This is a genomic window from Amycolatopsis kentuckyensis, from assembly GCF_041679295.1.
Taxonomy (GTDB): Bacteria; Actinomycetota; Actinomycetes; order Mycobacteriales; family Pseudonocardiaceae; genus Amycolatopsis; species Amycolatopsis kentuckyensis_A.
Genome location: NZ_JBGDMD010000014.1, coordinates 167,472 through 222,568, shown reverse-complemented (window position 1 = coordinate 222,568; position 55,097 = coordinate 167,472). Strand labels below are relative to the sequence as shown.

Annotated in this window: 53 protein-coding genes (1 of these 53 only partly in view); 22 read left to right on the top strand and 31 right to left on the bottom strand. The window is 70.8% G+C overall.

Annotated features, from left to right (window positions below; translation table 11 throughout):
- Positions 1 to 494: 494 nt before the first annotated feature.
- Positions 495 to 2,882, bottom strand: coding sequence for a Tex family protein (locus tag ACERZO_RS44195; RefSeq protein ID WP_372671965.1), 2,388 nt, complete (start codon positions 2,880 to 2,882; stop codon positions 495 to 497).
- A gap of 145 nt (positions 2,883 to 3,027) precedes the next feature.
- Here ACERZO_RS44195 and ACERZO_RS44190 point away from each other — a divergent pair, with 145 nt between their 5' ends.
- On the top strand, positions 3,028 to 4,512 hold the full coding sequence (locus ACERZO_RS44190; RefSeq protein ID WP_372671964.1) for a chitinase: 1,485 nt from the start codon (positions 3,028 to 3,030) through the stop codon (positions 4,510 to 4,512).
- Between the two features lie 57 nt (positions 4,513 to 4,569).
- Here ACERZO_RS44190 and ACERZO_RS44185 read toward each other — a convergent pair whose 3' ends face one another.
- Entirely contained in the window at positions 4,570 to 5,712 is a 1,143-nt protein-coding gene (locus ACERZO_RS44185) for an epoxide hydrolase family protein (RefSeq protein WP_372671963.1), read from the bottom strand.
- 61 nt (positions 5,713 to 5,773) lie between these two features.
- Between ACERZO_RS44185 and ACERZO_RS44180 the strand changes: the two genes are divergently transcribed.
- Positions 5,774 to 6,286 (top strand): CGNR zinc finger domain-containing protein, encoded by a 513-nt coding sequence (locus ACERZO_RS44180; RefSeq protein ID WP_372671962.1) that lies wholly within the window; start codon positions 5,774 to 5,776, stop codon positions 6,284 to 6,286.
- Positions 6,287 to 6,290: 4 nt separating this feature from the next.
- Here the strand turns inward: ACERZO_RS44180 and ACERZO_RS44175 are convergent, their stop codons facing one another.
- The 3 genes from ACERZO_RS44175 to ACERZO_RS44165 all read right to left on the bottom strand — a co-directional run bounded on the left by ACERZO_RS44175 (position 6,291) and on the right by ACERZO_RS44165 (position 10,569).
- Positions 6,291 to 7,949: a GMC family oxidoreductase N-terminal domain-containing protein gene (locus ACERZO_RS44175; protein WP_372671961.1), complete on the bottom strand. Its 1,659-nt coding sequence runs from the start codon at positions 7,947 to 7,949 to the stop codon at positions 6,291 to 6,293.
- Entirely contained in the window at positions 7,949 to 9,409 is a 1,461-nt protein-coding gene (locus ACERZO_RS44170; RefSeq protein ID WP_372671960.1) for a flavin-containing monooxygenase, read from the bottom strand. The genes ACERZO_RS44175 and ACERZO_RS44170 overlap by 1 nt, the downstream gene beginning before the upstream one ends.
- A 74-nt stretch (positions 9,410 to 9,483) precedes the next feature.
- Positions 9,484 to 10,569 carry a winged helix DNA-binding domain-containing protein gene (locus ACERZO_RS44165; RefSeq protein WP_372671959.1) on the bottom strand — a complete coding sequence of 362 codons (1,086 nt, stop codon included), beginning with the start codon at positions 10,567 to 10,569 and terminating at the stop codon, positions 9,484 to 9,486.
- Positions 10,570 to 10,620: 51 nt separating this feature from the next.
- On the opposite strand from ACERZO_RS44165, the gene ACERZO_RS44160 reads away from it, so the two are divergent.
- On the top strand, positions 10,621 to 11,676 hold the full coding sequence (locus ACERZO_RS44160) for an AraC family transcriptional regulator (protein WP_372671958.1): 1,056 nt from the start codon (positions 10,621 to 10,623) through the stop codon (positions 11,674 to 11,676).
- Here ACERZO_RS44160 and ACERZO_RS44155 read toward each other — a convergent pair.
- The gene (locus ACERZO_RS44155) at positions 11,597 to 12,268 is read right to left on the bottom strand and encodes a TetR/AcrR family transcriptional regulator (protein WP_372671957.1); all 672 of its coding nucleotides are present in this window, start codon (positions 12,266 to 12,268) and stop codon (positions 11,597 to 11,599) included. The genes ACERZO_RS44160 and ACERZO_RS44155 overlap by 80 nt on opposite strands.
- Before the next feature lie 171 nt (positions 12,269 to 12,439).
- Here ACERZO_RS44155 and ACERZO_RS44150 point away from each other — a divergent pair, with 171 nt between their 5' ends.
- Positions 12,440 to 12,751 (top strand): hypothetical protein, encoded by a 312-nt coding sequence (locus ACERZO_RS44150; protein ID WP_372671956.1) that lies wholly within the window; start codon positions 12,440 to 12,442, stop codon positions 12,749 to 12,751.
- A 43-nt stretch (positions 12,752 to 12,794) separates the two neighbouring features.
- On the opposite strand, the gene ACERZO_RS44145 is transcribed toward ACERZO_RS44150, so the two are convergent.
- The 3 genes from ACERZO_RS44145 to paaI are packed head-to-tail and all read right to left on the bottom strand — an operon-like array spanning position 12,795 to position 15,075.
- The gene (locus ACERZO_RS44145) at positions 12,795 to 13,388 is read right to left on the bottom strand and encodes a TetR/AcrR family transcriptional regulator (protein WP_372671955.1); all 594 of its coding nucleotides are present in this window, start codon (positions 13,386 to 13,388) and stop codon (positions 12,795 to 12,797) included.
- Positions 13,385 to 14,662, bottom strand: a complete 1,278-nt coding sequence (gene paaK, locus ACERZO_RS44140) for a phenylacetate--CoA ligase PaaK (protein ID WP_372671954.1) — start codon at positions 14,660 to 14,662, stop codon at positions 13,385 to 13,387. Before paaK ends, ACERZO_RS44145 begins: the two co-directional genes overlap by 4 nt.
- Positions 14,659 to 15,075, bottom strand: coding sequence for a hydroxyphenylacetyl-CoA thioesterase PaaI (gene paaI / locus ACERZO_RS44135; RefSeq protein ID WP_372671953.1), 417 nt, complete (start codon positions 15,073 to 15,075; stop codon positions 14,659 to 14,661). The genes paaK and paaI overlap by 4 nt, the downstream gene beginning before the upstream one ends.
- A gap of 165 nt (positions 15,076 to 15,240) precedes the next feature.
- On the opposite strand from paaI, the gene paaZ reads away from it, so the two are divergent.
- The 6 genes from paaZ to paaE are packed head-to-tail and all read left to right on the top strand — an operon-like array spanning position 15,241 to position 20,868.
- Positions 15,241 to 17,271 (top strand): phenylacetic acid degradation bifunctional protein PaaZ, encoded by a 2,031-nt coding sequence (gene paaZ / locus ACERZO_RS44130; RefSeq protein ID WP_372671952.1) that lies wholly within the window; start codon positions 15,241 to 15,243, stop codon positions 17,269 to 17,271.
- Positions 17,268 to 18,200 carry a 1,2-phenylacetyl-CoA epoxidase subunit PaaA gene (gene paaA, locus ACERZO_RS44125; protein WP_372671951.1) on the top strand — a complete coding sequence of 311 codons (933 nt, stop codon included), beginning with the start codon at positions 17,268 to 17,270 and terminating at the stop codon, positions 18,198 to 18,200. The genes paaZ and paaA overlap by 4 nt, the downstream gene beginning before the upstream one ends.
- Positions 18,197 to 18,481: a 1,2-phenylacetyl-CoA epoxidase subunit PaaB gene (gene paaB / locus ACERZO_RS44120; RefSeq protein ID WP_043792750.1), complete on the top strand. Its 285-nt coding sequence runs from the start codon at positions 18,197 to 18,199 to the stop codon at positions 18,479 to 18,481. Before paaA ends, paaB begins: the two co-directional genes overlap by 4 nt.
- Positions 18,478 to 19,335 (top strand): 1,2-phenylacetyl-CoA epoxidase subunit PaaC, encoded by an 858-nt coding sequence (gene paaC, locus ACERZO_RS44115; RefSeq protein ID WP_372671950.1) that lies wholly within the window; start codon positions 18,478 to 18,480, stop codon positions 19,333 to 19,335. The genes paaB and paaC overlap by 4 nt, the downstream gene beginning before the upstream one ends.
- Positions 19,329 to 19,817 (top strand): 1,2-phenylacetyl-CoA epoxidase subunit PaaD, encoded by a 489-nt coding sequence (gene paaD / locus ACERZO_RS44110; protein WP_372671949.1) that lies wholly within the window; start codon positions 19,329 to 19,331, stop codon positions 19,815 to 19,817. Before paaC ends, paaD begins: the two co-directional genes overlap by 7 nt.
- 1 nt (position 19,818) lies before the next feature.
- On the top strand, positions 19,819 to 20,868 hold the full coding sequence (gene paaE / locus ACERZO_RS44105; protein ID WP_372671948.1) for a 1,2-phenylacetyl-CoA epoxidase subunit PaaE: 1,050 nt from the start codon (positions 19,819 to 19,821) through the stop codon (positions 20,866 to 20,868).
- Here paaE and ACERZO_RS44100 read toward each other — a convergent pair.
- From ACERZO_RS44100 to ccrA, 5 genes are all read right to left on the bottom strand, one after another.
- Entirely contained in the window at positions 20,846 to 21,334 is a 489-nt protein-coding gene (locus ACERZO_RS44100) for a hypothetical protein (protein WP_372671947.1), read from the bottom strand. The genes paaE and ACERZO_RS44100 overlap by 23 nt on opposite strands.
- A 16-nt stretch (positions 21,335 to 21,350) precedes the next feature.
- Positions 21,351 to 22,481 (bottom strand): adenylate/guanylate cyclase domain-containing protein, encoded by a 1,131-nt coding sequence (locus ACERZO_RS44095; RefSeq protein ID WP_372671946.1) that lies wholly within the window; start codon positions 22,479 to 22,481, stop codon positions 21,351 to 21,353.
- Positions 22,482 to 22,485: 4 nt separating this feature from the next.
- On the bottom strand, positions 22,486 to 22,938 hold the full coding sequence (locus ACERZO_RS44090) for a universal stress protein (RefSeq protein WP_364457711.1): 453 nt from the start codon (positions 22,936 to 22,938) through the stop codon (positions 22,486 to 22,488).
- A 93-nt stretch (positions 22,939 to 23,031) separates the two neighbouring features.
- Positions 23,032 to 24,195, bottom strand: a complete 1,164-nt coding sequence (locus ACERZO_RS44085; RefSeq protein WP_372671971.1) for a chromosome segregation protein — start codon at positions 24,193 to 24,195, stop codon at positions 23,032 to 23,034.
- 174 nt (positions 24,196 to 24,369) lie between these two features.
- Entirely contained in the window at positions 24,370 to 25,710 is a 1,341-nt protein-coding gene (gene ccrA / locus ACERZO_RS44080) for a crotonyl-CoA carboxylase/reductase (RefSeq protein ID WP_372671945.1), read from the bottom strand.
- A gap of 205 nt (positions 25,711 to 25,915) precedes the next feature.
- Between ccrA and ACERZO_RS44075 the strand changes: the two genes are divergently transcribed.
- Both ACERZO_RS44075 and ACERZO_RS44070 read left to right on the top strand, forming a co-directional pair.
- A complete protein-coding gene (locus ACERZO_RS44075) occupies positions 25,916 to 26,284 on the top strand; it encodes an SPW repeat domain-containing protein (protein WP_372671944.1) in 369 nt (122 codons plus the stop codon).
- 33 nt (positions 26,285 to 26,317) lie between these two features.
- The gene (locus ACERZO_RS44070; protein ID WP_372671943.1) at positions 26,318 to 26,890 is read left to right on the top strand and encodes a TetR/AcrR family transcriptional regulator; all 573 of its coding nucleotides are present in this window, start codon (positions 26,318 to 26,320) and stop codon (positions 26,888 to 26,890) included.
- Between the two features lie 62 nt (positions 26,891 to 26,952).
- On the opposite strand, the gene mce is transcribed toward ACERZO_RS44070, so the two are convergent.
- Entirely contained in the window at positions 26,953 to 27,408 is a 456-nt protein-coding gene (gene mce / locus ACERZO_RS44065) for a methylmalonyl-CoA epimerase (protein ID WP_364457701.1), read from the bottom strand.
- Between the two features lie 137 nt (positions 27,409 to 27,545).
- Here mce and ACERZO_RS44060 point away from each other — a divergent pair, with 137 nt between their 5' ends.
- From ACERZO_RS44060 to ACERZO_RS44050, 3 genes are all read left to right on the top strand, one after another.
- Complete coding sequence (locus tag ACERZO_RS44060; protein ID WP_372671942.1) at positions 27,546 to 28,733, top strand: acetyl-CoA C-acetyltransferase; 1,188 nt, start codon at positions 27,546 to 27,548, stop codon at positions 28,731 to 28,733.
- A complete protein-coding gene (meaB, locus tag ACERZO_RS44055; protein ID WP_372671941.1) occupies positions 28,734 to 29,699 on the top strand; it encodes a methylmalonyl Co-A mutase-associated GTPase MeaB in 966 nt (321 codons plus the stop codon). It begins immediately after the preceding gene.
- A gap of 462 nt (positions 29,700 to 30,161) precedes the next feature.
- A complete protein-coding gene (locus ACERZO_RS44050) occupies positions 30,162 to 30,887 on the top strand; it encodes a peptidylprolyl isomerase (protein ID WP_372671940.1) in 726 nt (241 codons plus the stop codon).
- A 239-nt stretch (positions 30,888 to 31,126) separates the two neighbouring features.
- Here the strand turns inward: ACERZO_RS44050 and pdxR are convergent, their stop codons facing one another.
- Positions 31,127 to 32,497 carry a MocR-like pyridoxine biosynthesis transcription factor PdxR gene (pdxR, locus tag ACERZO_RS44045; RefSeq protein ID WP_372671939.1) on the bottom strand — a complete coding sequence of 457 codons (1,371 nt, stop codon included), beginning with the start codon at positions 32,495 to 32,497 and terminating at the stop codon, positions 31,127 to 31,129.
- 46 nt (positions 32,498 to 32,543) lie between these two features.
- Between pdxR and ACERZO_RS44040 the strand changes: the two genes are divergently transcribed.
- On the top strand, positions 32,544 to 33,005 hold the full coding sequence (locus ACERZO_RS44040) for a carboxymuconolactone decarboxylase family protein (RefSeq protein WP_372671938.1): 462 nt from the start codon (positions 32,544 to 32,546) through the stop codon (positions 33,003 to 33,005).
- Positions 33,002 to 33,739, top strand: a complete 738-nt coding sequence (locus tag ACERZO_RS44035) for an isocitrate lyase/PEP mutase family protein (RefSeq protein WP_372671937.1) — start codon at positions 33,002 to 33,004, stop codon at positions 33,737 to 33,739. Before ACERZO_RS44040 ends, ACERZO_RS44035 begins: the two co-directional genes overlap by 4 nt.
- Positions 33,740 to 33,803: 64 nt before the next feature.
- Here ACERZO_RS44035 and ACERZO_RS44030 read toward each other — a convergent pair whose 3' ends face one another.
- The 12 genes from ACERZO_RS44030 to ACERZO_RS43975 form a co-directional block, all read right to left on the bottom strand.
- A complete protein-coding gene (locus ACERZO_RS44030) occupies positions 33,804 to 35,411 on the bottom strand; it encodes a solute symporter family protein (protein ID WP_372671936.1) in 1,608 nt (535 codons plus the stop codon).
- The gene (locus ACERZO_RS44025; protein ID WP_372671935.1) at positions 35,408 to 35,770 is read right to left on the bottom strand and encodes a DUF485 domain-containing protein; all 363 of its coding nucleotides are present in this window, start codon (positions 35,768 to 35,770) and stop codon (positions 35,408 to 35,410) included. The genes ACERZO_RS44030 and ACERZO_RS44025 overlap by 4 nt, the downstream gene beginning before the upstream one ends.
- A gap of 71 nt (positions 35,771 to 35,841) precedes the next feature.
- On the bottom strand, positions 35,842 to 37,566 hold the full coding sequence (locus ACERZO_RS44020; RefSeq protein ID WP_372671934.1) for a sodium/solute symporter: 1,725 nt from the start codon (positions 37,564 to 37,566) through the stop codon (positions 35,842 to 35,844).
- Positions 37,566 to 37,913 carry a hypothetical protein gene (locus ACERZO_RS44015; protein WP_372671933.1) on the bottom strand — a complete coding sequence of 116 codons (348 nt, stop codon included), beginning with the start codon at positions 37,911 to 37,913 and terminating at the stop codon, positions 37,566 to 37,568. The genes ACERZO_RS44020 and ACERZO_RS44015 overlap by 1 nt, the downstream gene beginning before the upstream one ends.
- Positions 37,910 to 38,665: a LytR/AlgR family response regulator transcription factor gene (locus tag ACERZO_RS44010; RefSeq protein WP_372671932.1), complete on the bottom strand. Its 756-nt coding sequence runs from the start codon at positions 38,663 to 38,665 to the stop codon at positions 37,910 to 37,912. Before ACERZO_RS44010 ends, ACERZO_RS44015 begins: the two co-directional genes overlap by 4 nt.
- Positions 38,662 to 39,708, bottom strand: a complete 1,047-nt coding sequence (locus tag ACERZO_RS44005) for a sensor histidine kinase (protein ID WP_372671970.1) — start codon at positions 39,706 to 39,708, stop codon at positions 38,662 to 38,664. The genes ACERZO_RS44010 and ACERZO_RS44005 overlap by 4 nt, the downstream gene beginning before the upstream one ends.
- Positions 39,709 to 39,759: 51 nt before the next feature.
- The gene (locus tag ACERZO_RS44000; RefSeq protein WP_372671931.1) at positions 39,760 to 40,467 is read right to left on the bottom strand and encodes a hypothetical protein; all 708 of its coding nucleotides are present in this window, start codon (positions 40,465 to 40,467) and stop codon (positions 39,760 to 39,762) included.
- Positions 40,468 to 40,666: 199 nt separating this feature from the next.
- Positions 40,667 to 41,665: an ABC transporter substrate-binding protein gene (locus ACERZO_RS43995; RefSeq protein WP_372671930.1), complete on the bottom strand. Its 999-nt coding sequence runs from the start codon at positions 41,663 to 41,665 to the stop codon at positions 40,667 to 40,669.
- Positions 41,666 to 41,693: 28 nt separating this feature from the next.
- Entirely contained in the window at positions 41,694 to 42,743 is a 1,050-nt protein-coding gene (locus ACERZO_RS43990; RefSeq protein ID WP_372671929.1) for an ABC transporter permease, read from the bottom strand.
- Positions 42,740 to 43,504 carry an ATP-binding cassette domain-containing protein gene (locus tag ACERZO_RS43985; protein WP_372671928.1) on the bottom strand — a complete coding sequence of 255 codons (765 nt, stop codon included), beginning with the start codon at positions 43,502 to 43,504 and terminating at the stop codon, positions 42,740 to 42,742. Before ACERZO_RS43985 ends, ACERZO_RS43990 begins: the two co-directional genes overlap by 4 nt.
- A complete protein-coding gene (locus tag ACERZO_RS43980; RefSeq protein ID WP_372671927.1) occupies positions 43,501 to 44,538 on the bottom strand; it encodes a class I mannose-6-phosphate isomerase in 1,038 nt (345 codons plus the stop codon). Before ACERZO_RS43980 ends, ACERZO_RS43985 begins: the two co-directional genes overlap by 4 nt.
- Positions 44,535 to 45,518, bottom strand: coding sequence for a LacI family DNA-binding transcriptional regulator (locus ACERZO_RS43975; protein ID WP_372671926.1), 984 nt, complete (start codon positions 45,516 to 45,518; stop codon positions 44,535 to 44,537). The genes ACERZO_RS43980 and ACERZO_RS43975 overlap by 4 nt, the downstream gene beginning before the upstream one ends.
- A 331-nt stretch (positions 45,519 to 45,849) precedes the next feature.
- On the opposite strand from ACERZO_RS43975, the gene ACERZO_RS43970 reads away from it, so the two are divergent.
- From ACERZO_RS43970 to ACERZO_RS43960, 3 genes are all read left to right on the top strand, one after another.
- Entirely contained in the window at positions 45,850 to 49,047 is a 3,198-nt protein-coding gene (locus tag ACERZO_RS43970; protein ID WP_372671925.1) for a GH92 family glycosyl hydrolase, read from the top strand.
- A 66-nt stretch (positions 49,048 to 49,113) separates the two neighbouring features.
- Positions 49,114 to 51,501, top strand: coding sequence for a GH92 family glycosyl hydrolase (locus ACERZO_RS43965; RefSeq protein ID WP_372671924.1), 2,388 nt, complete (start codon positions 49,114 to 49,116; stop codon positions 51,499 to 51,501).
- 214 nt (positions 51,502 to 51,715) lie between these two features.
- Positions 51,716 to 52,081 carry a DUF3817 domain-containing protein gene (locus ACERZO_RS43960; RefSeq protein WP_372671923.1) on the top strand — a complete coding sequence of 122 codons (366 nt, stop codon included), beginning with the start codon at positions 51,716 to 51,718 and terminating at the stop codon, positions 52,079 to 52,081.
- Positions 52,082 to 52,131: 50 nt separating this feature from the next.
- On the opposite strand, the gene ACERZO_RS43955 is transcribed toward ACERZO_RS43960, so the two are convergent.
- Positions 52,132 to 52,632, bottom strand: a complete 501-nt coding sequence (locus ACERZO_RS43955; RefSeq protein ID WP_372671922.1) for a MarR family winged helix-turn-helix transcriptional regulator — start codon at positions 52,630 to 52,632, stop codon at positions 52,132 to 52,134.
- A 78-nt stretch (positions 52,633 to 52,710) separates the two neighbouring features.
- Between ACERZO_RS43955 and ACERZO_RS43950 the strand changes: the two genes are divergently transcribed.
- Positions 52,711 to 53,013 (top strand): thiamine-binding protein, encoded by a 303-nt coding sequence (locus tag ACERZO_RS43950; RefSeq protein WP_372671921.1) that lies wholly within the window; start codon positions 52,711 to 52,713, stop codon positions 53,011 to 53,013.
- On the opposite strand, the gene ACERZO_RS43945 is transcribed toward ACERZO_RS43950, so the two are convergent.
- Entirely contained in the window at positions 53,014 to 53,421 is a 408-nt protein-coding gene (locus tag ACERZO_RS43945; RefSeq protein WP_372671920.1) for a hypothetical protein, read from the bottom strand.
- Positions 53,422 to 53,513: 92 nt separating this feature from the next.
- Between ACERZO_RS43945 and ACERZO_RS43940 the strand changes: the two genes are divergently transcribed.
- On the top strand, positions 53,514 to 54,488 hold the full coding sequence (locus tag ACERZO_RS43940) for a tetratricopeptide repeat protein (protein ID WP_372671919.1): 975 nt from the start codon (positions 53,514 to 53,516) through the stop codon (positions 54,486 to 54,488).
- Positions 54,489 to 54,533: 45 nt separating this feature from the next.
- Here ACERZO_RS43940 and ACERZO_RS43935 read toward each other — a convergent pair whose 3' ends face one another.
- On the bottom strand, positions 54,534 to 55,097 hold the 3' portion of the coding sequence (locus tag ACERZO_RS43935; protein WP_372671918.1) for a class I SAM-dependent methyltransferase. Its footprint extends 78 nt past the window's final position; the window shows 564 of its 642 coding nt (coding positions 79–642); the start codon falls outside the window, past its right edge; it ends in the stop codon at positions 54,534 to 54,536.

Below are 55,097 nucleotides of genomic sequence, written 5' to 3'. Positions count from 1 at the left end.
CCCGTTCTCGGGGGCCTCTCGCCTTCGGTGTCGGCTTTTGGGGTGAGGCGGTGGGCAGTCGTTCAGGCGGCGGTTGGCATGAACGGGTCGTTCGTCGCGTCCGACGTCAGGGTCCCGGCCCCCGGATCGGTACGGCCGGTTCGGGGGCCGGTGACGTCATGAAGACGAGTCGTTCACCTCGCCGGATGCGATGAACGAGTCGTTGATGACCACCGAAACTCGGCGTCCCGGCGGCCTTGTTCGCCATCGGCCTGGTCGCGCTCCGCTGAGCCGGTGCATTCCTGCGCTGCCGGCGAAGATCTCCCCAGGAGTGGCCCCGCCACTCCCAGGGGGCTGTCCCTGGTCCAGTCTATCCGCGCCCACCGACGAAACCGGCGTTCAAGCCGCCGAGCCCCGCAGTTGTCCACATCGCGACATCCCTGTGGACAACCCGAAAACCGTGAAGGCCTCCTCGCCGGTCACAAGAGCCGGTGAGGAGGCCTCCACGGACCGTCCTACTTGCCGAACCCGGCGCGCCGCAAGGCGTCCGCCATCGAGCCGTTGCCGCCGGAGCCGCCGGAGTTGCCGCCGCGGTCCCGGCCGCCACCACGCCGATCACCGCCACCCGAGCCGCCGGACCCGCCGCGACGCTGACCGCCGCCACCCTGCTGACCTCGATCACGACCGCCGCCGCCACCACCGCGGTTACCCGCGGGGGCACCCGGCTCGTCGTCCAACCGCAGCGTCAGCGAGATCCGCTTCCGCGGCACGTCGACATCGAGAACCTTGACCTTCACGATGTCCCCGGGCTTCACGACTTCCCGCGGATCCTTCACGAAGTTCTTCGACAGCGCCGAAACGTGGGCCAGGCCGTCCTGGTGCACGCCGACGTCGATGAACGCGCCGAACGCGGCCACGTTCGTCACCACGCCCTCCAGCCGCATGCCCGGCTTGAGGTCGCCGATCTTGTCCACGCCCTCGGCGAACGTCGCCGTCTTGAACGCCGGGCGGGGGTCGCGGCCCGGCTTGTCCAGCTCGGCCAGGATGTCCGTGACCGTCGGGAGACCGAACGTCTCGTCCACGAATTCCGCGGGGCGAAGAGACGACAACGTCCGCGTGTTGCCGATCAGCGAACGCAGGTCCGTGCCCGTCTTCGAGAGGATCCGCCGGACGACCGGGTACGCCTCCGGGTGCACCGACGACGAGTCCAGCGGGTCGTCGCCGTCCGGGATGCGCAGGAAGCCCGCGCACTGCTCGAACGCCTTCGGGCCGAGCCGCGCGACCTCCTTCAGCGCCGTCCGGGAACGGAACGGGCCGTTCGTGTCGCGGTGCGCCACGATGTTCTCCGCGAGCCCGGTCGTGATGCCCGAGACCCGGGTCAACAGGGGAGCGGACGCCGTGTTGACGTCGACGCCGACCGCGTTCACGCAGTCCTCGACCACCGCGTCGAGCGAGCGCGACAGCGAAACCTCGGACAGGTCGTGCTGGTACTGCCCGACGCCGATCGACTTCGGGTCGATCTTCACCAGCTCGGCCAACGGGTCCTGCAGCCGGCGCGCGATCGAGACCGCGCCGCGCAGCGAGACGTCCATGTTCGGCAGCTCCTGCGAAGCGAACGCCGACGCCGAGTACACCGACGCGCCCGCCTCGGACACCACAGCCTTCGTCAGGTTCAACGAAGGGTGCTTCTTGATCAGCTCCTGCGCGAGCTTGTCCGTCTCGCGCGACGCCGTCCCGTTGCCGATCGAGATCAGGTCCACCTTGTGCCGCGCGCACAGCGCCGCGAGCTCGGCGATCGACTGGTCCCACTTGTTCGCCGGCTGGTGCGGGTAGATGACGTGGGTGTCGACGACCTTGCCGGTCGCGTCCACGACGGCCACCTTCACGCCGGTGCGGAAGCCCGGGTCGAGGCCCATCGTGGCGCGGGTGCCGGCCGGCGCGGCGAGCAGCAGGTCGCGCAGGTTGGACGCGAACACGCGCACGGCGTCGTCCTCGGCCGCCTGGCGCAGCCGCATCCGCAGGTCGATGCCCAGGTGCAGGAGGATCTTGGTGCGCCACGCCCAGCGCACGGTGTCGCCGAGCCACTTGTCGCCCGGACGCCCCTGCTGCTTGATGCCGAACTTCGCGGCGATGCGCGCCTCGTAGTCGGTCGGGCCGACCTGCGGCTCGTCGGTGGGCTCGTCCGGCGACATCGTGAGGTCGAGGACCTCCTCCTTCTCGCCGCGCAGCATCGCGAGGATCCGGTGCGAGGGGAGCTTCGTGTACGGCTCGGAGAAGTCGAAGTAGTCGGAGAACTTCGCCCCTTCCTCCTCCTTGCCCGCCCGGACCTTGGCGACCAGGTGACCCTGGCCCCACATCTTTTCCCGCAGGTCGCCGATGAGGTCGGCGTCCTCGGCGAAGCGCTCGACGAGGATCGCGCGGGCGCCGTCGAGCGCCGCCTGCGCGTCCGCGACGCCCTTGTCCGCGTCGACGAACACGGCGGCCGCGGCCTGCGGGTCCGTGTTCGGGTCGTTCAGCAGGCCGTCGGCCAGCGGCTCGAGACCCGCTTCGCGCGCGATCATGGCCTTCGTGCGGCGCTTCGGCTTGTAGGGGAGGTAGATGTCCTCCAGCCGCGACTTCGTGTCCGCGGCGAGGATCGATGCCTCGAGAGCCTCGTCGAGCTTGCCCTGGCTCCGGATGGACTCGAGGACGGCGAGCCGGCGCTCGTCGAGTTCCCGCAGGTAGCGCAGCCGCTCCTCGAGCGTGCGCAGCTGCGCGTCGTCGAGCATGCCGGTGACTTCCTTGCGGTAGCGCGCGATGAACGGCACGGTCGACCCGCCGTCGAGCAGGTCGACGGCGGCCTTGACCTGTCCTTCGCGCACGCCCAGTTCTTCGGCGATCTTCTGCTCGACCGACACGCTCACTGCAACACGCTCCTGCTTCGCCTGGTTCCGATCGTCTCATTCTGCCGTTTCCGCCACCCCGACTTTCGGATGGGGCTCCTTGACAATCAGATTGGTCTAGTCCACTTTGTGGTGACCTGCCTCACCACCTTCGTGGAGGTCGCCCGTGGTCCCCAAGGTCCGGCTAGCCCTGCTTTCGTTGCTTTCCGTGGTCGCGCTGAGTCTCGGCGTGACGTTCGTCCTCGCCGGCAACGCCGCGGCGGCGAACATCCTGGCCAACCCGGGCTTCGAGTCCGGCACCTCGGGCTGGACGTGCACCGCCACGCCGACCGCGGTGAGCACCCCGGTGCACAGCGGCAGCCGCGCGCTGAACGTGACGCCGACGTCGTCGGACAACGCGCAGTGCTCGCAGACGCTCACCGTCTCGGCGAACACGGCGTACAAGCTGTCGGCGTGGGTCCAGGGCAGCTACGTCTACCTGGGCGTTTCCGGCTCGGCGACGACCAGCACGTGGACGCCGGGCACGAGCGGCTACCAGCAGCTGTCGCTGAGCTTCACGACCGGCTCGAGCACATCGCTGACGGTGTACCTGCACGGCTGGTACGGCCAGCCGACGTACTACGCCGACGACGTCAACCTCGACGGCCCGGGCACCCCGCCGCCGACGACGCCGACCACGCCCACGACGCCGACCACTCCGACGACGCCCCCGACCACCACGACCCCGCCGACGACGACCACGCCGCCGCCCACGCAGGGTGACCTGCCGAAGCACGTCCTGACGGGCTACTGGCAGAACTTCTACAACGGCGCGAAGGCGCTGAAGCTGGCCGACGTCCCGACGAAGTACAACATCATCGCGGTGTCGTTCGCGGACGCCACGGGCACGCCGGGCGCGGTGAGCTTCACGCTCGACTCCGGCCTGTCGTCGCAGCTCGGCGGCTACACGGACGCGCAGTTCAAGGCGGACATCAAGACGGTCCAGGCGCGCGGCCAGCGGGTCATCATCTCGGTCGGCGGCCAGAACGGCACGATCAGCGTCGGCGACTCTTCGTCGGCGAACAACTTCGCGAACAGCGTGAAGTCGCTGATCTCGAACTACGGCTTCGACGGCGTCGACATCGACCTCGAGAACGGCATCAACGCCACCTACATGGGCCAGGCGCTGCGCAGCATCTACAACGGCGGCGGCAAGGTCATCACGATGGCGCCGCAGACGATCGACATGCAGTCCACGCAGGGTGGCTACTTCCAGCTGGCGCTGGGCATCAAGGACATCCTGACGATCGTCAACATGCAGTACTACAACTCCGGCTCGATGAACGGCTGCAACGGCAACGTCTACTCCCAGGGCACGGTCGACTTCCTGACCGCGCTGGCGTGCATCCAGCTCCAGGGCGGCCTGCGCGCGGACCAGGTCGGCCTCGGCCTGCCGGCGTCGTCCCAGGCGGCCGGCGGCGGCTACCAGGCCCCGGCCAACACGGTGTCGGCGCTGAACTGCCTGGCGCGCGGGACGTCGTGCGGCTCGTTCAAGCCGTCGGCGACGTACCCGTCGATCCGGGGCGCGATGACGTGGTCGATCAACTGGGACGCGTCGAACGGCTACGCGTTCGCCAACACGGTCTCGGCGGGCCTCGCGGGCCTGCCTTGATCGTGCGCTGAGGAAGGCCCTCCTGCCAAGCGCGGCCGGGAGGGCCTCTTCGCGTTTCTAGCGGTACGGACGGAAGAACTCACGCAGTTCCGCCGCGTACAGCTCGGGCTCTACGAACGGCGCGAAGTGCCCGCCCCGCTCGGGTTCGGTGACCCGCACGGTGTTCGCCGTCCGTTCGAGCCACGCCCGCGGCGGCGGCAGGATGTCGCCGGGGAACAGCGAAAAGCCGGACGGCACCTCGACGCGCTCGGCGCGCCGCGCGGGCGGGATCCCGGTGTTCGCGTGGTACATCCGCATCGACGAGCCGATCGTCCCGGTGAGCCAGTAGAGCGTCACGTTGGTGAGGATCTCGTCCTTGGTGAAGCTGCGCTCGACGTCGCCACCGCAGTCGCTCCACGCCCGCAGCTTTTCGACGATCCACGCGGCGAGCCCCACCGGTGAATCGGTCAGCCCGAAGGCGGCGGTCTGCGGCTTCGTGCTGTGCATCGCCGAATAAGCGCCTTCGGCCGCGCGCCAGGCCGGCCACGCGGCCAGCCAGTCGCGTTCTGCCGGCGTGAGGTCCGCCGGATCGCCGGTGAACGTCGGCGCGATCGCGTCCATCCGGTGCAGCGCCACCACCCGCTCGGGGTGGTCGAGCGCGAGGAAGCGGCCGACGTGGCTGCCGATGTCCCCGCCCGCCGCGCCGAACCGCTCGTAGCCGAGCGTGCTCATCAGCTCGGCCCACATCCCGGCGACGGCGACCGAGTCGAGCGGCGTGGCCGGCCGGTCCGAATACCCGTACCCCGGCATGTCCGGCACCACGACGTCGAACGCGTCGGCGGGGTCGGCGCCGTGCGCGCCGGGGTCGGTCAGCAGGGGGACGACCTTCGAATAGCGCCAGAACGAGTCCGGCCAGCCGTGTGCGAGCACCAGCGGCAACGCGGTCCCGGACGCCGCCTTCGCGTGCACGTAGTGGATTCCGAGGCCACGCACCGGCGTGCGGAAGCGGGGGAGGCGGGCGAGCGCGGCTTCCTGTGCGGGCCAGTCGAAGCCGTCGGCCCAGTAGGCGACGAGCTCGCGGAGGTAGCCGACGTCGGTCCCGAGTGACCAGCCGGCGTCGTCGGGCGCGTCCGGCCAGCGGGTCGCGCGCAACCGGGCGCGGAGGTCTTCGAACGCCGACGGGGTGGTCTCTGCGGTGAACTGCTCGAGGGAATTCGACACCAGTGAAAGTTATAACCGGTGTCGTAAATCGTCAACACCGGTATCGAGTTACACTGGTGTCATGGGTGGTGACCTGACTTTGGTCGAGCAGTTCCTCAACACGCTCGACGAACGGACGTTCCGCCGGCACGGGCGGCAGCACGTGGTCGCCGACCACCTGACCTCGGTCGAGGATCTGTCCGGCTGGCTCGAGGAGCGCGACCTGGCGGGGCGGCCGCTTTCGCCGGCCGACCTGACCGCCGCCGTCACCCTGCGCACCGCGCTGCGGGCGGCGCTGTCGGACGACGCGAAAGCCGCGGAAGCCCTGGCCGGCTTTCCGCTGCGGCTGACCCCGGACGCCTCCGGGAAGCTGCGGGTCACCGCCGTCAGCGGCGTGCCCGGCCTCGACGCGGTGGTCGAAACGGTGGCGGCGAGTGTCGCTTCCGGCGGCTGGCACCGCATGAAGCTGTGCGCGGCGGAGGACTGCCGCTGGGCGTTCCACGACACGTCCCGCAACGGCGGCGGCCGCTGGTGCCACATGGAAGCGTGCGGCAACCGCACCAAGACGCGCACGTACCGCCGCCGCGCTGACTGACCTCCTAGACCGGCGTGATCGGCAGCCTCAGCGCCCCCGGGGCCTCCGACGGGACCACCGGGTTCTTCGGCGCCACCGGCGCCACGCGCTGGTACGGCGACCCCAACGCCGGCCGCGGGTCCGCCTCGCCCCGGTTGGGCCAAAACGCCATCGCCCGCTCGGCCTGCGCCGTGATCGTCAGCGACGGGTTCACCCCGAGGTTCGCCGTGATCGCCGATCCGTCCACCACGTGCAGCCCCGGGTACCCGTACACCCGCTGGTAGGGGTCGATCACTCCCGAGGAAGCCGAGTCCCCGATCGTGCAGCCGCCGATGAAGTGGCCCGTGATCGGGATGTTCGCCAGGTCCGTCCACGCTCCCTGCGGGAGGCCGCCGATCTTCGCCGCCACCCGGCGCGTGACCTCGTGGCCCGCCGGGATCCACGACGGCGATGGCGCCCCCGCTCCCTGGCGCGTCGTCATCCGGCGGCCGAACAGCCCCCGCTTCGTGTACGTCGTCACGGAATTGTCCAGCGTCTGCATCACCAGCAGCCCGATCATCCGCTCCGACCACCGGCGCGGGTTGTGGATGCGCAGCAGGTTGCGCCGCGAACGCCACAGTTCACGCAACCCCAGCACCCACCGGCGGCGGCCTGGTTCGCCGTCCACCAGCACCGTCGCCATCAGGCCCATCACGTTGCTGCCGCGCCCGTACCGCACCGGCTCCACGTGTGTGACGTCGTCCGGGTGGATCGACGACGTGATCGCGACTCCGCGCGTGTAGTCCGTGTCCGACCGCAACGACCGTGCTGCCAGCACCGCTTCCGAGTTCGTCCGGGCCAGCAGGCCCAGCCGAGGCGACAACGCAGGCAACGTCCCCGTGTCGCGCATCCGGTGCAGCAGCCGCTGCGTGCCCAGCGCCGCCGCCGAGAAGACCACCTGCGTCGCCGTGAACGTCCGGCGGGAAATGCCGCCGGTCCGCCGCGTGTCCACCGCGTAGCCGCCGGGAATCGGCCGGACGGACACCGCGGTCGTCAACGGGTGCACCGAAGCACCCGCCTGCTCGGCCAGGTACAGGTAGTTCTTGACCGTCGTGTTCTTCGCCCCGACCCGGCACCCGGTCATGCACTCGCCGCACAGCGTGCAGGAGGACCGCAGGGGACCCGCGCCGCCGAAGAACGGGTCCACCCCGGACTGTCCGAAGTAGACTCCGACCGGGGTTCGGCGGTACGTGTGCCCGATGCCCATGTCCTCGGCCACCTCGGACAGTACCCGGTCCGCGGCCGTCGTCGCCGGGTTCTCGACTACGCCCAGCATCCGCTTCGCCTGGTCGTAGTACGGTGCCAGCTCGTCCTTCCAGTCCGTGATGTGCGCCCACTGCGGGTCTTCGTAGAACTTGTCCGGCGGTTCGTACAGCGTGTTCGCGTACACCAGCGAACCGCCGCCGACGCCGGAGCCGCTCATCACGAACGTGTTCTTCAGCAGCGTCAGCCGCTGGATGCCGAAACAGCCCAGCGCGGGCGCCCACAGGTACTTCCGCAGCCGCCACGACGTCTTCGCGAACTCGTCGTCGGCGAATCGGCGGCCGGTCTCCAGCACGCCGACGCGGTAACCCTTTTCGGTCAGCCGCAGCGCCGTGACGCTGCCGCCGAACCCGGACCCGATCACCAGCACGTCGTAGTCCATCACGCCATCACTCGGAAGTCCGTGGGATCCAGCCGCCGGGTGCGGCGGTCGTACTCGGTGACCAGGCCGGGCCAGTTGGTCGTCACCCGGCCGTCGGCCTGGCGGTACCAGCTGGTGCACGCGCTCCACACGCTGTGGCCCAGCCGCCGCTGAACCTCTTGGTCGTAACGCTCTTCGACGTCCGGCCGGACGTCTACATAGGACACGCCGGGCCGGGCGAGCTGCTCCACCGCCTGGCGGATGTAGCGCGCCTGGCGCTCGATCATGTAGATGATCGACCCGGCGCCGAGGTTGGTGTTGGGCCCGTAGACGCAGAACATGTTCGGGAACCCGGGCACGGCCATGCCGAGGTACGCCCGCGCGCCACCGGCCCACTCGTCCTGCAGCGACCGGCCGTCGAGGCCGGTCACCTTCATCCGGCCGAGGAACTCCGTCGCGGCGAACCCGGTGCCGTAGACCAGGACGTCCGAGTCGAGCTCGGTCCCGTCTTCGACGCGCACGCCGCGCGGGGTGATCGACGAGATCCGCCGCGTCTCGACGTCGACGTTCGGCTGCGCCAGCGCGGGCAGGTAGTCGTTGGTGAACAGGATCCGCTTGCAGCCCAGGGGATAGGCCGGCTTCAGCTTCGCGCGCAGCTCGGGGTCCTTGATGTGCCGGCGGCGCAGCTGCGCGGTCCGCAGTTCGAACATCTTCGCCAGCACGGGGTGCTTCGTCATCGCGTACGTCGCGTACTCGGCGAGCAGGAAGATCCGCAGCCGGCCGAGCAGCTGCGTGGGCGGCAGGTGCTCGAACAGCCAGTGCTGCCACCGCCGGTACGACGGGTCGGACTTGGCCATGACGTACGGCGGCGTCCGCTGGAAGACCGTGACGTGCTTCGCGTACTTGCGCAGCTCGGGCACGAACTGGACGGCGCTGGCCCCGGTGCCGATGACGGCGACGCGCTTGCCGGTCAGCTCGACGCCGTGGTCCCAGCGCGCGGAGTGGAACGCGTCGCCGGCGAAGCTCTCGCGGCCGGGGATGTCCGGCAGCACCGGCCGGGACAGCTGCCCGACGGCCGGGACGAAAACGTTTGCTTCGTACGTTTCGCCCGTGGTTTCGACGCGCCAGACGCCGCGGCCGGCGTCGAACGCGGCCCCGGTGACTTCGGTCCGGTACCGGATGTGCGGCTCGAGGCCGTACTTGACGATGACGCCGCGCAGGTAGGCCAGGATGTCCGGCTGGTGCGAGAACCGCTTCGGCCACCGCGGGTTCGGCTCGAAGGAGTACGAGTACAGCGGCGACGGGATGTCGCACGCGGCGCCGGGGTAGGTGTTGTCCCGCCAGACGCCGCCGGCCTCGGCCGCGCTCTCCAGGATCGTGAAGTCGGTGAACCCGGCACGCTTCAGCTCCACCGCCGTCCCGATGCCGCCGAAGCCGGTCCCCACGATCAGCACCGACGGTCCGCTCGCCGAACTACTCATGAGGAAAAACTACGCAGCGGGGGCCTGTGACAACAGGCCACGAACGGTCACCCGATCGAGAATTCCGGCCAGTCTCAGGATGGTGCGTTGATCCGCACCTCCCGGCTCTCCGCGGCCGGCTCCGCCCAGCTCAGCAGGCGTCCTGCGGCGCTCTCCAGCGCCGCGAGGTCGCGCTTCGGCAGCTTCTCGAACGGCGACAGCTCCACGACCGTGGCTTTGCGCTCCCAGAACCCACGGACGTACCCGCCGACCAGCAGCGTGCCCTTGACCAAGCCGTTCTGGGTGATGACGCGCTTGCGGTACGCGTCCGAGACCACCCGGGTGCGGTCCGCGTAGGAGAGGATCATCTGATCGAACGGCCCGAGCAGCCGGGGCGGCGCCGGAACGTCCTCGTCCGGGATCGCCAGCTCCGGCAGGTCGATCAGCTCGCGCCCGTCCGGGTCGCGGTACCGCCGCAGGTCCATCGCGGCAGCCACCTCGCCGAGGCGGGTGATGCCCGCCCACGCCTGAACGTCGGCCACCGTCGCCGGGCCGAACGCGCGCAGGTATCGCGCGATCAGCGAAGCCGGCGCCGGCGGCGGCAGCTGGGCACCGACCCACTCGTCGAGACACGCGTACGTCGTCTGCCCGGCCTTGCCCCAGATCGCCCGTGGCGGCGTCTGGACCAGCGGTAACCGCCCTCGGGCCAGGTGCGTCAGCGACGCGGCGGGGACGTCCCAGCGCCGCGCCAGCTCGGCACCCAGAGCGGTGCCGGACAACGCCGACGCGGCCAGCAGCTCACGCGCCGCCGAGGCGACTTCGGCGTGGTCGAGGCCGGCCAGCGCGGCGGCGTGCTGGGTGTTCTGCTTCAGGTCGCGGTCGTAGAGCACCTGCACGACCGGCCGCCACGCCAGCGCGTCCGCCGCCGTGACCAGGTGAACCGTGCCGCGCATCAGCGCGATCCGGACCACCCGCCGGCTCTCCAGCAGCGTGGCCAGGTCTGCGGGCCGGAAGCCGTGCAGCCGCGCCCACAGCGCGTAGTACGGCGGAAACGGTGCTTGCGCTTGAAGGCCCGCGAGGTGCTCGACCGCGTCGAACGCGGACATCTTCGCGCGGCGGAGCAGCAGCTGGCGCTCCAGCGTCGCCCGGTTGAGGGCCTGTCGGCTCACCGTCGTGGTCACCACGCCACCCTAACGAGCGGCACCGACGGTTTCGGGTCCATAATCCGGGCCATGGCCGAGCTCGCCGCGCCCGCCGTCGGGGACTGGGACTTCCCGCGCGGCACCGCGAGCATCGAGCTGATGACCCGGTTCGCCGCCGGCCGCGGCCTGCCCGCCGGGCAGCTCCTGACCGCGACGACGCTCTCGCCGGAGCTGCTCGCCGACCCGTCGGTGCAGGTCGACGCGCGGCAGGAGCTGGCCGTCGTCCGCGCGCTGGCCGAGCTGGACGGCTCCGACGCGACGGCCCTCGAGCTCGGCCGCCGCTACCGCGTCAGCACTTTCGGCATCTTCGGGTTCGCCTGCATCAGTAGCCCGACGCTGCGCGACGCGATGCTGTTCGCCCTGCGCTACTTCGACCTCAGCTTCGCCTTCTGCATCCCGCACGTCGAGCTGGCGGGCGGGAAGCTGACGCTGGAGCTCGACGACAGCCGCGTGCCCGCCGACGTCGCCCGGTTCCTCGTGCTGCGCGACCTGGCCGCGATCTTCTCGGTCATGCACGACCTGGTGCCGGGCATCACCCTGGAAGACCTGAGCTTCCGGCACGAGCCGTCCACAGTGGACCCGTACCGCGCCGCGTTCGGGCTGGTGCCGCGGTTCGGCGCCGACGCCTGCCGCGCGACGCTCGACCCGGCGCTGCTCGCGCTTCCGTTGCCGCAGGCCAACGACCAGACCGTCGCCCTGTGCGCCGCGCAGTGCGAAGCACTCGTCGCACGCAAACGCCGGCGTTCGGGCATTTCACAGCAGGTCCGCGAGCGCCTGGTGCGGCTCGGCGGCGTCGACGCGGGCATGGACGAGATCGCCCGTCAGCTGACGCTCAGCACGCGCACGCTGCGGCGGCGCCTGACCGAGGCCGGCACCAGCTACCGCGCGCTCGTCGACGAGGTCCGCCAGACGCTGGCCGAGGAGCTGCTCGACACCGGCGTGCTGTCCGTCGAGGACGTCGCGTACCGGCTCGGGTACGCCGAGGCGTCGAGCTTCATCTACGCGTTCAAGCGCTGGACCGGGATGACCCCGGCGGCGTTCGCCCGGCGCTTCCGGGCCGCTCGGCAAGCACCGCCGGGTAGGTGAGCTTCAGCAGGTTGAGGATCGAATCGGTGAGGAAGGTGCGCAGCGCCGCGCGGTCGAGCGTGCCGCGGATCAGCCATTCGCGCGACGCGGCCCGCAGCAGCCCGCCGAACGACCGGATCATCGCGCGCAGCTCGTCCCGCCCTTCGGTGACGTCGGTCATCAGCGCGGCTTCGAGGACGCGGTCGGCGGCGACCTCGTCGGCCTCCAGCATGATCCGCTCGATCTCGGGGTCGCGGCCCGCCGACTCGGGGCCGATGACGGTCAGCCAGGCGTCGCGGTTGCGGTCCACGACGTCGATCCAGCGTTCGACGCCGATCGCCAGCCGTTCCTCCATCGTGGTGTCCGGCAGCGCTTCGGTGACCGGCGCCGGCACGATCATCAGCTGCCGCACGACTTCCAGGTAGAGCTCGCGCTTGCCGCCGAAGTAGTGGTTGATGAGCGGGCGCGCGACCCCGGCGGCTTCGGCGATGTCCGAAGTGGACACCGACGCGTAGCTGCCGGCGCCGAACAGGTGCCGCGCGGCGGCGAGGATCTCCGCCCGCCGTTCGGCCGGTTCGAGGCGGCGCCGCCGCGGCCGCGTCCCACTGGTCATCCGCTCAGCCTCGCCGGGGATCGGCATGCTGTCAACAAGTAGTTGACCCTACGTCAAAAGGTTCGTTTCGGGTGGGACGCCGTCGTTACGCAACCGGAACAACCGGCCGGTAACTCCCCGGCGTCCGGATGCGACGAGACGGCAGGGACCCGCGACCGGGGGCAGGAGCAGATGACCGAAGAAGACGCGCCGATCCGGCCGGCCGGACGCTGGGTGAGCGTCCGCCTGCAGCATCGCCACGTCAGCTTCGACGAGGGCTTCGAACCGGACGAACCCCTCCCGGACGGCGACTGCGCGGACGAGGGATCGCTGTCGTACTCCGGAATCGTGATCACGGGCTACGACGAGGGTGCGAAGGTTTCCGAGCGCTGGATCCCGCTGGGGGTGGACCCGTCCGAAGCGGACGACGAGCGGCTGATCGGCCAGCTGCGCGACGCGCTCCTTTGGCAAGCGGGGCGCCCGCCCCAGACCGCCGGCGACTGACCCGGTCGTGAGTGAGAAATAGTGTCAGAACACTGTTTCTCACTCACGAGGTGGTGCGCAGGCCCTCGAACGCCACCTTGCACACCGCGTCCGCCACCTCGGTCGCCGCCGAGCCGCGCCGCGGTTTGTACCACTCGATCAGCGAGTTCACCATGCCGAAGAGCAACCGCGCGGTCACCGACGGGTCGACGTCGGGCCGGATGTCGCCCTCCGCCTCCGCCTGCTTCACCAGGTCCGTCACCAGCCGGTCGAACTCGCGACGCCGGGCCAGCGCCGCCCGCTCCACCTTCGTGTTGCCGCGCACGCGCAGCAGCAGCGTCACGAACGGCAGCCGGTCGGCGAGCACCAGCACGCTGCCGCGCACCAGGTGCTCCAGCCGGTCGATCGCGCGGCCGTCCAGCTGGTCGGTCGACGCGGCGACCTCGAACAACCCGTCCAGCGCCCGGTCGACCGACAGCCGCAGCAGTTCCTCCTTGCTCGGCACGTGGTGGTAGATCGCCGACTTCGTGATGCCGAGCTTGCGGGAGAGGTCCTCCATGCTCGTGCCGTCGTAGCCGCGCTCGTTGAACAGCTTCACCGCCACCTGCAGCAGCGATTCCAGGTCGTAGCCCGGGCGCCCGCGGCGCGGGGCCGTCACAGCTGCTCTCGCTGGTCGACGATCCGGCGCATCTTGCCCATCGACCGCTCCAGGGTGTCCGGCTCGACGACCTCCACCGACACCGTCACGCCGACGCCGTCCTTGACCTGCGAAACCAGCGAAGCGGCGGCGTCCTCACGCGAAGTGGCCGAAGCGTCGTGACGCGCCTCCACCCGGACGGTCAGGTGGTCGAGCCGCCCGCGCGTGGACCGGACGAGCTGGAAGTGCGGGCTCAGCCCGTCCGTCCGCAGCACGATCTCCTCGATCTGCGTCGGGAAGACGTTGACCCCCCGCAGGATGATCAGGTCGTCGGTGCGCCCGGTGACCTTCGCCATCCGCCGGAACGCCGGCCGCGCGGTGCCCGGCGAGAGCGCCGTCAGGTCGCGGGTGCGGTAGCGGATGATCGGCAGCGCCTGCTTGGTCAGCGACGTGAACACCAGCTCACCGGTCTCGCCACCGCCGAGGACCTCCTCGGAGTACGGGTCGATCACCTCGGGGTAGAAGTGGTCCTCCCAGATGTGCAGGCCGTCCTTCGTCTCGACGCACTCCTGCGCGACGCCCGGTCCCATCACCTCCGACAGCCCGTAGATGTCGACGGCGTCGAGCGCGAACCGCTCCTCGATCTCGGCGCGCATCTGCTCGGTCCACGGCTCGGCGCCGAAGATGCCCACCTTCAGGGACGACGTACGAGGGTCGACGCCCTGGCGCTCGAACTCGTCGAGCAGCGTCAGCATGTACGACGGCGTGACCATGATGATCTCGGGCTGGAAGTCGGTGATCAGCTGCACCTGCCGCGCGGTCATGCCGCCGGACGCCGGGATCACCGTGCAGCCCAGCTTCTCCGCGCCGTAGTGCGCGCCGAGCCCGCCGGTGAACAGGCCGTAGCCGTAGGCGACGTGCACCTTGTGGCCCGGCCGGCCGCCGGCCGCGTGGATCGAGCGGGCCATCACCGTCGCCCAGGTGTCGATGTCCTGCTCGGTGTAGCCGACGACGGTGGCCTTGCCGGTCGTGCCGCTCGAGGCGTGGATGCGCCGCACCTGGTCCTGCGGCACCGCGAACATCCCGAACGGGTAGTTCTCGCGCAGGTCCTGCTTGGTGGTGAACGGGAACTTCGCCAGGTCGGCGAGCTCCTTGCAGTCGTCCGGGTGGACGCCGGCCTCGTCGAACTTCCGCGTGTAGGCGGGCACGTTCGCGTACGCGTGCCGGAGCGTCCACTGCAGACGTTCCAGCTGGAGGGCGGCCAGCTCGTCCGCGCCGATGTTCGCCTCGATCATGGTCGGTCCCGTTTCGCGGAGATGGCGCGGCTGCGGCCGCGGAATTCGGCGACGACCTCGGGCCCTTCGGGGGTCTCCCGGTGCACCGTGACGTCGTAGATGCCGTTGCGGCCGTAGCGGGTGCGCTCGGTGGCCGTGGCGACCAGGTGGTCGCCGAGCCGGCCGGCCGCGACGAAGGAGATCTCGGCACCCGCGGCGACCGTCACCGGGCCGTGGGTGTTGCACGCGCAGGCGAACGCCGTGTCGGCGAGCAGGAAGACGTAGCCGCCGTGCGCGATGTCGTGGCCGTTGACCATCTCGCGCGTGATCGTCATGGTCGCCACGGCCCGGCCGTCGCTCGCCTCGGCCAGCTCGATGCCCAGCGCGCGCGACGCCTCGTCGGCGGCGAACATGGTGTGCGCGGCGTTGGTCATGCGTTCTCCAGACTGACCGAATGGACGGTCACCTCGGGGTGTCGCTCAGTAAAGGCAGTGCTCGGGGCCGTGTCAAGCGTCGCCCCTTCCGATCTTCGGGCCGGGCGGTTACCATGCGATTAACTGAACGTCCGGTAGGTAATTCGGCGGGAGAGGTCGGACCTGATGGCATTGCTGCGCAGCTACGTCTCCGGGGAGTGGCACACGGCGGCGGACGAAGGCACCCCGCTGCACGACGCCGCCACCGGCGAAGAGGTCGCCCGGATCTCGTCGAAGGGGGTCGACTTCGCGGGCGCGCTGGAGTACGGCCGCCGGGTGGGCGGCCCGGCGCTGCGGGAGCTGACGTTCCACCAGCGCGCGGCCCTGCTGAAGGCGCTGGCTTCCCACCTGCGTGAACACCGCGAAGAGCTGTACGCGCTCTCCGCTCGCACCGGCGCCACGCTCGGTGACTCGAAGTTCGACATCGACGGCGGCATCGGCGTCCTGTTCAGCTACGCCTCGAAGGGCAAGCGCGAGCTGCCCAACGACACCGTCCACGTCGAGGGCAACGTTGAGCCGCTGTCGCGCGGGGGCACGTTCGTCGCCCAGCACATCGCGACCCCGTTGCGGGGCGTCGCGGTCCAGATCAACGCGTTCAACTTCCCGGTGTGGGGACCGCTGGAGAAGTTCGCGCCCGCGTTCCTCGCCGGGGTGCCGAGCCTGGTCAAGCCGGCCAGCTCGACGGCCTACCTGACCGCGCGGCTGGTCGAGCTGATCATCGAGTCGGGGATCCTGCCCGAGGGCTCGCTGCAGTTCGTCGCCGGCAGCGTCGGCGACCTCCTCGACCACGTCACCGCGCAGGACCTGGTGTCCTTCACCGGCTCGGCGTCGACGGCGCAGAAGCTGCGCGCGCACCCGGCGATCATCCGCAACGCCGTCCGGTTCAACGCCGAGGCCGACTCGCTGAACTGCTCGATCCTCGGTCCGGACGCACGGCCCGGGACGACCGAGTTCGACCTGTTCGTCAAGCAGCTGACCACCGAGATGACGGTCAAGGCGGGCCAGAAGTGCACCGCCATCCGCCGCGCGTTCGTCCCGGCCGCGCTGCTGGACGACGTCGCCGCGGCCGCGTCCGCGCGGCTCGCGAAGGTGACCGTCGGCAATCCGGCGTCCGAAGGCGTCCGGATGGGTGCGCTGGCCAGCCTGGAGCAGCGCGAAGAGGTCCGGCGGTCGCTGAAGGCACTGCTGGACGCCGGCAGCGTCGTCTTCGGCGACCCGGAGCACGTCGAGGTCGTGGACGCCGACGCCGAGCGTGGCGCCTTCATCTCCCCGGTGCTGCTCAAGGCCGACCCGGAGCGCACCGAACCGCACGAGGTCGAGGCGTTCGGCCCGGTCTCGACGCTGCTGCCGTACACGTCCACCGAGCAGGTCGTCGACTTCGCCGCGCGCGGCGGCGGCAGCCTGGCCGGGTCGATCGTCAGCGCGGACAAGGAGTTCGTCCGCGAGGTCGTCCTCGGCGCGGCGCCGTTCCACGGCCGCCTGCTGGTGCTGGACGCCGACGACGCGAAGGAGTCCACCGGCCACGGCTCGCCGATGCCGCAGCTGGTCCACGGCGGCCCCGGCCGCGCGGGCGGCGGCGAGGAGATGGGCGGCGTCCGCGGCGTGCTGCACCACATGCAGCGCACGGCCGTGCAGGGCTCGCCCGCGGTGCTGTCGGCGGTCACCGGCCGCTGGGTCACCGGCGCGCCGCGCACCGAAGGCGACGTCCACCCGTTCCGGAAGTCGCTGGCCGAGCTGCGCATCGGCGACTCGGTGACCGCCGGGCCGCGGACCGTGAGCCAGGAGGACGTCGACCACTTCGCCGAGTTCACCGGCGACACGTTCTACGCTCACACCGACCCCGAGGCGGCGGCCGCGAACCCGCTGTTCGGCGGGATCGTCGCGCACGGCTACCTGGTCGTCTCGTTCGCCGCGGGGTTGTTCGTCTCGCCCGAGCCGGGCCCGGTGCTGGCCAACTACGGCCTCGAGAACCTCCGCTTCCTGACCCCGGTCAAGGTCGGCGACTCGCTGACGGTGACGTTGACCGCCAAGCAGATCACCCCGCGGATCGACCAGGAGTACGGCGAGGTCCGCTGGGACGCCGACGTCACCAACGCCGAGGGCGAGTCCGTCGCGAAGTACGACGTCCTGACCCTGGTTTCGAAGGAGCAGCCGTGACCGCTGTGGCTTCGCTCGAAGAACACTTCGAGCACACCATCGAGCGCGACCAGCGCATCGAGCCGCGCGACTGGGTGCCCGAAGGCTACCGCAAGACGATGATCCGGCAGATCGCGCAGCACGCGCACTCGGAGATCATCGGCATGCAGCCGGAAGGCAACTGGATCACGCGGGCGCCGTCACTGCGGCGCAAGGCGATCCTGCTGGCCAAGGTCCAGGACGAGGCCGGCCACGGGCTCTACCTCTACTCGGCGGCGGCGACGCTGGGCGCGGACCGCGCGGACCTGACCGACAAGCTGATCACCGGCCGGCAGAAGTACTCGTCGATCTTCAACTACCCGACGCTGACCTTCGCCGACGTCGGCGTGATCGGCTGGCTGGTCGACGGCGCGGCGATCTGCAACCAGGTGCCGCTGTGCCGGTCGTCGTACGGGCCGTACGCGCGGGCGATGATCCGGATCTGCAAGGAGGAGTCCTTCCACCAGCGGCAGGGCTATGAACTGCTGATGACGATGATGCGCGGGACTTCGCAACAGCGTGAGATGGTCCAGGAGGCCGTGAACCGCTGGTGGTGGCCGTCGCTGATGATGTTCGGGCCGCCGGACGCCGATTCGCCGAACACCGCGCAGTCGATGGCGTGGAAGGTCAAGCGGCACACCAACGACGAGCTGCGGCAGCGGTTCGTGGACATGTCGGTGCCGCAGGCTGCCGCGTTGGGCGTCACCTTCCCGGATCCCGATCTCAGGTGGAACTCCGAGCGCGGGCACTACGACTTCGGCGCGGTCGACTGGGACGAGTTCAAGAACGTGCTGAAGGGCAACGGCCCGTGCAACGCGTCGCGGATCGAGCACCGGCGTCGCGCGCACGAAGACGGCGCCTGGGTCCGCGAAGCCGCGGTGGCGCACGCTGAGAAGAAGGGTTCGCGATGAAGCACGACTGGCCGTTGTACGAGGTGTTCGTCCGGGGCAAGCGCGGCCTGAACCACGTGCACGTCGGGTCGCTGCACGCGGCCGACGACCAGATGGCGCTGCACCACGCGCGTGACCTCTACACCCGCCGCAACGAGGGCGTGTCCATTTGGGTCGTGCGCGCCTCGGACATCACCGCGTCGTCGCCGGACGAGAAGGACCCGTTCTTCGCGCCGAGCGGTGACAAGGTCTACCGGCACCCGACGTTCTACGACATCCCCGAGGAGGTGCCGCACATATGAGTTTCGACAACGTCTACGAGTCGCTGACCGAGGAGAACGACGCCCGCTGGGCGTTCGGCACCGGCTTCGAGGATCCGCTGTCCGGAGTGGACACGTCGGTGCCGTCCGGGGTGGACGGTGCTCAGCTGGCCGCCTACTGCCTGATGCTGGGCGACGACGCGCTGATCTTCTCCCACCGGCTGCAGGAGTGGTGCACGAACGCGCCCGAGCTGGAGGACGAGGTCGCGATCGCGAACATCGCCCTCGACCTGCTCGGCCAGGCGCGGTTGCTGCTGGCACGGGCCGGCAAGGCTGACGGCTCTTCGCGCACCGAGGACTCTTTCGCGTTCTCGCGCGCCGAAAACGAGTTCCGCAACGTCCGGCTCGCGGAGCTGGGCGGCGGCCACTTCGGGCACCTGATCGCGCGGCTGTTCGTATTTTCGACGTGGCGGCTGGCGCTGCTGCAGCGGCTGGTGTCGTCGGTGGACCCGGTGCTGGTGGCCATCGCGGACAAGGGCGTCAAGGAGGTGACCTACCACCGCGACTACGCGGCGCAGTGGCTGGTCCGCCTCGGCGACGGGACCGAGCTGTCCCACTCGCGCATGCAGGAGGGGCTGGACGCGGTCTGGCCGTACGTCGGCGAGCTGTTCCGCACGCACCCCCTGGAGCTGGTGGACGCGGCTTCGCTGCGGCCGGAGTTCGACGCGGTGCTGGACCAGGCTTTCGCGGCTTCCACGCTTTCCCGTCCATCGGCCGGTGAACTGGCCGGCGTTTCGGGCCGGACCGGTCGCGACGGCGTCCACACCGAGCAGATGGGGTTCCTGCTGGCGGAGCTGCAGAGCGTCGCCCGCGCGATGCCGGACGCGAAATGGTGACGGCGCAAGCGGTCGCGGCGACGGTCACGGACCCCGAGCTGCCCATGCTGACCCTGGCCGACCTGGGTGTGCTGCGCTCGGTGTCCGAAGAGGACGGTCGCGTGGTCGTGGCGATCACCCCGACGTACACGGGCTGCCCGGCGATGGACACCATGCGCGACGACCTGGAGCACGCGCTGGTGTCGGCGGGCTACGCGGAGGTCGAGATCCGGACGCAGCTGACGCCGGCGTGGACGTCGGACTGGATTTCTTCCGCGGGCCGCGAAAAGCTGGCCGCGGCGGGCATCGCCCCACCAGGTGCGGCACCGCGGCGGTCGGGCCCGATCCCGCTGACGCTGTCGGCGCCGGTATCGCGGGTTTCCTGTCCGTTGTGCGGCTCTTTCGACACGGAGGAGCAGTCCCGCTTCGGCGCGACGGCGTGCAAGGCGCTGCGGCGCTGCCGTTCGTGCTCCGAGCCGTTCGAACACGTCAAGGAGATCTGAGGTGGCGTTCCATCCCCTGAAGGTCGCGGACGTCTCGCGGTTGTGCGACGACGCGGTAGCGGTGACGTTCGACGTGCCTGCTGGGTTGTCTTCCGAGTTCGACTTCAAGCCGGGTCAGTCGCTGACGTTGCGCCGTTCGATCGACGGCCGCGACGAGCGCCGCTCGTACTCGATCTGCGCCCCGGCGGGAGCGGCGCCTCGGGTGGGCGTCCGCCTGGTCCCGGACGGCTTGTTTTCGTCCTGGCTGGTCAACGAGGTCCGTCCCGGCGACACGATCGAGGTGGCGACACCGACGGGATCGTTCACCCCGGATCTGTCCGCGGGCGGTCACCACGTGCTGATCGCGGCGGGCTCGGGGATCACCCCGGTGCTGTCGATCGTGTCGTCGTTGCTGCGCTTTTCCGAGGCCACAGTGACGGTGCTGTACGGCAACCGCCGCACGGACACGGTGATGTTCGCGGACGAGCTGGCCGACCTGAAGGACAGCGCGCCCTCGCGGTTGGAACTGATCCACGTGCTGTCGCGCGAGCCGCGCGAGGCGGAGCTCTTCACGGGGCGGCTGGACGTGCCGAAGCTGCGTTCGCTGTTCTCGTCTTTGGTGCCGGTGTCCACTGTGGATCATTGGTGGCTGTGCGGCCCGTTCGAGATGGTTTCCGGTGCCCAGGAGCTGCTGACTTCCCTGGAGGTCCCGCGCGCACGGATCCACCAGGAGCTGTTCTACGTGGACACACCGCCGGAGCCGGTGGCCCACCTCGACCCGGCCGTGGCGGGGGAGTCGTCAGAGGTCCGCGTGGTCCTGGACGGCCGTTCGTCGACGATGACGTTGCCACGGTCGTCTTCGGTGCTGGACGGGGCGCAGAAGTTCCGGCCGGATTTGCCGTTCGCCTGCAAGGGCGGAGTGTGCGGGACGTGCCGGGCGCGGGTCACGGAGGGGAAGGTGGACTTGCGCCGGAACTTCGCACTGGAGGAGTCGGAGGTGGCGGCGGGGTTCGTGCTGACGTGCCAGTCGTACCCGGTATCGGAGGAAATCACCGTCGACTTCGACGCGTGAGCGTCGAGGACTTCAGGTCGGCGCCCATGGTGTCTTGATCGGTGGCATAAGGACGGACCACCACCTTCAGGGACGGCAGCCCCGCCCATTCGAGGATCTGTTTGCGCAGCTGCTCGGCTTCTCCCGGCGGTGCCCCGCGGACGACCAGTTCGACGCGTGGCGCAGTGGGCGGGAGGTTGCGCGCGAAGCGTCCGACGGCCCGGGCCGCAATGTCGAGTCCCTTGACCTCGGTGTCTTCGAGCCGTCCGGCGACGAGGATCTTCCAAGGTGCACCGGGCGGTGGAGCTGTGCAGGTGTGCTCGGCGACATCGAATCCGGGGACCAGGTCGTGGACCAGGACGTGCTTGTCGGGGGAAGGGTCGCGAAGGTAGCGGTTGTACAGCAGCAACCCGATGGTGATCGTGGCGTGCGCCGTGCGAGCGAGCCGGCGGCTCCACCCCGTCGCTGAAGAGGAGGATCGCCGCAAGTCGCGGATGGCCGAGTCAGAGGATGCGTCGCCGGCGCCGGCGGCGGGGTGGCTCGGTTACCTCGTCCTCCGGCGCGGTCTTCGGTTCCGCCGGCACCCGCGCCGCCGGGTCCGTCAGCCCCAGCATCTCCGCTGCCAGCTGCTGCGAACTCGCGAACATCCCGCTCGGTGCCTCGCTGGCCCGCCGCAGGGCTGCCGGGCGCAGCCGGTTGTACCCGCGGACCGTCACCGGGCGGCGCATCCGGAGCTCGTACGCCTTCTCCTCCGAAAGCTCCGCAGCCAGCTCTCGGTCCACCAAGATCGTGCCCGGGCGGGCCACCGATGTCAGGCGGGCCGCCAAGTTGACCACCGAGCCGTACACGTCCCCGAAGCGCGACAAGATCCGGCCCGAGGCCATTCCCGCGCGGACCGCCGGCAGGCTCTCGTCCGCTGAGGTGCGTTCCGTCAAGGTCAACGCGATCTCCGCCGCGTCGACCGCCGCGTCCGCGACGAACAGGACCTCGTCGCCGATCATCTTCACCACTCGGCCGTGGTGCTCGGCGATCACCTCCGTGGCCAGCGTCTCGAACGCGTCCAGGACCCGGCTCAGCTCTTCCTCGTCGATCTGGCGCGTCAGGCGCGTGTAGCCCACCATGTCGACGAAGCCGACCACCTCGGTGCGCGTCTCCACGTTGTCGCCCGCGGCCGCGAACGCCCGGCCCGCGTACGCCGCCAGGTGCCGGCGCCAGACGAAGTTCTGGACGCGCTCCAGCTCCGGCAGCAGCCGGTCGACCAGGCGCGCCACCTGGCGTTCGTTGCGGCCCAGCTCCGGCTGTTCGCGGACCAGCTCCCACAGCATGTCGACCTGCCACTCGGCCAGCCGCGACAGGTGCTGGCCGAGCGCGCGCGTCACCGGCACCTCGATGCTCGGGTCGATCAGTCCCGACTGGACCAGCTGGTCCGCCGTGCGCATCGCCTCGACGTCGGCGTCGGTGAAGACGACCTCGTCGTCGCGGACCGTCGCGAACCCCAGTGCGCGCCAAAGCCGGCGTGACCGTTCTTCGGGCACGCCGGCCTTTTCGGCCACTTCGAGCCGGGTGTACTTCCGCCTGCCGCCGAGCAGGACGCGCTCGAGCCGCTGCTGGAGCTCCTCGCTCGGGTCGGTCACCGGCTCAGGTCGTGTGGACGATCAGCACGTCCACGCCGGACTTGCGCGCCACCTCCGACGGCACCGAGCCCAGGATCCGGCCGGCGATCGTGTTCAGCCCGCGGTTGCCGACCACCAGCAGGTCGGCCTCGCGCTCGTGCACGACCTTGCGCAGCGAGTCGACGGGGTCGCCCTTGACCGCGACCGTGTCGATCTTCTCCGCGCCCGCCTTCGTCGCGCGGTCACGCGCCGACTGCAGCGTGTCCTCGGCCGGCGCCGAGCCGACGACCTGGTACGCCTCGTCGCCGAGGACGTCCTGGGCCTTGTCGACGTCGGACTTGCTGGCCGGGTAGTACGCACACGCGATGACGAGCGTGGCGCCCGCGTCGCCGGCCACCGCCGCCGCGCGGTCCACCGCCGCGAACGAGGACTCCGAGCCGTCCGTGCCCACCACCACGGTCCGATATGCCGCACCCATGCGCAAAACCTCCAGGTGATCCCGCGTGAGCAGGGACGATAGCCGGTCGGTTCCGACCGCGCAGGCTCGTCCGCGCCCGTGTCGGGTGGAAGGTTACTCGCCAGTCGCTTTCTGCGCTCCGCTCGCCCGCGGCGCGGGCTTGGGAGCCGGTTTGGGGGCCTGCTTCGGCTTCGTGACGTCGGACGCCTTGATCCGGATCGTCTCCTCGACGTCGCCCACCGGCGCCGTCTTCCCGGTGTCGGCCTTCAGGTCTTCCGCCTTCAGATCGGCCGTGACGTCCGCGGGGACCTTGACCTCGTCGCCGAGGACGGTGTGCGCCTCGGCCAGCACCGCCCGCGCCGCGCGGACCTGCTCGGCGAGCCCGCCGCGCACCTTCCGCAGCGCGTCGACGCGCTCGTTGGCCTGGGTGATCCGCCGGTTCGACTCCTCGGTCGCCGTCGTCACGCGGCGCCGCGCCTCGTCGGCGGCCTCCGCGAGCCGGGCGTTCGCCTCGGTGATCGAGTCCTGACGGCGCTTGTTCGCCTCCGCGACGGACTCGCGCTGACGGCGGTCGATGTCCGCCTTCGCGGCCTTCTCCTCTTCGAGGACCTTCGCGCGGATGTCGGCGGCGTCCTGCGTCGCCTCCTGGACGCGGCGGGCGGCCTCGGCCTTGCTCGCGGCCTCCTGCTCGGCCAGCACCCGCATCGCCTCGGTGCGGCGCGAGGCCATCGCGATCTCGAAGTCCTCTTCGACCTTCGTGCGGCGGTCCGACGACTCGGTGTCGAGCCGCGTGCGCTCCGCCTCGGCCTCGTCAGTGATCTTCTTGGCCTCGGCGCGGGCGTCCTCGAGCACCTTGCGGTGCTCCGCCTCCATCTCCTTGCGGCGCAGGTCGAGCTCGGTGAGCAGCTGCTCGTAGCGGGCGCGCATGGCGCTCGCGTCCGTCTCGGCCTTGGCCCGGATGTGGCCGGCCTCGGCCTCGGCGCGGGCGCGCGTGTCGGCGGACTCGTCCTGCGCGAGGCGCAGCATCCGCTGAAGTCGTTCGGAGAGGCCTTCGACGCTCGTCGGCGGCTGGGCGAGGCGGTCGACCTGCCCACGCAGGTCCGCGATCTCGCCGCGCGCGATCTCCAGCTGCCGGGCCAGGTCGCCGGCCTGCGCGATGGCCGCGTCCCGGTCGGCGGTGAGCATCTTGAGGTCGGCGTCCAGCCGTTCGAGGTGCTCGTCGACCTGCGCTCGGCTGTACCCGCGCTTCGCCACGTCGAAGCCGGCTCCCAGCGGCACAAGCTCCCGTTCATCGCCAAGGCTCATGGGCCTACCGTAGTCGCAGCCGGGTCACGGAAGGGTGAGCACCCGTGCGGTGCGCCGAACGTGCCGTGTGGTGCGGCGGGAGGAACTGGCCCGATCGGGCCGGACCCCGGCGGTTTCCACCACCGGGGTCCGGCTCGACGGCGCGGCTCAGGCGCCGCGGAACGCGTTGATCCCCTCGATGTGCTTCGCGCGCTTCTCCTCGTCGCGGACGCCGAGGCCCTCCTGCGGGGCGAGCGCGAGCACGCCGACCTTGCCCTGGTGGGCGTTGCGGTGGACGTCCAGCGCGGCCTGCCCGGTGTCTTCGAGCGCGTACGTCTTCGACAGCGTCGGGTGGATCAGGCCCTTCGCGATCAGCCGGTTGGCCTCCCACGACTCGCGGTAGTTCGCGAAGTGGGAGCCGATGATCCGCTTGAGGTTCATCCACAGGTAGCGGTTGTCGTACTGGTGCATGTACCCCGAGGTAGACGCGCACGTGACGATCGTGCCGCCCTTGCGCGCGGCGTAGACGGACGCGCCGAACGTCTCGCGGCCCGGGTGCTCGAACACGATGTCCGGGTCGTCGCCGCCGGTCAGCTCGCGGATCTTCGCCCCGAAGCGCTGCCACTCCTTCGGGTCCTGCTCGGTCTCGCTCTTCCAGAACTTGTAGTCCTCGGCGCTGCGGTCGATGATCAGCTCGGCGCCGAGCTTGCGGCAGATCGCGGCCTTCTCCGGGCTGGACACGACGCAGACGGGGATCGCGCCGCCGTTCAGCGCGTACTGCGTCGCGTAGGAGCCGAGGCCGCCGGACGCGCCCCAGATCAGGACGACGTCACCCTGCTTCATGTCCGCGCCGTTGCGCGAGACGAGCTGGCGGTAGGCGGTGGAGTTGACCAGGCCGGGGGAGGCGGCTTCCTCCCAGGTCAGGTGGTCCGGCTTCGGCATCAGCTGGTTGGCCTTGACCAGCGCGACCTCGGCGAGCCCGCCGAAGTTCGTCTCGAAGCCCCAGATCCGCTGCTCGGTGTCGAGCATCGTGTCGTTGTGCCCGTCCGGGCCTTCGAGCTCGACGTTCAGGCAGTGCGCGACGACCTCGTCGCCCGGCTTCCAGTTGTGCACGCCGACGCCGGTCCGCAGCACGACGCCGGACAGGTCCGAGCCGACGACGTGGTAGGGCAGGTCGTGCCGCTTGGCCAGCGGCGAGAGCTTCCCGTACTTCTTGAGGAACTTGAAGGTGGGGATCGGTTCGAAGATCGACGTCCACACGGTGTTGTAGTTGATGGCGCTGGCCATCACGGCGACCAGCGCCTCGCCCGGGCCCAGCTCGGGGACGGGCACGTCGTCGACGTGCAGCGACTTGCGCGGGTCCTTGTCCCGGCTCTCGAGGCCCTCGAACATGTCGACCTCGTCGGCGTGGACGGTCACCCCGCGGTAGCTCTCAGGCACGGGCAAGGACCCGACCGCGGCGGATTCGCCGTTCAGGATGGCTTGCTGGATCTCGCCGAGCTGCGTCATCGGTTCCTCCGCGGAGATGGGGGTCAACGGCGTTGGCGGCAGAAATTACTCGCCGGTAACTCGCGGACACAACTGTACGAGACGGAGGGCACGATTACACGTCGAACTGTGACCGATCAGTCTTGACCGGCCGGCCAGTCAAGCGGATCATCGGCCGTGGGTACACCCACCCGACCAGCAGTTTCACCGACGGAGGTGAGCACGAATGAGTGAAGTCTCTACGCGCGCCTGGGCCCGGCCGCACGATTGGGCCGAGGTCGTCATCGGGGTGGTCGCCGCTCTTTCACCCCTTTGGCTGAGCACGGACACGACCGCGATGTGGACGATGGTCATCTTGGGCGCCTTGATCGCACTCGACGGCCTGGTCTCACTGGCGATGCCGGGCATGGTCTACGGCGAAGGCATCCAGATCGCGCTCGGCGTGCTGCTCTTCATCGCGCCGTGGGTGATGGGGTACACCGAGTTCAACGGCGCTTCCTGGACGTCCTGGGTCGCCGGGGTGCTGACGGTCATCGCCGGCGCGGCAGCCATGCCGGTCGCGAACGCCGCGCACCGCACCGCCGGCCAGCACTGAGTCATCGAGGCACTGACGCCGCAGGAGGCACGCATGACCGAGGATTCGGCGAAGGAGCGCATCCTCTGCGCCGCCGAGGCGCTCTTCGCCGAGTCCGGCTTCGACGCCACCCCGACCTCCCGCATCGCGGAGCAGGCCGGGGTGCCGAAGGGGCTGGTGCACTACTACTTCCGGCACAAGGCGGACCTGCTCACCGCGCTCGTCGAGCGGCTGCCCGACGAGCGCATCGAGCCGGCCGTGGTCGTCGTCCCCGGCGACCTGGCGGGCAGCCTGCGGCGCCTCGTCCGCGAACTCGACCACCGCTTCAGCCGGTCGCTCGGGCTCTCGCACCTGCTGTGGCGCGAAGCCGACACCCACCACGTCGTCCGCGACGCCCTCCACGAGCGCTTCCAGGTGCTCGTGCGCCAGGTCCGCGCGGTGATCCTGGCGGCGACGGGCGGCGTCCTGCCCCCGGCCGACGTCGACCGCGCGTCGGGTCTGCTGGCCCGCGCGGTCAGCCACCGGCACGCGACGGCCCGCCATTCGGACGACGACCTGCCCGCCGAGTTCGACGGCGAGCTGACGTTCATCGCCGACGCCCTCGTTTCGAAGACGGCGCCTGCTTAGCGCTTTTGTCACCGGCGCGCGGCTCGCGCGGGCCGGAGTTGTTGCGCCCGAACGGGTTCGCGTCAGTGCGCGGTGCCGTCCTTCGCCGGCTCCACCAGCTCCACCAGGACGCCGCCCGCGTCCTTCGGGTGGACGAAGTTCACCCGGCTGTTGGACGTCCCGCGCTTCGCCGCCTCGTACAGCAGGCGCAGGCCCTGCTCGCGCAGGGCGGCCGCCGCCGCGTCCACATCGGACACGCGGTACGCCAGCTGCTGCAGGCCCGGGCCGCTCTTGGCCAGGAACTTGCCGATCGCCGAGTCGTCGCGCAGCGGGGCCAGCAGCTGGATCTGCGTCTCCGTGCCCGCCGTGCCGGGCGCGCGCAGCATCGCCTCGCGCACCCCCTGCTCTTCGTTCACCTCCTCGTGCGCCACTTCCAGGCCGAAGTGCGTGCGGTGGAACTCGATGGCCGCGTCCAGGTCCGGGACCGCGATGCCGACGTGGTCGATGGCCGTCACGAACGGCCGCAGGGCGTCATTCATGGAGGCAGGATAGGGCGCTCCCGACGGGCGTCGACCCCGATTCTTCGCGTGCCCCGCCTCACACTGGCTCCATCAAGAAGCCCACCCTCCGGGTATGGTCGGAAAAACTGCCCATGCGCCGATGCTTGGAGGACGCCGTGTCCGGTTCCGTGATCCTGGGTGCCGCCCGTACACCGATCGGGCGCCTGCTCGGATCCCTCAAGGACTTCACGGGGGCACAGCTGGGCGGGGTCGCGATCAAGGCGGCCCTCGAACGCGCCGGGGTCGCCCCGGACGCGGTGCAGTACACGATCATGGGCCAGGTGCTGACCGCCGGCGCCGGCCAGATCCCCGCGCGCCAGGCCGCGGTCGCCGCGGGCATCCCGATGAGCGTGCCCGCGCTGACGATCAACAAGGTCTGCCTCTCCGGCCTCGACGCCATCGCGCTCGCCGACCAGCTGATCCGCGCGGGCGAGTTCGACCTCGTCGTCGCCGGCGGCCAGGAGTCGATGACCCAGGCGCCGCACCTGCTCCCGAAGTCCCGCTCCGGCTTCAAGTACGGCGACACCACGCTCGTCGACCACATGGCCTACGACGGTCTCTTCTGCGCCTTCGACCAGGTCGCCATGGGCGCCTCGACGGAGAAGTACAACTCCCGCTACGGCGTCACCCGCGAGCAGCAGGACGCGTTCTCCGCCCGCTCGCACCAGCGCGCCGCCGAGGCGATCAAGAACGGCTACTTCGCCGACGAGATCGCGCCGGTCTCCATCCCGCAGCGCAAGGGCGACCCGGTCGTCTTCGACACCGACGAGGGCGTCCGCGCCGACACCACCGCCGAAGGCCTCGCGAAGCTGCGTCCCGCCTTCGCCTCCGACGGCACCATCACCGCGGGCTCGGCGTCGCAGATCTCCGACGGCGCCGCCGCGGTCGTCGTGGCCAGCAAGGCGAAGGCCGAGGAGCTCGGCCTGACGCCGATCGCCGAGATCGGTGCGCACGGCGTCGTTTCCGGGCCGGACGCGAGCCTGCACGAGCAGCCGTCCAACGCCATCCTCGCCGCGCTGGCGAAGGCGAAGCTCGGCGCCGACGCGCTCGACCTCGTCGAGATCAACGAGGCCTTCGCCGCCGTCGGGCTGGTTTCGACCGAGAAGCTCGGCCTCGACCCGGAGAAGGTCAACGTCAACGGAGGTGCCATCGCTCTCGGCCACCCGATCGGCGCGTCCGGTGCCCGCCTCGCCGTGCACCTCATCCACGAGCTGCGCCGCCGCGGTGGCGGGCTCGGCGCGGCCGCGCTGTGCGGTGGCGGCGGCCAGGGCGACGCCCTCCTGCTGCGGGTGCCGTCCGCGTAAGTGGCCGGTGAACTCGACCTCGACGACCTGGTCGGCCGCGCGCGGGACGGGCAGCACCGTGCCGTCGCGCGGCTGCTGTCGCTCGTCGAGGACGCCCATCCCCGCGTCGCCGAGATCGCGCGGGCGCTGACCCCGCACACCGGGCGGGCCCGGGTCGTCGGGCTCACCGGTCCGCCGGGCGTCGGCAAGTCGACCTCGACGTCGGCGCTGCTCACCGCGTTGCGCGCGGAGGGCAAGCGGGTCGGGGTGCTCGCGATCGACCCGTCTTCGCCGTTTTCGGGCGGTGCCCTGCTCGGTGATCGGATCCGGATGACCGAGCACGCCACCGACCCCGGCGTGTTCATCCGCTCGATGGCCACCCGCGGGCACCTCGGCGGGCTGTCGTGGGCGACCCCGCAGGCGGTGCGCGTGCTCGACGCCGCCGGCTTCGACGTGGTGCTGATCGAGACCGTCGGCGTCGGACAGTCCGAAGTGGACGTCGTGAAGCTGGCCGACACCACGGTGGTGCTGCTCGCGCCGGGGATGGGCGACGGGATCCAGGCCGCGAAGGCCGGGGTGCTGGAGATCGCCGACGTGTTCGTCGTGAACAAGGCCGACCGCGAGGGCGCCGACGCGACGGTGCACGACCTCAAGCAGATGATCTCGCTGGCGCGCCGCGAGATCCGGGGCGCGAGCTGGCGCCAGCCGATCGTGCGGACGGTCGCGGCCAAGGGTGAAGGGGTCGACGAGGTGGTGGCGGCGCTGGCCGCCCACCACGACTGGCTGGTGGCGCACGACGAGCTGGCCCGGCGCCGGATCGCCCGGGCGCGCGACGAGGTGGAGGCGATCGCCGTGCGGCGGTTGCGGGCCGAGCTGGCCGACCTGCGGGGTGGTGGGCGGCTGGCCGGGGTGGCCGAGCGGGTGGTGGCGCGGGAGATCGATCCGTTCGCTGCTGCGGATGCGCTGATCGCGGATCTGCGGGGTTGAGGTTTCGCCTCGCGGGGGCTGGTTGGTGGGGTGGTCGTGGGGCCAGGGGTTTGCCGCGCGGGGCTGATCGGCAGGGCGGTCGTGGATCTGCGGCGCTGATGCCTCGCCGCGTGGTGACAGCCGGCCGCGGATTTGCGGGGCGGGCGGGAAGAGTCTGCGCTGGCGGGCGGTCTGCGGAGGCTGTCGCCGCTTCCGGACTGCCACCGCGATCCCGACCAGCAGTGAAAAGGCCGTCGCCGCAATGGTTCTTCGGCGGTTTGCCATGACTTCCCCCTTCTTGGTGCGGCGGGTTTGCCGCGTGATCCACATCGTGCGCCGGGGGTCCGACAATTTCCGGGGTTCCGGCCTTCCGATTCACCCGATGGGCTGACAGGGGCGACTTTCGCCGGTTATTCCTGTCGGTGGCGGGCCCTAGACTGCGGGACGCTCCGGAACCGGGCGATCACTGGGAGGGCGTGCAGGATGAAGAAGACACTCGTCACCGCGCTGGCGGCCGGCGCGTTGTTCGTGGCGGGCAACGGCGTCGCCACCGCGGCCGATGCGCCGCCGCCGAAGACGACGCACGGGCCGTGCCAGTACACCGAAACGCCGGATGAGCCGGCTTCGCGGCCGGTGCCGTTGCCGCCCGATCCGCGGCACACGCCGAGCCGCGGGAAGGTGGACGTCGCGGTTCCGACCAGTCAGGGCGCGCTGCCGCTGACGCTCGATCGCGCGAAGGCGCCGTGCACCGTGCAGAGCTTCCTGCACCTGGCGCGGCACCGGTTCTACGACCACACGGTGTGCCACCGGCTGACCGCGTACCCGACGTTGAAGGTCCTGCAGTGCGGCGACCCGAGCGCCACCGGGGAGGGCGGGCCGGGGTACAAGTACAAGGACGAGCTGCCGGTGGACCTGCCGCCGGCGCCGACCGATCCGACCGGCGCGCGCCGGGTGTACGCGCGCGGGTTGCTGGCGATGGCCAACGCCGGGCCGGACACGAACGGTTCGCAGTTCTTCGTCGTGTACGGCGATTCCGCGCTGCGGCCGAACTACACGGTCTTCGGCACGGTCGGGGCCGAAGGGCTGAAGACGCTCGACAAGGTGGCCGCCGGGGGGATCCAGCCGACCGCGGAGGATCCCGCGCCGGTCGATGGGACGCCGGTGCTGCGGACGGAACTGATCCGGGTCCGGCCCGGCTGCTGGTTCTGACGGTGACCGCGGGCCGCTCCGGTGGGGCGGCCCGCGGACGGCCGGGCGGGCGGCGGTTTTTGGAGGGCCGGAGTGAGGGCGCCGGTGGCAGCAACAGCCCGCGCGGGAGGACGGCGGGTAAGAAGGGCCGATGAGCGGCTGAAGCGGCCTGCGGTCAGGTGGCTGGAGGCGGAGGCGGCATTCGCCGCGAGCGCGGCGGGGAAGTAGATGGCGGGGGAACCGGGAAGCGTGGCGCGCGGCTAGGCGGTGATCTCCCACAGCGCCTCCACCAGCGTCTGGGTCGCGCCCGCGAACGCGTGCTTGGGCGTCGCCGCGTAGCCGACTATCAAGCCTCCCTGACGCTCGTTGCCCATCCAATAGCCGTCCAGCCCCTCGATTCCGATCGCTCGCCGGCGGCACGCCGCCAATGCCGTTGCCTCCGACGGGCCCTCCGGGGGCAGCATCAACAACAAGTGCAACCCCGCCGCGATGCCCTGAGGGCGGACCGAATCAGGCAACGCCGCCAGCAGCCGGACCCGGCGCGAGCGGTACTCCGCCCGGCTGCGGCGCACGTGCTGGTCATACGCGCCCGAGTCGATCAGCTCCGCCAGTGCCAGCTGGTTCAGCAATGCCGGGCGGGAGCCGGTGTCGGCCATCGCCGCGCGGACCGGCTCCACCAGCTTCCGGGGCAGCACCAGCCACGCGAGGCGCAAGGCGGGCGCGAGGGTCTTGCTCGCCGTTCCCGCGTACACCACCCGCTCCGGGGCCAGCGCCTGCAACGCCCCGACCTGCTGGTGGTCGAAGCGGAACTCGCCGTCGTAGTCGTCCTCCAGGACTATCGCGCCGGAGCGGGTCAGGGCCGCTCGGCGGTGCGGGGCCAGCGTCACCCCCGTCGGGTACTGGTGCGCCGCCGTCACCACCACCGCCGGACTGTCCAAAGCGGACACGTCCAGGCCGTCCTCGTCCACCGGTACGCCGACCACCCGGGGGCCCTGCGCCGCCGCGATCGAGCGGTACATGCCCAACGACGGGTTCTCGAACGCCATTTCGCCGATGCCCAAGGAGAACAGGACCCGGGACAGCACCGCGATCGCGTGCGAATACCCGTGGCACACCACGATCCGCGCCGGGTCGGCGACCACCCCGCGGGCCCGGGCGAGGTAGCCCGCCAGGGTGTCCCGCAGCTCGGGCGCGCCCAGCTCCGACTCGTAGCCGAACGCCGACGCCGGGGTCCGCAGCAGGGCGCGCCGGGTCGCGGTGATCCACGCTTGGCGGGGGAACGCCGTCAGGTCCGGCCGGCCCGGTCGCAGGTCCCAGCGCGGTGCCGGGTCGCGGGGTGCCTGCCTCGGCGCGGACTGGGGCAGCGAGCCCGCCGTCGCCACGCGGGTCGGCGCGCCCTGGGCCGTGCGCAGGTAGCCCTCGGCGGCCAGGTCGGCGTACACCCGCGTCACCGTGCCGCGCGCGATGCCCAGGTCGGACGCCAGCGCGCGGGTCGAGGGCACCGCCGCGTCGGGCTGCCACCGGCCCTCCCGGATCGCCGTCCGGATCGCGTCGGCGAGGCCGCTCCGGCCGGTCGACGGCTCCCAGCCGAGGTGGACGTCGAGGCCGGAACTGGACCACGAATCTGCCATGTCACTGGACCATACCCGTGGACCAGTTCGCACTAGCGTGGACACCATGACGAAGCGAATCGGTCTCGGGCACGCGCCCGAGCTCTACCAGGCGATGGCGAACCTGCAGGCCGAGGTCAACAAGGCCGGGGCGAACGCCGGCCTCGACCCCAAGCTGCTCGAACTGGTGAAGACCCGCGCGTCCCAGATCAACGGCTGCGCGTACTGCCTCGACATGCACTCCCGCGACGCCCTGGAGCTGGGCGAGTCGCCGCGTCGGCTGTTCGTGCTCGACGGCTGGCGCGAGACGGACCTCTTCACCGAGCAGGAGCAGGCCGCCCTCGCCCTCACCGAGGCGATGACCAAGCTGTCCGCGACCCAGACCGTCCCCGACGACGTCTACGAAGAAGCCGCGCGAGTGTTCACGGAGGAGCAGTACCAGGCGGTCGCGTGGGAGGTCATCGCGATCAACAGCTGGAACCGCATGACGATCACCAGCCACACGCCGCTCCCGAAGCGCGACTCGTGACGGCCGCCGCGCTGAAGGCGCTGCACGTCCCCGGTAAGCCCCTGATCCTGCCGAACGCGTGGGACGCCGACACGGCCAAGCTCGTCGAGGCCGCCGGGTTCGCGGCCGTCGCGACCAGCTCGGTCGCCGTGGCCGCCGCGCTCGGGTTCGCCGACGGCGAGCAGGCTCCCGCGGACGAGATGTTCGCCGCGGCGAGACGCATCGCGAACGCCGTGAGCGTGCCGGTGACCGTCGACGCCGAGTCGGGCTACGGCCTCTCCGGCGCCGAGCTGGCCGGACGGCTGGCCGACGCCGGCGCGGTCGGCTGCAACTTCGAGGACACCGACCACGCCACCGGCGGGGTGCGGCCGGTCGCGGAGCAAGCGGAGCGGATCGCCGCCCTGCGCGACGCGGCGGGTGACGGCCTGGTGATCAACGCCCGCGTCGACTCCTTCCGCGGGGTCGACCCGAAGGACCACCTCGCCGACGGCATCGCCCGGGCGCGGGCGTACCTCGACGCGGGCGCCGACTGCGTCTACCCGATCCACCTGCGCACCCCCGAGGTGCTCGCGGCGTTCGTGCAGGGCGTCGGCGGCGCCGTCAACGCGCCGGCGTGGCCGGGCAGCCCGGGGCTCAGCGGCCTCGCCGAACTGGGGGTGGCGAGGATTTCGCTCGGCGGCGGGCTGTGGCAGTACGTCCGCAAGCAGCTCGAAGCGACGCTCGCGGGGGTCGCCGAAGGAAAACTGCCGTACTGATGGCCGAAGGCCGCCGCGAGGGGATCGGGAACACCCTCGCGACGGCCCTTCGGGGTCGGTGCAACTAGTGGACGACAGCCTTCTCGGCGCCCGCGCCGGTGAGGGAGCGGACCTCCATCTCGGCGTACTTCTTCTCGTCGTGCTCCTTCGACAGGATCGTGCCCAGCCAGCCCAGGATGAACGCGGCCGGGATCGAGACGATGCCGGGGTTGCTCAGCGGGAACCAGGCGAAGTCCACCGTCTTGATCATCGACGTGCTCTTGCCGGACACCGCCGGCGAGAACACGATCAGCACGATCGTGATGGCCAGGCCGCCGTAGATCGACCACAGCGCGCCCTGGGTGTTGAACCGCTTCCAGAACAGCGAGTAGAGGATCGTCGGCAGGTTCGCCGACGCCGCAACCGCGAAGGCCAGCGCGACCAGGAACGCGACGTTCTGCCCGTTGGCCAGGATGCCGCCGCCGATGGCGAGGGCGCCGATGACCACCGCGGTGATCCGGGCGACCTTGACCTCGGAGTCCGGCGACGTCTTGCCGCGCTTGACGACGTTCGCGTAGACGTCGTGGGCGAAGGACGCCGACGCCGTGATCGTCAGGCCGGCGACCACCGCGAGGATCGTCGCGAAGGCGACCGCGGAGATCAGGCCCAGCAGCACCGGCCCGCCCAGTTCGAGCGCGAGCAGCGGCGCCGCGGAGTTGACCCCGCCCGGTGCCTTCTTGATCGTGTCCGGCCCGACCAGCGCACCGGCGCCGTAGCCCAGCACCAGCGTGAACAGGTAGAACACGCCGATCAGCACGATCGCCCAGACCACCGAGCGCCGCGCGTCGCGGGCCGTCGGCACCGTGTAGAAGCGCATCAGCACGTGCGGGAGACCGGCGGTGCCCAGCACCAGCGCGATGCCGAGGGAGAAGAAGTCCAGTTTGGACGTTCCGGTGGCGCCGTACTGCTTGCCCGGGCCGAGCAGCGTCTCGCCGGCCTTGCCCGCCTTGTCCACGGCGGCCTGCAGCAGGCTGGAGAAGTTGAAGTTGTACTTGCCGAGCACCCACAGGGTGATCACGAGCGCGCCGACGATCAGCAGCGCGGCCTTGATGATCTGCACCCAGGTGGTGCCCTTCATGCCGCCGATCAGGACGTAGGCGATCATGATGATGCCGACCACGGCGATCACGATGGCCTGCGCGCCCCCGCCTTCCACGCCGAGCAGCAGCGCGACGAGACCACCCGCGCCGGCCATCTGCGCCAGCAGGTAGAAGAACGACACGGCCAGCGTCGACGTCGCGGCCGCGGCCCGCACCGGGCGCTGCTTCATCCGGAACGCCAGCACGTCGCCCATCGTGAACTTGCCGGTGTTGCGCAGCAGTTCCGCGACCAGCAGCAGCGCGACGAGCCACGCCACGAGGAAGCCGATGGAGTAGAGGAAGCCGTCGTAGCCGTTGATGGCGATCGCGCCCGCGATGCCGAGGAACGACGCGGCCGACAGGTAGTCGCCCGAGATCGCGATGCCGTTCTGCGGGCCGGTGAAGGCGCGGCCGGCGGCGTAGTAGTCCGACGCGGTCTTCGTGTTGCGGCTGGCCCGGAACACGATCACCAGCGTGATCACCACGAACGCGGCGAAGATGAGGATGTTGAGGAGCGGGTTGCTGCCTTCCACACCCGCGGCGATGTTCGTCATGCCTGCTCCTTCGCAGAGTCACCCTCGATGTCCTCGCGGATCTTCTCCGCGACCGGGTCGAGCTTCCGGTTGGCGTACCGGACGTAGAGGCCGGTGATCACGAACGTCGAGACGAACTGCAGCAGGCCGAAGATCAGGCCGACGTTGATGTTGCCGAAGACCTTCGTGCTCATGAAGCCGTGCGCGTAGTCCGCGAGCAGCACGTACAGCAGGTACCAGAGGAGGAAGACCGCCGTCATCGGGAAGACGAACCGGCGCAGGCGGCTGCGCAGCTCCCGGAACTCGGTGCTTTCGTGGGCGCGTTCCCAGACGGTCTCTGACGTGTCCGGTGGGCCGCCGCCGGTGTCCGTCGTGCTCATCGCTTGCTCCTCGCGACGCTGCGGAAAGTGACCTGCGACACCGTAGGGACGTGTGAGTCTCGCGTGAAGATTCAGCGGCTCAACAGCCTCGCCAGACGACGAACGGTTGACGAACGGTCGCGCGGTCCCGTCGAACGGGGTTCGTCCAGGTGCAGGCGGAGCATCGCCGCCGTCGACCAGGCGGGTGGCCTGCCGCGCAGGGAGACCAACGCCATTACGCCGAATGCCAGCGGTACGGACCATGGTGCCGGTTGCTGCACCAAGATCGCCACCCAGCCGTGCAGGTCCGGGCCGGCGAGGGCGAACAGGATCGAGCCGGACGACGCGACGAGCCCGGTCAGCACGCCGGCGATCCCGCCGGCCGCCGTCAGCCGAGGCCACCAGATGCCGAGCACGAGCAGCGGGCAGAACGTCGACGCGGCGACGGTGAACCCCCACGTGACGAGCACCCCGGCGTCGAGCTCGGCCGAGCGCAGCGCGAGCAGCACCATGATCGCGGCGACGCCGAACACCGCGATCCGCAGCCGGCGCAGCCCGCCGGGGACGAGGTCGTGCGCGATCGCGCCGGACATCACCAGCAGCAGCCCGAGCGACGTCGCCAGGAACGCCGCGAACGCGCCCGCCGTCAGCAACGCCGTGAAGAGACCGCCGGCCCAGCCACTGTCCACTTGGTACGGCAGCGCGACGACCACCGTGTCCGTCGCGCCCGACAGGTAGAGGCCCGGCACGAGGACCCGGCCGAGGACGCCGTAGACGCCGGGGAAGAGGTAGAAGATCCCCAGCAGCGCCACGGTGATCGCGGCGGTGCGGCGCGCGGCACGGCCGTCCGGGCTGGTGTGGAAGCGCATGAGGACGTGCGGCAGGCCCATCGTGCCGAGCATGGTCGCGATGAGCACGGCCCACGTGCCGAGCAGCGGGTAGCCCTCGTCGCCGAGGTCGAGCAGCGGCCGCTGCCAGTCGTGCCCGCCGAGCGGGGCGCCGCCGCGGACCGCCGGAACCGCCGCACCCGAGCCGAACACGACGTCGTCCTGGCTGTGCGCGGTGAACTCGCCCGGCGGCAGGGTCCGCGGGACGCCGTTGACGCGCACGGCGGTCGGCTCGCGGATCTCCATGGTGACGTCGACTTCGAACCGCACCGGCGTCTCGCGGGTGAAGTGGGTGAACTCGACGGGGTGCAGGGCGTCGGCCCGGTTGACCGCGCCGGCCTGCAGCACCAGCCAGATCGCCGGGATGAGGAACAGCAGCAGCTTCAGCACGAACTGGAACGCCTGCACGTACGTCGCTGCGCGCATCCCGCCGAGGGCGAGGGTGACGCTGACCGCGGCGCCGGCCAGCACCACGCCGACCCAGTACGGCGTGCCGCCGACGGCGGCGAGCACCAGGCCCGCGGTGCGGAACTGCGGGACGACGTAGATCGTGCCGATCACCAGGACGACCACCGCGGCCAGGCGGCGCAGGGCGGGGGAGTTGAGGCGCGCTTCGGCGAAGTCGGGGACGGTCAGCGCGCCCGACCGGCGCATCGGCGCGGCCACCAGGACGAGCATCGCGATGTAGCCGGCCGTGAAGCCGACCGGGTACCAAAGAGCACCGATGCCGTCCTTGACGACGAGCCCGGCGACGCCGAGGAAAGAGGCGGCGGACAGGTACTCTCCCGAGACGGCGGCCGAGTTGACCAACGGCGAGATCCGGCGGGACGCGACGAGGAAGTCCGACGTCGTGCGCATGGCGGCGACCCCGCGGACGCCGATGAGCAGCGTCACGAGCACGACGGGGGCGACGGCGAGCGCGACCCCCACTAGTCGTCCTCGAGGCGTTCGGCGCGGCGCAGCTGCCAGCGGGCCAGGACGGCCATCGCGGGGTAGGGGAGGACCGCGATCATCAGCCAGGACACCGGGATTCCCAGCAGCCGCAGGGTGTCCAGGCCCGGGAAGATCGCGAAGAGGCCGGGCAGGCCGAGGAGGAGGGCGAACATCAGGACCAGGGCGGGGATGCCGCGACGGCGTTGCGCGCGGTAAAGCGCGGTCGCGCGCTGGGTGTCGCTCGCGGGGAGCCGGGGCTGGCGCCAGCGGTGCCGGGACCGGCGGCGCGCGTGGGCGAGGCGGGTCTGCGGGCTGGTGACGGCGACCCGGCGGATCTTGCTCATCGCGCGCCCGGCCCGAGCTGGCCGCGCTGGGCCGCTTCCAGCAGGCGGTCGCGCAGGTCCCGCGCGTGCCGGCGGCTGACCGGGACGTCACCCGCCTCCGTGTGGGCCAGCAGCCCGCCCGCGCTGTCGCTGCGCAGCTCCAGCACCGCGCCCACCGACAGCAGGAACCCGCGGTGGACCCGGCTGAACCCGGTGCCCTCCCAGTACTCCTCCAGCCGCGAGATCGGCATCCGCACCAGGTGGACGCCGCCCCGCGTGTGCAGCCGGACGTAGTCGCCGTGGGCCTCCACGAACAGCACGTCGTCGCGGCGGACGTACCGCGTCCGGCCGCCCGACTCCACCGGCAGTGCCGCCATCGCGTCCGGGGTCGGCCGCGCCGCCGGGGTCGCCATCCGCAGCACCTTCGCCAGCGCCGCCGACAGCCGTTCCGCGCGGACCGGCTTGAGCAGGTAGTCGACCGCGCCGATGCCGTACGCCGTCACCGCGTGGCCGTCGTGCGCGGTGACGAACACGATCACCGGCGGCTCGCTCAGCTTCGCCAGCAGCGACGCGAGTTCGAGCCCGTCGAGGCCGGGCATCGAGATGTCGAGGAACACGGCGTCGAAGCGGTCCGCCTGAAGCAGCTTCAACGCCTTCAGTGCGTCGCTCGCGCCGACGACTTCGCCGACTTCGGGCGCTTCGCGCAGCATGGTGCACAACTCGTCCAGGGCGGGCGCGAGGTCGTCGACGGCCAGTACCCGAAGCGAAGTCACGGCAGCACCCCCGGCTGGAACCGCGGCACCCGCACGATCACCCGGGTCCCGGCGCCGACCTCGGTCTCGACGGTCAGGCCGTACCAGGCGCCGTAGACGTCCCGCAGCCGTCTGTCCACATTGGCCAGTCCGAGACCGGCGGGGTCGTCCTCGCCGGTGCGCCCGGCCAGGATGTCCGCCGCGCGCTTCGGGTCCATGCCGACCCCGTCGTCCTCGACGAAGATCACGCAGTCGTTCCCTTCCGCCTGGCCGTGCACCTGGACCAGGCCCGTGCCCGAGCGCGGCTCGATGCCGTGCCGGATCGCGTTCTCCACCAACGGCTCCAGCACCAGGTAGGGCACCGCGACGGCGAGGATCTCCGGCGCGACCCGCACCTGGACGCGCAGCCGTTCGCCGAGCACCGCCCGCTGCAGCGCGAGGTACGTCTCGATGGCGCGGAACTCCTCGGCGACGACCGTGTACTCGCCGTGGCGAGCGAGGCTGTAGCGCGTGTAGTCGGCGAAGTCGAGCATCAGGTCGCGGGCGCGGTCGGGGTCCGAACGCACCAGCGACGCGATGACGGTCAGCGCGTTGTAGACGAAGTGCGGCGACATCTCGGCCCGCAGCGCCCGCAGCTCGGCCTGCGCCGCCTGGTCCGCCGACGCCTCGAGCCGCCCCCGCTCGAGAGCCTGCACGACGAGGTCCGCGGCCTGGGCGGCGACCGCGTCCCGGACGTCGCCGACGACCAGCAGCGCCCCGGCCAGCTCGTCGCGGACGTGCAGCGGCAGCACGAGGACGTCCGGCGCGGAGCCGGGTTCCTCGCTGTGGAGCACGCCGTCGAGCACGGTCGCGACGACCGCGTCCGGCCCGGGCCGCCCCGACCACAGCAGCGAACCGGAGAGGTCTGTGAGCCCGAGCCCGGGGAAGCCGAACAGGCGCCGCAGGCCGTGGGCCGCGCGGCGCGCGCGGGTGCCCGCGAGGCCGTCGCGCAGGTCGTCGGTGATCCGGCGGGCGGCGGCGAGCACCGGCAGCGGGTCGGCGCGGGACGCCGCGCGCAGGTGCACGGTCAACGGGCCTCCCCTCGGCGACGGTGTCCAGGGCAGTAGATCCTACGGCTACGGGGGCCCTTCCCGGTCGGCGAGCACCTTGGCGTGGCGGCGCAAGCGACGCCAGGTCCGGTAGTCGTTCGCCCCGGGTGCGCGCTCCGGGACGCCGGTCAGCAGCCGCGGGTCGACGGGGTAGGGCCGGTCGGGCAGGGAGATCCACCCCGTCGTACGGGTCTCCTTGACCGCCACCGGCACCGGCCGGAACGTCCTCGGGTCGAGGCCGTCGCTGTGCCGGACGACCTCGTCGTAGAACCACGCCGACGTGATCAGCGCCAGGACCCCGCGCGAAGTCTTGAGCGCGTCCTTCAGCGGCGCGGCCTCCAGCAGCCGGAACGTCTGGTTGATCGCCGGCGCGGTGACGCCGTGGTCGTCGTAGGCGACCTCGCCCGCGTGCAGCGCCATGCGCAGCCGGATGCGGGCCTCGGCGTGGTGGGTCAGGTTGTGCCGGTGCACTGCCACGGCGAGTGCCGTGGGCAGGAACTCGACGAAGGGCCCCTTCGGGATCTCCGCCGGGGCGAGGACGAAGACGCCGTCCCCGCAGTCTTCGCGCCGGCAGGCCGCCCACGGGACGCCGGCGTCTTCGAAGGCCCGGCAGAGCGCGCGGTACAGCCCTTCGCGCAGCTCCAGCCGGTGTGGTGTCGTCCTGCGTAGGTCGCCGTAGCCCTCGACGTCCACGGCGAAAATCGTCCGGTGCCTGGCCGGCCGTTCGTAGTTCATCGCACCCTCCCTGCGATCATGCATGTGTAAATGCATGTGCAGATGAGTGTGACGGGGGACACCCGCGCGGGGGAACGGTTCGTGCGGTGAGCGGTGCTCCCGCCGCGGTGACCGGTGGTGACCGATCACCGGCGGTGAAACACCTGGTCAGAACCCTGCGGGCGGTGCGCACACCACCCGCAGGGATCTGACGGACACCTCAGCAGGACTGCTTGTAGAAGTACTGCGAGTTGGCGTCCATGTCCGCCTTGGTGATCGAGTGCAGCTCGGCGGTCAGGTTCCGCGTCACCGGCTTGCCCTCGACGGCGGCCACGGCCTGCTGGACGCCCTGGGTGCCGATCGAGGCCGGGTCCTGGGCGATGAGCGCCTGGTACTGGCCGTTCTTCAGGCCCTCGACCTCCGACGGGCTGGCGTCGAAGCCGATCAGGTTGACCGCGCCGACCTTGCCCGCGTTGCGCAGGCCGGTCGCCGCGCCTTCCCCGGTGTTCAGGTTGGTCGCGAAGACGCCGATGAGGTCCGGCGTCGACGACAGGGCCGCCGTCACCTTCGCCGCGGCCTGCTCCGGCTCGTTCTGGGTGAACTGGACGCCGATCGACTTCAGGTTCGGGGTGTTCTTCAGCTCGTCCTCGAAGCCCTTCGCGCGGGCCGCCGTGGTGGACGTGCCGGCGATCGTGTCGAGGACCAGCACCGAGCCGCTCTTGCCGGCGGCCAGCTTCGCCATCGTCTGGGCGGCGAGCTTGCCGCCCGAAGCGTTGTCGGAGGAGACGGACGACGCGGCGACGCTCGTGTCCTTGAGCGACGTGTCGACCTCGACGATCTTCGCCCCGCGCGCCTTCACCTGCTGGATCGGCGCGAGCATCGCCGTGTCGTCGGTCGGGGCGATGAGCAGCGCGGCCGGCGGGTTGGAGCCGAGGGCGTTGACGAGCTGGGTCTGCATCGCGGCGTCGAACTTCTGCGGCGCCTGCGTGGTCAGCTCGTAGCCGAGCTTCTTGGCTTCGGCTTCGGCGCCGCACTGCAGTGAGATGTAGAACGGCTCGGCCTGCACGCCCGGGATGAGCGCCAGCTTCTTCGAACCGGCCGAGTTGGCCTGGCTGTCGCCGGACCCGCTCTGCCCGACCGTGCCGGACCCGCAGGCGGTGAGCAGCGCGGCGGCCGAGGCCAGCGCGCCGGCGGCTACGAGAGTCTTGGAGAAGTTCATGACAAGCACCTCTTTGTACTCGGGGAACTCAGCGGGAGTTGCGACGGCGGCGGCGCCGCTGGTCGAACCAGACGGCGGCGATCAGGACCGCGCCGACGGCGATCATCTGCCAGAAGTCCTGGACGTGGGTGATGTTGAAGCCCTTCTTCAGCACCGCCGGGATGAACACGCCGATCACCGTGCCCAGGACCGTGCCGACACCGCCGAAGAGGCTCGTCCCGCCCATCACGACCGCGGCGATCGCGTTGAGGTTGTCGGTGGTGTGCGCCGAGATCGTGGTCGACGCGTAGTACGCCAGCGAGAGGAACCCGGCGATCCCGGCCAGGAAGCCCGTCAGCGTGTACACCTTCAGCAGGTGCGCGGTGACGCCGATGCCCGCGCGTCGCGCGCCTTCGGCGTTGGAGCCGACCGCGTAGGTGTAGCGGCCGAACTTCGTGGTGTGCAGCAGCCACGCGCCGATGAGGGTGATCACCACGGCGACGATGACCAGGTTCGGCACGATGCCGAACGAGGTGCCGTAGCCGAGGGTCTGGTTGAGCACCAGCGGGATGCTGCGGACGTCCGAGCCGTTGTTGAGCAGGTAGGCCGAGCCGAGCGCCGCGCCCATCGTGCCGAGGGTGACGATCAGCGGCGGGATCCCCGCCACCGCGATGAGGAAGCCGTTGATCAGCCCCCACGCCGTCCCGGCGACGACCGCGGCGATCAGGCCGACGGTGATGACGCCCCAGCCGGCGTTCGACGCGTTGCCGCCGGACATCGCTTCCATCACCTTGCCGGCGACCATGCCGGCGAAGATCAGCACCGACCCCACGGACAGGTCGATGCCGGAGGTGATGATCACGAACGTCATCCCGACCGACAGCACCAGCAGCACCGCGGTTTCGATGAGCAGCGTCTGGAAGGTGAACAGCGTCGCGAACTCGCCGGGGGCGATCGCGCTGAACACGATGATCAGCGCCACCAGCACCAGCGCGATCCAGAACGTGTTGGCGCCGACCAGCCGCTTGCCCAGCGGCCGCTTGCCGAAGCCCGCGTCGGGCGACTCCTGGATTTCTTTCGAGGGAGTGGACACGCTCACGCCGCCTCCTCCTGCACGAGTGCGCCGGTCATCGCGGCGACGAGGTCTTCGAGCTTCGTGTCCGGCCCGGTGAACCGGGCCACGCGCTTGCCGAGCCGCAGCACCTCGACGCGGTCGGCGACCGACAGCACCTCGGGCATGTTGTGGCTGATCAGCACGACGGCGATGCCCTTGTCGCGCACCTTCTTGATGACGTCCAGCACGCGCTCGCGCTGCACGACACCCAGCGCCGCGGTCGGCTCGTCCATGAACACGACCTTCGACGCCCACACGACCGACCGCGCGACCGCGACGCTCTGGCGCTGCCCGCCGGACAGCGAGCCGATCGGGACGTCGGTGCTCTGCAGCGTCACGCCGAGGCGCTGGAACTCCTCGACGGCCTGGCGCCGCATCTCGGCTTTGTCGAGCATGCCGAGCTTGCCGAGGATGCCCTTGCGGTGGATTTCCCGGCCCAGGAACAGGTTCGCGGCCGGGTCCAGCTCCGGCGCGACGGCCAGGTCCTGGTAGACGGTCTCGATGCCCATCCGCCGGGCCGTGGTCGGGGAGTCGAAGCGCACCTCCGACCCGTCCAGGACGATCTTCCCGGACGTCGGCTGCTCCGCGCCGGAGAGGCACTTGACCAGGGTGGACTTGCCGGCGCCGTTGTCGCCGATCAGCGCCGTCACCTCGCCCGCGCGCGCCTGGAACGACGCGCCGCGCAGGGCCTCGACGGATCCGTAGTGCTTGGTCAGGTCGACCGCGTCCAGGAGGATTTCGCTCATCCGTGCCTCTCTTCCGGCGCCGGCGGACGGCACCGGATCACCGTCGCCGCACCGGACAGCTCGGTCTGGCCGGCGTCGAACGGGACGACGTAGGTGTCGCCCTTCGCCAGCGCGTGCTCGCCGCCGTGCTCGGTGCGCAGGGTGCCTTCGCCGTCGAGGACGACGAGCACCGCGAACGACGGGTCGAGTGACAACGTTGTCACCTTGTCCGTGCGAAGCTGCTCGGCTCGGAAGAACCGCTCCGATCCGCCGGCCAGCAGGTCCATAGTGGACGCGTGGTCGCCCGCCGTGCGCTTGATGATCGTCTCGAGCCGCTCGGTGTCCCAGCCGGACGTGTCCAGCGCCTGGATCGCCGTGTCGAAGCCGATCCCGAGGTGGCCCTTCTCCGGGGACGCGAGGAAGTCCCGCCACTCGATCGTCAGGGAGAAGTCCGTCGGCTGCTGCAGCTCGACGACGAAGACGCCCTCGCCGATCGCGTGCGGCAGGCCCGCCGGGATGTAGACGGTGTCGCCGGCGGTCACCGGGACGCTGTTCAGCGCGCCCAGCATCGACGGCACGTCCTGCTCTCGCGTCCACTCGGAGACGGTGTCCTTCGACAGCGTCTCCTTGAAGCCCGGGTACACGCGCGGGTCGTCGCCGTACGTGCCGACCACGATCCACGCCTCGGTCTTGCCGAAGTGCGAGTCGAAGTGCTGCTTCGCGAACGCGTCGTCCGGGTGGAAGTGCACGGGCAGCCGCTGGCCCGCGTCGAGCAGCTTGACCAGCAGCCCGGTCGACGTCCCGAGCGCCTCGACGTGCTTCGCGCCGAGCCAGCCGTTCGGGTTCGCCACGACGGCGTCGCGCAGCCACGCGCCGTCCGGGAGCCGGGTCAGGCCGTTGGTGTCCTGGCCGAACATGGTGGTCGCCGAGGCGACCCAGTCCTCCGGCCCGAACTTCTTGTCCGACGACGCGCCGCGCAGCGCCGCGATGGCGTCGCCCCCGCGGTAGAACTGCGGCGGCTGGTTGGCCGGGAGCCGGATGGGTTCGAGGGTCACGGGGCGACCTCACCGGAACCACGGGCGACGAGATGCACGGGCAGGACTACCTTTCTGGGCGGGGACTGATCTCCTTGGACGCGCGCGAAGAGCAGCTCGGCCGCGGCGTGGCCGAGCGCGCTCACGTCGTGCGCGATCACGGTGACCGGCGGGTCGAGCAGGTCCGCCAGCTCGAAGTCGTCGAAGCCGACCATCGCCGGGCGGTACTCGGCGTGGGCCAGCGCGCGCAGCAGGTGCACGGCGACCCGGTTGTTGCCCGCGATCACGGCGGTGGCCGCGTCCGGTCCGTGCAGCAGCCGCTTCACGGCGTCGCCGATGCCCTCCTGCGTCGGCGTCCGCATCGAGACCAGCGACTCGTCGTAGGAGATGCCGTTGCGGACGCAGCCCTCGCGGAACCCGCGCAGGCGCTCGGCCGCGGTGAAGATGTCGGGGCTGTCGCCGAGGAACGCGATCCGCCGATGGCCGTGCTTCGCCAGGTGGGTGACGGCCTCGATGGTGCCGCCGAGGTTGTCCACCAGCACCGTGTCGGCGACGATGTCGCCGGCCGGCCGGTCGATGAACACCACCGGCGTGCCCGCGCGCATCTCCGGCACCAGGTAGCCGTGCTGCAGGCCGGCCGGGACGACGAGGATGCCGTCCACCCGCCGCGCGCAGAACTCCAGCACGAGCTCGCGCTCGCGGTCGGAGTTCTCCTCGGACGAGCCGGTGAGCACCTGGCGGCCGAACGACGTCGCGATGCGCTCGACCGCGCGGTTCAGCTCGGAGTAGAAGGGGTTGCCGACGTCTTCCACGATCAGCCCGATGGTGCCGGTCGTCGACCCGCGGCGCAGGTTGCGCGCGCCCAGGTTGCGCCGGAACCCCAGCTGCTCGATGGCCGCCATCACCCGCTCGGCGGTGTCCGGGTGCACCGCCGGTTCGTCGTTGACCACGCGCGAGACGGTCTTGATGCTCACGCCCGCCAGCCGCGCCACGTCGCTCATGGTGGCGCGCCTGCTCGCGGTGCGCGGGGCACCGTCCCGGTCCCGGCCGGGAGGAGACAACGTTGTCATAGTGACCGGGATTGAACGCCACCCGTCGGTGGCTTGTCAACGCTTCACGCGCGAATTGTGCCGATTCGGCTACTGACGTCGTAGGTCAGACGGCTGATCATGCTGTCCCGAAGTGGACAGGTCTTGACGCGACCCTTGACTGTCTGGTGAGCCGCTGCCCAAGGTTGCCCCGTTCGACCGACTGCGCGACAAGGTTGTCATTTCGGTCGCGCTGACGAGGTGAGAGGCGATGGCCATGGCGCGATTGCGCTTGAGAGCCGGTATGACCTTTTTGGCATTGGCGGTGACGGCAGCGGTGGCTCCCGCTGTCCCCGCAGCGGCAGCTCAGAACACCGATTTCGCGAAGTGGGTCAACCCCTTCGTGGGCACCCGGCCCGGCGGGGCCGACCACGGCACCGGGGGCGGTGCCGGCAACACGTTCCCGGGCGCGGTCGCGCCGTTCGGCATGGTCCAGTGGAGCCCGGACACGGTGAAATCCCAGCCGGGCGGGTACTTCTACGACGACAACGCCCTCACGGGATTCAGCCTGACCCACCTTTCGGGCGCCGGCTGTTCGACCTATGAGGACATCCCGTTCATCCCTTATGTCGGTGAAGTGACGACTTCCCCGGCGACCGACCCGGCGCACTACACGTCGAAGTTCTCGCACGCCAACGAACACGCGACCGCCGGCGCCTACGACGTCACCCTCGACAGTGGAGCGAAGGTCGAGCTGAGCGCGACCCAGCGCACCGGCTCGGCGCGGCTGACCTACCCGGCCGGCGCGTCCTCGACGCTGCTGGTCAACACCTCCGGCTCGGTCAACGGCACCGACGACGCGTCGATCACCATCGGCAAGGACACCATCAGCGGCTGGGCCACCAGCGGCCGCTTCTGCGGCGCGCAGAACAGCTACCGCGTCTACTTCTCGGCCAAGTTCGACACGCCGTTCGCGTCCATCGGCACCTGGAAGAACGGGGCCGTGACGCCGAACAAGGCCGCGGAAACCGGTGGGGCCAAAGCGAAGGTCGCGCAGCCCAACGGCGTGAACGCGTCGATCGCGCGCACCACCACCGCCAAGCAGCAGAACACCACGGTCAGCGGCCCAGGCAGCGGCGGGTACGTCACCTTCGCCAACCTCAACGGCGCCCAGGTGAACGTCCAGGTCGGACTGTCCTTTGTATCCGTCGACGGCGCGAAGGCGAACTTGAAGGCGGAGAACACCGGCAAGTCCTTCGACACCGTCGCGGCGGGCGCGCGCCAGGCGTGGAACACGCAGCTGGGCAAGATCGCCGTCACCGGCGGCTCGGACGCCGACCTGACGACGTTCTACACCTCGCTGTACCACTCGCTGATCCAGCCGAACGTCTTCTCCGACGTCAACGGGCAGTACATCGGCTTCGACGGCCGGATCCACACGGCCGACAAGGGCCACGCGATGTACACCAACTTCTCCGGCTGGGACATCTACCGCTCGGAGATCCCGCTGCTGGCGACGATCGACCCGAAGGAGACTTCGGACATCGTCCGGTCGATGATGGCCTACGCCGAGCAGGGCGGCTCGTGGGACCGCTGGACGGTCGCCAACGACTACACCGGCGTCATGAACGGCGACCCCTACCACATCATCGTCTCCAGCGCGTACGCGTTCGGCGCGCGGGACTTCGACGCCCAGAAGGCGTTGCTGCTCATGATCAAGGGCGCCACCCAGCCGACGCAGGGCTACACCGAGCGGCCGGGCCTCGACGACTACCAGAAGCTCGGGTACGTGCCGGGCGCCGGCGCGGACACCCTTGAATACACCAGCGCCGACTTCTCCATCGCCCAGTTCGCGAAGCGGCTCGGCGACAGCGCGACGTACACGACCTTCATGAAGCGCGCGCAGAACTGGCAGAACCTCTACAACCCGGGGACCGGGCACCTGCAGCCGCGCAACGCGGACGGCTCGTTCGCCGGCACCTACGACCCCGCCAGCTCGCAGGGCTGGGTCGAGGGCAACGGCGCGCAGTACGAGTGGATGGTGCCCTACGACCTCGGCGGCGTCGTGACGGCGTTCGGCGGCGACACCGCGACGCAGTCCCGATTGGACACCTTCTTCACGCAGCTGAACGCGGGCACGCAGGAGCCGTACGCCTTCATGGGCAACGAGCCGAACTCCAATGCGCCGTACGTGTATTCGTACGCGGGCGCGCCGGCCAAGACCCAGTCGATCGTGCACCGCTCGATGGACGAGCTGTACAACCCGCGTCCCGAAGGCCTGATCGGCAACGACGACCTCGGCCAGATGTCGGCGTGGTACGTCTGGTCGGCGCTCGGCATCTACCCGGAGATCCCGGGCCGCGCCGAGACGCTGCTCGTCACCCCGCGCTTCGAGCACGCCGTGCTCACGACCGGCGCGGGCAAGAAGATCACGATCAACGCGCCGGGCACCGGCGACTACGTGGGCAGCTTGAAGGTCAACGGTGGCGCGGCGGCGAAGGCGTGGCTGCCGGAGGCGCTGATCTCCAGCGGTGGCACGCTCGACTACACGCGGTCCGCCACGGCGACCTCGTGGGGCAGCGCGACGGCCGACGCCCCGCCGTCGTTCCGCGAGCAGGAGAAGCCGAGCCTGTCCTTCGTGGACCCGGCCCGCGCGGTGACGCCCGCGGGGTCGACGTCCAAGGCATCCGTGGGGGTCCAGGACCTTTCGGGCGTCGCCCGGACCTGGACCTACAGCGCGGGCAGCGTCGACGGGATCACGCTGACCCCGGCGACGGGCAGCATCGCGGTGCCCGCCGCGGGCAAGGCCCAGGCCGAGCTGACGGTCAGCGTCCCGGCGGGCCTCGCCGACGGCGCCCGCCGCATCCCGGTGACGTTCTCCGCGCCGGGAGTCGCGTCCTCGCAAGCCGTCCTGACGGTGCTGGTGGCGCAGCCGAACAGCTGGCTGGCCACGGTCAACAACGCCGGCATCTCCCCGGATTCGAACTCGGGCGCGGCCAACTTCGACGGCGGCGGCTGGAGCTACTCGGCCGACGCCCTCGCGGCGGCCGGCGCCACCCCGGGCGGCACGGTCACCAGTGACGGCATCAAGTTCACCTGGCCGTCGTTCCCGGCGGGCGACCCGGACAACGTCGTCGCCGGCGGCCAGACGGTGAACGTGACCGGTTCGGGCCGGCTCGCGCTGCTCGGCTCGGCGTCGAACGGCAACGCGTCGGGAACGCTGACGGTGACCTACACCGACGGCACGACGTCGACGGCCACGATCGGGTTCTCCGACTGGACCCTCGGCGGCGGCGGAGCACAGCCGGCCTTCGGCAACCGCATCGTGCTGTCGACGCCGTACCGCAACGCCTCGGGCGGCGACCCGCAGCAGATCCGCACGATGGTGTTCGGCACCAACCCGATCACGTTGGACGCGGGCAAGACGGTGGCCAGCGTGACGTTGCCGGCCAACGTCAGCGGCGGCGCGTTGCACGTGTTCGCGATCGGCGTCGGAGCGTAGTGATTCCCCTGTGAAAGGCCGCCCGCCTCGCGCGGGCGGCCTTTCCTGGCATCGAGAGGAAGCTCAGTGAAGAGCAAGGTCCTGGCGGGCGCGCTGACGCTCGCCGTGGTGGCGACGGGGGTGAGTCCCGTCGTGGCCGAAGCGTCCGGGGGCGACTCCCTCGACGCCGTCAACACGTTCATCGGCACGCAGGACGAAGGCAACACCTTCCCGGGCGCCTCGGCGCCCTTCGGGATGACGCAGGTCAGCCCGATCACGTCGCACTACGCCGGCTACCGCTACACCGATACCGCCATCCGCGGGTTCGGGCACTTCTTCCTGTCCGGTGCGGGCTGCTGGGAGCAGGGCGGGCTCGTCTCGACGCTGCCGACGACCGGGGAAGTGGGCCCCGGCAAGGCGTTCGACACGACGAAAGCGTCCACTTTCGACCAGAAGCTCTACGCGGCGCCGTTCACCCACGACGGCGAAGTCGGCAAACCCGGCTACTACAAGGTCCACCTGACCGGCTACGGCGGCGTCGACGTCGAGACGACCGCGGCCACGCGTGCCGGCGTCGAGCGGTACACCTTCACGAAACCCGGGGACGCGAACGTCTTCGTCAACGTCGGGCAGGCCAACGACAAGGAACCCGTCACCGGCAGCAGCATCCGGGTCGTCGACGACCGGACCGTCGAAGGAACCGTGGAGTCGCAGGCGTTCTGCGGCGGCAAGGCCTACACGACGTACTTCACGACGAAGTTCGACAAGCCGTTCAACTCCTCCGGTACGTGGTCGCCGGACGGGGGGACCCCGGGCAGCCGCGAGTCGAAGGGCGGCGCCGGCTTGCGCGGCGCGTGGCTGACGTTCGCGGGTGGCGGGCAGGTCACCGCGACCACCGCCATCTCCCAGGTGGACGCGCAGGGCGCGCGGGTCAACCTGGCGTCGGAGAAGATCCGGTCGTTCGACGCGGCCGAGGACGCCGTCCAGCGCACCTGGCGGCACGAACTGTCCACTGTGGATATCAAGGGCGGCTCGACCGACGACCGCACGGTCTTCTACACCTCGCTCTACCACGCGCTGCTGCAGCCGCTGACGGCGAACGACGCCGACGGCCGCTACTACGGCTTCGACAAGAAGATCCACCGCGCGGTCGGCTGGACCTACTACGACTTCTTCTCGCTGTGGGACACCTACCGCTCCCAGAACCAGCTCCTGGCGCTGCTGCGGCCCAGCCGCGCCAAGGACATCGCCAAGAGCATCCTCGCCATCCACGACCAGGGCGGCTGGCTGCCGCGGTGGGCGTACGCGAGCCAGGAGACGAACACGATGACCGGAGACCCGGTCACGCCGTTCCTGGTGGACCTCTGGCGGTTCGGTGCGCTGTCGGGCGAAGAGATGCACGCTTACCAGGCGCTCCTGCAGAACTCGACGCAGATCCCGCCGGCGTCCTCGCCGTTCCAGGGCCGCTCGGGCAACGCCGGCTACCAGGCGGACGGCTTCGTCCAGTACGACCCGGACTTCCCCAAGAAGGGCCAGGACACCGACCCGAACCACGGCGCGTCGGCCACCTTGGAGTACGCGCTCGGTGACTGTTCGCTGTCGGTCATGGCGGCCGCGCTCGGCAAGAAGGACGACGCCGCCGCGCTGAAGGAGAAGGGCCGGACCTACCGGACGCTGTGGGACGAAACGCAGACCGACCGCGGCTTCACCGGCTTCTTCCGGCCGAAGGTCCTCGGCGGCGCTTGGTTCTCACCCGCCGACAAGCCGTACAGCCCGCAGAGCCAGGACGGCTTCCACGAGGGCACGGCCTGGCAGTACCAGTGGCTCGTCCAGCAGGACGTGCCCGGCCTGGAGCGGCGCATGGGCGGCCCGGCGGCCATCGGCAAGCGCCTCGACGACTTCTTCGCCTACGACGAACTGGTGAAGAACCCGGCGACGGCGGTGCGCGAGAACTGGGTCGTCGGCCCGTACGACTACTACGACCAGTTCCGCTACAACCCGAACAACGAGCCCGACTTGCACTCGCCGTGGATGTACGCGCTCACCGGGCAGCCGGCGAAGACGTCGGCGGTCGTGCGGGCCGCGCACACGCTGTTCACCAACGCGCCCAACGGCGTCACCGGCAACGACGACCTCGGCACCATGTCGGCCTGGTACGTCTTCAGCGCGCTCGGGCTCTACCCGGCCGTCCCGGGGACCGGGAACTTCGTGCTGAACGCGCCGCGGTTCGAGAAGTCGGTGCTGCACCTGGAGAACGGGCGCGACGTCACGATCAAGGCACCCGGCGCGGACGGCTCGAAGCTGCAGTACGTCTCGGGCCTCGAGGTCGAGTCGCGTGCCAGTGACCGCGTGTACGTCAACGTGGACCAGTTGAAGCGCGGCGCGACGCTCGACTTCCGCCTGACCGCCGACGCCGCCGCGGCGACGTGGGGGACGTCACCCGCGTCCGCCCCGGTTTCGCCCTGCGCGGAGTAGACAACGGACCCTCACGGCCGTGGTCCAGACCACAATGGACCACGGTCGTGAGCAGGGTCACGGGCCCCGGTGTTCCCGTGAGGGCCGTCACGCCTCACACTGGTACCAACACGTCCGACAGCGCCGTTGACGTCCACAGGCAGTCCGCCTTGGACGGTGCGTCGGGCGTTTTTTGCGCAACAACCACAGTGGTGAGACCCCACAGGAGGAAGAAGTGTCCAGCAAGGCCGCTCTAGTTTTCCGCGTGGCCGCAGTCGCCGAAGCCCTGTCCTGGGCGGCGCTGCTTGTCGGGATGTTCCTCAAGTACGTCGTCCACTCCTCCGGCGAGGGCGGCGTGCCCGTCATCGGCATGGTGCACGGCGTGATCTTCGTCCTCTACGTGGTCGTCTCCCTGTCCGTGGCGAAGCCGCTCGGCTGGCGCCCGAAGACGCTGGTCCTCGCCCTGCTCGCGAGCATCCCGCCGCTGTTCACGTGGCTGTTCGAGAAGTGGGCGCTGCGCAACGGCAAGCTCGACGGCCCGCAGCGGCTGACCCACGGCGGTGTCGGCCTGTTCCAGGTCAAGGAACCCGTCGCCGCCTGATCCCAGTGCATGAGAAAGGCCCGCGCTCGCCGAGCGCGGGCCTTTCCGCGTTATTCGGTGAAGTCCCCGGCGGCGCGGCGGACCTTCGTCAGCAGGTCGGTGAGCTGCTCGGTCTGCCGGTCGGTCAGCCCGCTGAGGCCGAAGTCGATCTCGGTGACCGCGGCCGTCGCCGACTCCCGGCGCTTGCGGCCTTCGTCGGTGATCTCGACGAGCGTCGTGCGCCGGTCCGTCGGGTGCGGGACGCGCTTGACGAGACCGTCGCGCTCCAGCCGGTCGACTATGTTGGTGACACTGGTGGGGTGCAGCTGGAGCCGTTCGCCCATCACCCGCATCGGCAGGCTGGCGCTGCGGGCGAAGGTGAGCAGCACCAGTGCTTCGTACCGGGCGAAGGTCAGGCCGTGCGGCTTGAGCGCGCCGTCCACCGCGGACTGGATGATCTGCTGGACGCGCATCACGCCGGTGACCGCGGCCATGGTGCCGGACGGCCCGATCCGGGCTTCCCAGAGCTGTGCCGCGCGGGCGATCGGGTCGAACGGCAGCGGACGGTTCATGACACGCGAAGTTACCAGCGGGTACCGGCGGGTGTCGCACGACCGGCGGAAAGAACACCGAAGAAGGGACTTCCGAGCATGATCGTCGCGTTCAGCGTGAGCCCGTCCGGGGGAGAGCCCGACGGCGGGGTGAGCGAGGCCGTCGCGAAGGCGGTCAAGGTGGTCCGGGAATCGGGCCTGCCCAACTCGACCAACGCGATGTTCACGAACATCGAAGGCGAGTGGGACGAGGTGATGGACGTCGTCAAGCGCGCGGTGGAGGCGGCGGGCGAAGGCTCGGCGCGGGTCGGCCTGGTGTTGAAAGCGGACATCCGCCCCGGCTTCGAAGGCCAGCTCCAGGCCAAGGTGGACCGGATCGAAGCCCACCTGCGCGAGGCGTGACTACGGGAGTGGCGGGGTGAAGGCGACCGTCCAGCGGCCGTCTTCGCTCGTCACCGTCAGCGGGTAGCTGAACGGCTTCCCGTCGCCGAGCGCGCCGGTGACCGTCGCGCGGGCCGGGGCCGCCGCGTCCGGGCCCAGCTCCACGCGCACGTCGTGGACGCCGTGGTCGGCCAGCACCGCGACGTAGTCCTTCGCGAAGTCGTCGCCGCCCGAGCCGGGGTAGTCGAGGAGCTCGCCGAACGCGTCCGGGTCGTGGGTGCCGAGCGCCGCGGCGAGCTTGTCGCGCAGTTCGGCGGGCGAGGCGGCACCCGGGTCCGGCTCGTGGACGATGAGCAGCGTCACCGCGCCGATCCAGGCGACGGCGGCCGCGATCGACAGGCCCACCTTCACGTCACGCCGGATGTGCACCCGGCCGAGCCTGCCCCAGCGGCGCCGTCCTGCCAAGCGGACCGGCCGGGGCACCCGGTGAAACACTCCGGCGCGCGTGCCAGGATGGAAGCGTGACACAGCCACGCGGATCTGCAGCGAAGTCAGCGGCCCTGTCCGCCGCCCTCTCCGGCGCGGTCGACCTGTCCGCGCTCAAGGCCCGCGCCGAATCGGCGCAGAGGCAGCCGGCCCCGTCGGCCGGCCCGCCCGGTGCGGACGGCCCGCCGAAGCCGGCGTCGGGCGGCGCCGTGATCGATGTCACCGAGGCCACCTTCCAGGCCGAGGTCGTGGAGCGCTCCCTGCGCCAGCTGGTGGTCGTCGACCTGTGGGCCGAGTGGTGCGGCCCGTGCAAGCAGCTGTCCCCGGTGCTGGAGCGGATGGCCGGCGAGTCCGGCGGCGCGTGGGTCGTCGCGAAGGTCGACGTCGACGCGAACCCGCGCATCGCGCAGCTGTTCGGCGCGCAGTCCATCCCGACGATCGTCGCCATCGCCGGCGGCCAGCCCGTCGACGCCTTCTCCGGCGCGCTGCCCGAGCCCGAGATCCGCAAGTGGATCAACTCCCTGCTCGACGCGCTGCGCGACAAGCTGCCGGCGATCGCCGAGGCCGAGGCCAACGGCGCCGGTCCGATCGAGGAGCCCGAGGACCCGCGCTTCACCGAGGCGGAGGAGGCCTTCGAGCGCGGCGACTTCGCCGGGGCGCAGGCCGCGTACGAGCGCATCCTCGACGTCGAACCGGCCAACGAGCTGGCGAAGAACGCGCTGGCCCAGGTCAAGTTCACCGCCCGCGCGGAGAACGCGGACCCGGACGCCCGCGCGAAGGCCGACGCCGACCCGTCCGACCTGGCGGCCCAGCTCGACGCGGCCGACCTGGAGATCGCCTCCAACGACGTCGAGGCGGGCTTCAAGCGCCTGGTCGACGCGGTCCGCCGCACGGCGGGCGACGACCGCAACAAGGTCCGTGAGCACCTGGTGGCGCTGTTCGACCTCTTCGACCCGGCCGACGACCGCGTCATGAAGGCCCGCCGCGACCTGGCGAGCGCCCTCTTCTAGACCGCACGGGAAAGGCCCCCACCGCGGTGGGGGCCTTTCCCGTGTTCAGGCGTGGCTGCGCGCGAAGATGACGGCTCCCGGGACGTCCTCGTCGGGCCCCATGACCAGTTCGGCCTCGATCGTGAAGCCCGCGGCACGCAGCCAGCCCGCGATCCGGTCCGGCGGGCGGTGGTGACTGTCCACGTCGACCGGGCGACCCGTGTAGCCCTCGGACGTGTGCTGCGTCCCGTCACCGACGTGAAAGCCGACCAGCAGCGGACCGCCTGGCCGCAACACCCGGCGGAACTGCTCGAACACGCCGGGCACGGCGTGGTCGGGCACGTGGATGACGGACCAGAACGCGAGCACGCCGGCGACCGAACCGTCCGCCAGGTCGAGGTCGGTCATCGACCCGACCTCGAAGCGCAGGCCGGGGTGGTCGCGCCGCGCGATGGCGACCATCTCGGGCGAGAGGTCGATGCCGAAGGCGTCCACGCCGAGCTCTTGGAGGTGCGCGGTGACGTAGCCCGGCCCGCAGCCGACATCGGCGACCGGCCCACCGCCGGCGCCGTGCACCGACTCCGCGAACAACGCCAGGCTCGCGCGCAGGTAAGGCCGCTCATCGAGCAG

Bases quoted from the DNA above. Each gene is read 5' to 3' on its own strand.
- paaC (WP_372671950.1), top strand. From the start codon at position 18,478: ATGAGTTTCGACAACGTCTACGAGTCGCTGACCGAGGAGAACGACGCC.
- ACERZO_RS44170 (WP_372671960.1), bottom strand. From the start codon at position 9,409: ATGAGTAGTTCGGCGAGCGGACCGTCGGTGCTGATCGTGGGGACCGGC.
- ACERZO_RS43955 (WP_372671922.1), bottom strand. From the start codon at position 52,632: ATGAACCGTCCGCTGCCGTTCGACCCGATCGCCCGCGCGGCACAGCTC.
- ACERZO_RS44150 (WP_372671956.1), top strand. From the start codon at position 12,440: ATGACCGAAGAAGACGCGCCGATCCGGCCGGCCGGACGCTGGGTGAGC.
- ACERZO_RS44070 (WP_372671943.1), top strand. From the start codon at position 26,318: ATGACCGAGGATTCGGCGAAGGAGCGCATCCTCTGCGCCGCCGAGGCG.
- paaK (WP_372671954.1), bottom strand. From the start codon at position 14,662: ATGATCGAGGCGAACATCGGCGCGGACGAGCTGGCCGCCCTCCAGCTG.
- ACERZO_RS44075 (WP_372671944.1), top strand. From the start codon at position 25,916: ATGAGTGAAGTCTCTACGCGCGCCTGGGCCCGGCCGCACGATTGGGCC.
- ACERZO_RS44025 (WP_372671935.1), bottom strand. From the start codon at position 35,770: ATGAGCACGACGGACACCGGCGGCGGCCCACCGGACACGTCAGAGACC.
- ACERZO_RS44040 (WP_372671938.1), top strand. From the start codon at position 32,544: ATGACGAAGCGAATCGGTCTCGGGCACGCGCCCGAGCTCTACCAGGCG.
- ACERZO_RS44180 (WP_372671962.1), top strand. From the start codon at position 5,774: ATGGGTGGTGACCTGACTTTGGTCGAGCAGTTCCTCAACACGCTCGAC.
- ACERZO_RS44000 (WP_372671931.1), bottom strand. From the start codon at position 40,467: ATGAACTACGAACGGCCGGCCAGGCACCGGACGATTTTCGCCGTGGAC.
- ACERZO_RS43950 (WP_372671921.1), top strand. From the start codon at position 52,711: ATGATCGTCGCGTTCAGCGTGAGCCCGTCCGGGGGAGAGCCCGACGGC.
- paaI (WP_372671953.1), bottom strand. From the start codon at position 15,075: ATGACCAACGCCGCGCACACCATGTTCGCCGCCGACGAGGCGTCGCGC.
- pdxR (WP_372671939.1), bottom strand. From the start codon at position 32,497: ATGGCAGATTCGTGGTCCAGTTCCGGCCTCGACGTCCACCTCGGCTGG.
- paaB (WP_043792750.1), top strand. From the start codon at position 18,197: ATGAAGCACGACTGGCCGTTGTACGAGGTGTTCGTCCGGGGCAAGCGC.
- ACERZO_RS44090 (WP_364457711.1), bottom strand. From the start codon at position 22,938: ATGGGTGCGGCATATCGGACCGTGGTGGTGGGCACGGACGGCTCGGAG.
- ACERZO_RS44050 (WP_372671940.1), top strand. From the start codon at position 30,162: ATGAAGAAGACACTCGTCACCGCGCTGGCGGCCGGCGCGTTGTTCGTG.
- mce (WP_364457701.1), bottom strand. From the start codon at position 27,408: ATGAATGACGCCCTGCGGCCGTTCGTGACGGCCATCGACCACGTCGGC.
- ACERZO_RS44015 (WP_372671933.1), bottom strand. From the start codon at position 37,913: ATGAGCAAGATCCGCCGGGTCGCCGTCACCAGCCCGCAGACCCGCCTC.
- ACERZO_RS43975 (WP_372671926.1), bottom strand. From the start codon at position 45,518: ATGAGCGACGTGGCGCGGCTGGCGGGCGTGAGCATCAAGACCGTCTCG.
- ACERZO_RS43995 (WP_372671930.1), bottom strand. From the start codon at position 41,665: ATGAACTTCTCCAAGACTCTCGTAGCCGCCGGCGCGCTGGCCTCGGCC.
- ACERZO_RS44160 (WP_372671958.1), top strand. From the start codon at position 10,621: ATGGCCGAGCTCGCCGCGCCCGCCGTCGGGGACTGGGACTTCCCGCGC.
- ACERZO_RS44175 (WP_372671961.1), bottom strand. From the start codon at position 7,949: ATGGACTACGACGTGCTGGTGATCGGGTCCGGGTTCGGCGGCAGCGTC.
- paaD (WP_372671949.1), top strand. From the start codon at position 19,329: ATGGTGACGGCGCAAGCGGTCGCGGCGACGGTCACGGACCCCGAGCTG.
- ACERZO_RS43970 (WP_372671925.1), top strand. From the start codon at position 45,850: ATGACCTTTTTGGCATTGGCGGTGACGGCAGCGGTGGCTCCCGCTGTC.
- ACERZO_RS43985 (WP_372671928.1), bottom strand. From the start codon at position 43,504: ATGAGCGAAATCCTCCTGGACGCGGTCGACCTGACCAAGCACTACGGA.
- ACERZO_RS44155 (WP_372671957.1), bottom strand. From the start codon at position 12,268: ATGACCAGTGGGACGCGGCCGCGGCGGCGCCGCCTCGAACCGGCCGAA.
- ccrA (WP_372671945.1), bottom strand. From the start codon at position 25,710: ATGACGCAGCTCGGCGAGATCCAGCAAGCCATCCTGAACGGCGAATCC.
- ACERZO_RS44030 (WP_372671936.1), bottom strand. From the start codon at position 35,411: ATGACGAACATCGCCGCGGGTGTGGAAGGCAGCAACCCGCTCCTCAAC.
- paaZ (WP_372671952.1), top strand. From the start codon at position 15,241: ATGGCATTGCTGCGCAGCTACGTCTCCGGGGAGTGGCACACGGCGGCG.